This is a genomic window from Streptomyces sp. (assembly GCF_035644915.1).
In the GTDB taxonomy this organism is placed as follows: domain Bacteria; phylum Actinomycetota; class Actinomycetes; order Streptomycetales; family Streptomycetaceae; genus Streptomyces.
Genome location: NZ_DASQNP010000239.1, coordinates 1 through 40875, shown reverse-complemented (window position 1 = coordinate 40875; position 40875 = coordinate 1). Strand labels below are relative to the sequence as shown.

Here is a 40875-nt window from a genome sequence, read left to right as displayed (position 1 = left end):
CCCCGTGCCGTTCTGCCCGTCCGGCGCCGGCCGGGCGCCTCAGACGACCTGGTAGTTGCGCATCATCTCGTGCTCCTCGTGCTCGAGGATGTGGCAGTGCCAGACGTAGACGCCGCGCCTGTCGAAGAGCGCCTTGATCCGGGTGACGTGGCCCGGCGGCACCATCACGGTGTCCTTCGGGCCCAGCTCGGTGGCGTCCGGGTACTGCGCCCGGCCGACCCTGATGTCGGACAGCGCGCCGGTCCGCGAGTCGCGGGCGGCGGTGAACGGCGCCCGGTCCAGCACCTGGAACTGCACCAGGTGCAGGTGGATCGGGTGGGTCTCGAACGTGGTGTTGAACACCTCCCACACTTCGGTGGTGTGCAGCCGCGGGGTCTCGGTGATCGGATCGTCCCACCCCAGCGCGCCGCGCTCGACGGTGCCCAGGAGCGGCTTCCGCCTCCCGGACTCGTCCCTGCCGTCGAACAGCACCAGCCGGCGGGTCCGGGCCGGGGACCCGGCCACCCGGTACGGCGCTTCGCGGAGCGTCCTGGGCAGCCGCGGCTCGGTGACCCTCCTGTCGTACGGCCGGTCGACCCGGACCTGCAGCACCTTGTCGGCGGGCGGGGTGACGGGGGCGCCCTTCGGGAAGGGCGTCGGGGCGTCGTTGGTGAGCTCGAAGGCCGCCCCCCGGTGGTCCCGGAAGTCGACGACCAGGTCCACCCGTTCGCCGGGGGAGAGCACCAGCGGCCCGTCGAGCCGGTGCGGGCGGCACAGGAAGCCGCCGTCGGAGCCGATCTGGGTGACGGGGAACGGCCACCGCCCACCCACCGACAGCCGGTAGAAGCGCGAGTTCGACGCGTTGAGCAGCCGCAGCCGGTACTGGCGCGGCTCCACCTCCAGGTACGGCCACGCCTTGCCGTTGACGAGGATCACCTGCCCGTGGAACCGGTGCTGGACCGACGGCCCGTCCGACTGCTGCGACGAGGGGGCGTCGGGGTAGGCCAGCCGCCCGTCCGGGTGGAACATCCGGTCCTGGATCATCAGCTCCAGCTCGTAGGGGCCGCAGGGCAGCCGGTCCTGCTCGATGAGCGCGAGCTCCCGGTCGTCGCGCAGGAGGTAGAACCCGGCCAGACCGGCGTAGACGTTGAGCCGGGTGAGGCCCATCGTGTGGTCGTGGTACCAGAGGGTGCAGGCTTCCTGGCTGTTGTCGTAGTGGTACCGCGTCCCGGCGAAGCGCGGCCCGGTGGTGCCGCCGCCGAGCGTGTACCACGCCTCCGGGTGGCCGTCGTCGTCCGGACCGATGTGCCCGCCGTGCAGGTGCACCACGGTCGGCACGCCGTTGTCGGCGATGGTGTGGTCGGTGCCGGAGTAGGCCCAGTGGATCGTGGTGTCCACCGGGAGCAGGTGGTCGAAGGGCAGGGCGTTGACCCAGCGGACCCGTACGGGCCTGTGCTTGCGGGCCACGATGGTGGGGCCGGGGGAGGTCGCGAACGCCCCGCCGGCGCCGCCCTGGTGGGCGGGGTGCCCGATCTGCCCGAATCCCCACATCGGAGTCCTCAGCCCCAGTCCGCCGCCGAGGACGTCCTGCCAGGTGGGGGCCATGACGAGGGTCCGGGCCCCGCCGTTCGACAGGTCGATGCGGGCGGGCCGCGGCAGTCTGTTCACGAACCGGGGGATGGCGCCGGGATCGGCGATCGGGTCCAGGTACAGCGGGTCGTCGGCGGGCGGGAGCCCGAGGCCCGGCGTGGCCCCGGCGGGAGCCGTGCCGAGGCCGGGGAGGAGCAGGGCACCGCCCGCCAAGGAAGTCGCCTGGAGGAACCCTCTTCTGTCCACAGGCTGTCGTCCCCTCATGGTCGTAGGTCACTGTGCGCCTCGTGATGATCCACGCGACCGGGGAGCGAACAGGCTGATTGCCCGGGCCGAAGGCTCTGAAAGAGCGACAAAGACTGATAATTCTCCCTGATGCCTACGGATCGGTCAGAGAGGATTTTCCGGGTGGGGCGCCAGGGGTGGCGCAAGGCGGTGACCTCCCGTGACCTCCCCTTCGGCGATCCGCGGCGCCCGCGGCGTGCCGACGGGGGACGAGGCCCGGGGCGCCGGGACGCGGAGACGCGGGCCGGGCGTGCCCGGCCCGCGCCGAGGGGGCGGGTGCCGCCCGGCCGTGCCCTCACCGGGGCCGCGGCCCGGACGGGTCGTGGGGCGGGACGGCGGGGCCGGGCATCACCCGTAGGGCCCCGCGCTCGCGACGGTGCGCCTCACGACACTTCCTCGGCGACCTCCAGGTTGACGAAGCGGGGCTCCTTGCTGCACAGCTCTCGGAACTGCTCGGCGACGCGCTGCGTCTCGGGCAGGTCGTTGTTCCTCATCGCCTCCTCGTAGGAGGGGAACTCGACGATGTCCACGTAGTGGGTGGGGTTCTCGCGGTCCTGCCCGTGCATCTCGCGGGCGACGGTCCGCTTGCCCTCCGTCATCCGCATCCACTCGTCCCAGAGGCGCTTCATCTCCTCGTCGCGCGTGGTCTCGTACTCGATGATCTGTACGAACGTCATGGGAGTGATCCTCCTGCCTGTGCCTTGGCGTACTGCTGGGCCATGGGGCCGGCGAAGTCGAACACCACGGCCGGTTCGTCGCTGACGACCCAGGCGTCGTGACCCGGCGGGCAGACGAACACGTCGCCCGGGCCGATCTCGGCCTCCTGTCCGTCGTCCATGCGGAGGCGCATCCGCCCCCGCAGCACGTAGCCGTTGTGGTGGATCCGGCAACTGTCCGTTCCGGCGATCGGTCCGATCGACTCGGACCAGCGCCACCCGGGCTCGAACGTGGCCACGGCGAAGTCCAGCCCGGTGAGGTGGAGGGCTTCGAGGTGGCCACGGGGGAAGTCGCGCCGCTCGTCCGGCTTGTCGACGGTCTTGACCTCCATCATGGCTGTACCTCCGGTTTTCGCCTTATGTCCATGATGCGCGTTCGGGGTGGCGAGTTGAACAAAGGACGGCAAAGCGGTAAAAAACGCTCGCCATGCCGCGGAGTTCATCCGGCGTCCGCCTCGCCCGTCCGCGCCCGGCGCCGGACGCGCCGGATGCGGGCCGGTGGTGCCCGGATCAGCGCAGCAGGGCGGTCCACCCCTCCAGGGAGCGCAGCACCCGCGGCAGCTCCCGCGCGGCCGAGGCGACGACGCGCAGGCCGAAGGCGCGCCGGGCGGGGTCGGCCCGGCGGTGGCCCAGGGCCAGCCACAGGCACCACGCGGTGGACGCGAGCTGGCTGCGCACCATGCCCGCGAACGCCGACACGTCGGCCGGGCCGGCCGGGGCTCCCCGGCCGAGGTAGGCGTCGAGCAGCGGGCGCACCACGCGGGGGTCGCCCTCGGCCGTGGGGCCGTTGAAGGGGGTGCCGAAGCGGAAGGCCACGTTCACCGCCTCCCACCACGGCACCTCCGCACCGACCCCGTCCCAGTCGAGGAGGACGTATCCGGTCGGGGTGCGCAGCACGTTGGCGCGGGAGGTGTCCCCGTGCACCAGGACGGTGCGGGGACGGTCCCGCATCGCGTCCAGGACCAGCGCGGTGGCCTCCTCGACGACGGGGAGCAGGGACCGGGCGGGGGCGGCGACCGCATGGCCGCCGGACTCGGCCTCCGCCACCCAGCTCCGCCAGTCGTCCACCGGGTGCGGCGGCCGTCCGCCGCCGCGGCCGGTGTCGTCCTCCAGGCCGAGCAGGGCGATGCGGCCGAGCACGGCGCCCACCCACCGGGCGGCGTCCGCCGGGTCCTCCCCGCGGAGGGAGCCGGCGGGGCCGGGGCGCCGCAGTTCGCGTCCCTCGACCCACTCGCTCACCCGCACCAGGGTCCGGCCGGCCGGGTGGTGCCAGAAGCCGATGGAGGGGGGCGGCGGCGCGACGGGGCGCGGCGCCGGGATGCCCGCCGCGAGCGCCGCGCTCTCCAGCCGGTGGGACCGCAGCAGGTCCGCGCGGTGCCAGTCGCCCAGGAGCCGGCCGGTCTTGACCACCCACCGGCCGCGGTCGGTGGTGAGGACGCGGGAGCCGGACGGATGGCCGCCGTTGGCGAGCGGCCGCGGTTCGCCGAGCGGGCGTCCCAGTCCGAACGCGGCGGCGAGGCGGGCGGGGTCGGTGGGGTCGGCGGGGTCGGGGGGCATCCGGGCAGTGTGCCGCCCGCGGCGGCGTCCGCGCATCCGGGTTTCCGGCCCGGACGCGGCGCCCGCCGGCGCGCCGGAGGCCCCCCGGCCCTTCGCGGACGGCCGGGCCTCACACCCCTTCCCGCTGCGGCGCCGCCGCGGAACCGGCGGGCACCGCCGCGGCCCTGGCGGAGGACCCGGCAGCGGTGCGGGAGCGCAGCTCGGGCAGCAGCGTGGCGAGGCCCAGGACGGCCAGGCCGGCCCCCAGCCACAGCGGCGCCCGCAGCCCGAAGGCGTCGACGAGGACGCCGCCCACGGAGGAGCCGATGATGATGCCGAGGGTGATGAACGAGCCGTGGACGGTGTTGACCAGCGGCCGGGCGTTGCCGGCGCGCTGGACGCGGGTGACCATGGCGGGGTTCATGGTGACGCCCACCAGCCCGATGCCCAGCATCAGGGCCACGGCCGGCAGGGACGCGTGGGCCAGCAGCGCGAAACCGGTGAGGAAGAGGGCGTTGAGGGCCAGACCGGCGACCTGGACCTCCACGGCGTACCGGTCGGCGAGGCGTCCGACGACGATGTTGCCGAGCACGGTGGCGGCCCCGTAGGCGATGAGCAGCAGCGGAACGGTGCCGGGGGCGAAGCCGGTGACCTCGGTGAGGATGGGGTTGAAGTAGCTGAAGGCGGAGAAGGTCGCGCCGATGATCAGGGTGCTGGTGGCGAGCACCGGCCACAGCCGGGGATCGGCGAAGACCCGTGCCTCCTGCCGGAGGTTCCCGCCGTCGCCCTCCGCGCGCTCCAGGCGCGGTACGCCGGCCAGGGTGGCCAGGGCGGTCACGACGGCCAGGGCGGCGACGGCGAGGAAGGCCGCGCGCCAGCCCAGCCGGTCGCCGATCAGCGTGGCGGCCGGCAGCCCGAACAGGGTGCCGAGCGTCAGGCCGTTCATGACGACCGCCACGGCCCGGCCGCGGACCTCCTCGCGTGTGAGCCGGGCGCACAGGGAGGCGGCGAGGCCGAAGAAGGCCTGGGAGGCCATCCCGGTGACGATGCGCGCCACCACCATCACGCCGTAGCCGGACGCGGTGGCGGCCAGGACGTTGCCCGCGGTGAAGACGGCGAACAACAGCAGCAGCGCGGTCCTGGGACGCGTCCTCAGCAGGGCCACGGTCAGGAGCGGCCCTCCGGCGGCCATGGCCACCGCGAACACGGTGATCAGGTAGCCGATCTGCGGAATGGTCGCGTCCAGGCCCGCCGCCAGTTGCGGCATCAGACCGGCGACCAGGAACTCGCTGGTCACCATGGCGAACACACCCAGAGCCAGTAGGTACACCGCACGGGGCACGGATCGGTCCTCTCTTGTTTTGGATTGATCAGTACAGAACTAGGGTGCGATCGGCCCGGTCCCGGTGCGGGGCCGGGCCGGTGCTCAGCGGGCGAGTGCGTCCAGGGCCGCCGCCGCGATGGACTCCAGGGCGGCGCGGTCGGCGCCGCCCTGGGCCGACACCCGCATGCCGCCGATCACGGCGTTGAGGAACCGGGCGAGCGCGTCCGCGTCCCGACCGGAGGTGATGTCCCCCTCGCGCTGGCCGGCCGAGATCACGGCCCGGAACGCCGCCAGCCGCCGGGCCAGGTCGCGCTCCAGCAGCCGGGTGACGTCGGGATCGCGGCCGAACAGCTCGACCGTGGTGTTGACGGTGAGGCACCCGATGGCGCGGCCGTCGCTGCGGTTCTCGAACTCGCCGTCGACGATCAGGGCGAGCAGGGTGCGCAACCGGTCGAGGGGCGGGCTGCCCTCGTCCTCCAGCACCGCCACCTGGGTGCCGGTCATGGTGTCGACGTAGTGCCCGAGCGACCGCAGGAACAGGTCGCGCTTGCTGGTGAAGGTGTTGTAGATGCTGCTGCGGCCCAGGCCGGTGGCCTCGCACAGGTCCTGGGTGGAGGTGTTCTCGTAGCCCTTCGCCCAGAAGGTGCGCATCGCCGCTTCCAGCGCCCGCTCCTCGTCGAACTCCCTCGGTCGCGCCATGGCCCGCATCCTAGCAAGTTTTGGACCGCTCGATTCAATACTTCCCGGACGAGGGGGAGGCGGCGGGGCCGTGGCTCCTTCAGGTCCCGGCGGGGCCGTCGGCCTTCCGGAGGGCGGGGTGGTCGGCGAGCGCGTCCTGGGTGGTGGGGCTGGCGGGCAGTACCTGGTCGAGGCCGGTCAGGCTCAGCAGCCGGTCCACCGCGGCGGGGATCGAGGTCAGCGTCAGGGAGCCGCCGGCCGCCCGCGCGCGGTGCCAGAGGCTGATCAGGGCGCTCAGGCCGGAGGAGTCGCAGAACTCCACGGCCGACATGTCCATGATCAGATCGGAGTGGCCCTCCTCGATCAGGGCCAGGAGGTCGGAGCGCAGAGCGGGGGAGGAGTGGTAGTCGATCTCGCCGGAGACGGCCACCACGGAGACGGTGCCGCGGACGTGCTCAACGGTCAGGTGCTGGTCCTCGCTCACTGGTGTCAACGCTCCCGTGTCGTGCCGGTCCCGGCTTCCCCGGTGTCCTGGGGCGGGTCGCGCCCGGGTGGGCGCGGGGGAGGCCGCGGGCGTGCCCGGGGCCTTCGGTGCCGACCCCTCGCAGCGTAGACGGCTGCCCAGGGGACCCCGGGAGGAAACGAGTGCGGGCGACTGGTGACGGGCCGCGGTGCCGCGGATGGGGACTCCGGGGCGGGAAAGCTGCTCCTGCAGCCCGTCTTGTCATGTCCCCGAGATGCTCGTAGAGTCCGCCGCGCACCATATGGGAGCGCTCCCATATATCCCCTGCCCCGCTCCTGGGAAGGACACCATGAAACTCACCGCACATCCCCTGACGCGCATGCGCTCCGCCGTCCTGGCGTTCCTGCTGGCCGCGGGTTCGCTGACGGCGGTGACCGCCACGGCCCCGGCCGCCCGGGCCGACCAGCAGATCTGCGCCCAGTACGGGACCGCCACCATCCAGGGCCGGTACGTGGTGCAGAACAACCGCTGGGGCACCAGCGCCACCCAGTGCATCAACGTGACCGGCAGCGGCTTCCAGATCACCCAGGCGGACGGCTCCGTACCGACCAACGGGGCGCCGAAGTCCTACCCGTCGGTGTACTACGGCTGCCACTACGGCAACTGCTCGCCGGGCACCAACCTGCCGGTGCAGATCGGCTCGATCAGCAGCGCGCCCAGCAGCATCTCGTACACCTACGTCAGCAACGCGGTCTACAACGCCTCGTACGACATCTGGCTGGACCCGACGCCGAAGCGGACCGGGGTCAACCAGACCGAGATCATGATCTGGCTGAACCGCGTGGGCCCGATCCAGCCCATCGGCTCGCGGGTCGGCACGGCCAACGTCGGCGGCCGGAGCTGGGAGGTGTGGACCGGCAGCAACGGTTCCAACAACGTCATCTCCTTCGTCGCCCCGTCGGCGATCAACAGCATGAGCTTCGACGTCATGGACTTCGTCGACGAGACGGTCAACCGCGGCATGGCCCAGCGCTCGTGGTACCTGACGAGCATCCAGGCCGGCTTCGAGCCCTGGCAGAACGGCGCCGGGCTCGGCGTCAACTCCTTCTCCGCCTCCGTCAACACCGGCGGCCGGTAGTCGCCGGCGCGCCGGCCCGGCGGCCGGCGGCGGAGGGTCCGGGCCGCTCCGCGCGGCCCGGACCCGTGCCGCGGCCCGGGGCCGGCGGCGTCCGCTGCGGTCCGCTCCGGTGGCGGGACGGGCCGCCTGCGACTACCGGACCGGCGGGCGGAAACCCTCACGGCACGGACCGCGGGAGCCGCTGCCCGGGACACGCCGACCGGACGCCGGAAGGACGGCGGTGGAAGGCGCCGGGAGGCTGCGGGAAGCGCCGGGAAGAGGAGTCGGCGGTCCGCGGTTTGTGACGGTACGCCGATGGCACACGGCGGTGAGGGGTTCCGGAGGGGCCGAGGAGCGGGCGGAGAGAGGTGCGTGCTGATGAGGGCCGTGGGTTTCCACAGGTTCGGAGGGCCGGAGGTCCTGGAGGCGGTCGAGCTGCCCGACCCGCACGCGGGCCCCGGAGAGGTCCGGATCCGCGTGCGGGCGGCGGCGGTCAACCCCTCCGACCTCGCGATGCGCGGTGGGGCGTTCGCCGGGATGATGGAGGGCACGCCCACGCCCCACATCCCCGGCTGGGAGGTGGCCGGGGTGGTGGACGAGGCCGGTGACGACGTGCGGTGGCGCGTCGGCGACGAGGTCATGACCCTGATGCCGCCCCTCGGCCCGCGCGGCGGCGGCTACGCGGAGCAGGTCGTCGTACCGGCCGAGTCCGTGGTGAGGATGCCCGCCGGCGCCGGCTACGCCGAGGCGGCGACGCTGCCCATGAACGGCCTCGCGGCGCTCCGGACCCTGGACCTGCTCGCCCTGCCCGTCGGCGGGACGCTGGCCGTCACCGGCTCGGCGGGAGTCTACGGCGGCTACGTCGTCCAGTTGGCCAAGGTCGCCGGGCTGCGCGTCGTCGCCGACGCCGCCCCCGCCGACGAGCCGCTGGTGCGGCAGCTCGGCGCGGACGTCGTGGTGCCCCGCGGCGACCGGTTCGCCGACCACGTCCGGGAGGCGGTGCCCGACGGGGTCGACGGCCTGGCCGACGGCGCGATGCTGGGGCAGCGGGTGCTGCGGGCGGTGCGCGACGGAGGCGCGGTCGCGGTGGTGCGGCCCTTCGACGGCCGGCCGGAGCGCGGCATCACCGTCCACCAGGTCATGGTCACCGACTACCTCACCGCGCAGGACAAGCTCGACGAGCTGCGGCGGCTGACCGAGGAGGGGCGGATCACCCTGCGGGTGGCGGACGTGCTCCCCGCGGCGGAGGCCGCCCGCGCGCACCGCCGGCTGGAGGCCGGCGGGGTCCGCGGGCGGCTGGTGCTCCAGTTCTGAGTCCTCCGGGCCCGCCCGCCCCGGCGCGGTCCGTGCACGGCCCGCGGTCCCTCGGCCGCCGGGCGGGTGCCGCGTGCCGTAGCGGCCCTCGGGCGGTGCCCGGCGGTCCGGTGCCGCTCTTTCCGGCCCCGGGGATCCTGGTTAGCCTCGGGGCGCGTGTGACCGGAGTGACGCCTGCTGCGCGCCCCGGCCGGACCCACGCGGACTGTTCCACCTCCCCCCTGATCACCCCCCACAGGAAAGCGGTGTCGTGCGATGGCTGGAACCCCGGGCTCCACCGCCCCGATGAGACGACGTCAGCGGTTCGACCGGTCCGCGCTGCGGGCCGACCTGCGCGCCGCGGTGCCCGACGCCGCCGCGGCGCTGGTCGTGACGGCCGGCATCTTCGCGTGGCTGTACGCGCGCGTGTCCTCCGGCACCTCCATGACGGTCCAGGTGATGCCCTTCCTGGCCGACGCCGACCGGTACTGGATGTACTGGCTCTGCCAGGCGTTCGGCTGGTCCGGGCTGCTGTGGGCGTGGATCACCGTCATGCTCGGCCTGCTCAGATCCAGTGCCCGGCCGGGCCGGCCACGGGTGCCGACGGCACGGATCGAGCGCTGGCACCGCACCACCAGCCTGACCACGATCGGCCTGATGTTCGCGCACGCCGTGATGTTCTTCGCCGAACTGGTGCGCGCCAACGAGGACGGACTGCCCTGGGCGGGGAGGCTGTTCAGCGCCTTCGCCGACGTCTTCGTCCCCGGCGCCTACTCCTCGGGGACCGGCCGGATCGCCATCCTCATCGGCCTGCTCGCCCTCTACCTCGCCGTCCCGCTCGGCCTGGCCTACTACCTGCGCCACACCACGGGCTCCCGGCTGTGGCGGGCCCTGCACCGGTTCGTCGTCGTGGTCTACGTCCTCAGCGTGTGGCACACCCTGCTGTACGGCACCAACGTCTGGTACGACGGGTGGTTCCGCACCCTGGTGTGGCTCCTCCAACTCCCCGTCGCCGCGCTGTTCCTGGCCCGCCTGCTGGCCCCCGCACGGCGCGGCGAGCGCCTGCACCTGCGCGACGCGGGCAGACGCCCCGCCGTGCCGCTCCTGGCGGCGCGGCTGGCCGGCCGGATCGCCGTCGCGGCCACCGTCGTCGTCCTGCTGGCCGTCACCGTCACCGGGCGGGACGGGGGCCGCACCCCCGGCGTTCCCGGTGCCGGACTGAACGTCACCCAGGGGCAGGTGTGGGCGGGGCTGGCCGTCCTGCTCGCCACCCTCTGCGCCGTCGCGTACCGCCTGCGTCCCGGGACGTCCGAGCGGCGGTGACGGGCGCCCGTAATCCACCGGGCGCCGGAATTCCCGAATTCCCCTTTCCGGGCCGGTAATGCGGCGGGCCGGACGGCCCGTGGAGAAATGGCCCGCCCCGGGGCCGGTGTACGCGCGGGCGGCGCGGCTCCGGGCGCGGCCGCCATGGAATGAGTTGCTCCGTTTCCTTCACGTGTATCGGAAAACTTCCGGTAACAGATCCGCCCCCAGAGGTTCCGGTTAGCGCTCCGGGAGCCTGGTCCAGGCATGCCCTTCACCGCCAACATGTGGGTTGATCTGCGATCAGATGAGGCGCCTCGGGTGGTTCAAGACGCCATTTCCCTACCGGAAACCTTCCGGTAACTACGACGCAGGCATCAGTTCCGGTCAGCGTCCGGGGAAGCCGACCGTGGCGTCGACGAGCTGTCGGCGTCGCGGCTGAGCTGCCCCGACGCCCCTGCCGAAAAGGGGGTCGGGGGTGTGCGGGGCCGGGCTTCCCGGCCCTGACCACGGGCGTTTCCACGGTGATGATCGGCCGGAAGTGAATGGCGGCGACGGCGGGGCCGCATTTACCGTCTTGTCACCACCGGGCCGTTTCCGGTTCACCGTGGGGATGCCCCATGACCATCGGAAGGATGCAGAATGGCGCAACTCGCATTGTTGCTGAGCGATATCGCCGCAGTGAGCCTCCTGGTATTCGGCCTGTATTTCCCACGCCATCGGCGCCGTGATCTGGTGGTGGCCTACCTCGGCGTGAACGTCGGGGTGGTCGCGGTGGCCGGCTCGCTGAGCGCCGGGGGAGCCGACACCGGTCTGGGTCTGGGACTGGCCCTGTTCGGCGTGCTGTCGATCATCCGATTACGCTCCACCGAACTGGACCAGCACGAGGTCGCGTACTACTTCTCGGCGCTGGCCCTGGGCATCCTCGGCGCGGTGGAGACCGACCAGGTGTGGCGTTCGGTCGGACTGATGGCGCTGATCCTGGTGGTGCTGTTCGTGGGCGACCACCCCCGGCTGCTGCGCAGCTACCGGCGCCAGTTGATGGTGCTGGACACCGCGCTGCCCGAGCACACCGCGCTGGTGGCCCACCTGGAACACACCCTGGGCGCCCGGGTCCACTCGGCGGTGGTGCAGCGGGTCGACCTGGTCAACGACACCACCGTGGTGGACGTGCGCTACCGCAGCCGCCCCGGCGTCCGGGCCGAGGGCGACACCGCGTCCCGCACCGGGACGGCGTCCGCCCCGGGCACCGCGGTGGCGGTGCGGCCGTGAACGCCGCGCTCCTCGGCGCCGCGCTGGAGGCCCTGCCACCGATCGGGCTGGACGAACTCGTCGCGCGCGCGTCGCTGCAGACCCGCGTCGACCGCAAGTACGTCCTGCCGGTCGATATGGTGAACGCCCTGCTGGGCCGGCTTCCGGCCGGGACCCGGGTCCTGGAGATCGACGGCGTCCGCGGCTTCGCCTACCGGTCGCTGTACTTCGACACTCCCGACCTGATCAGCTACCGGCTGACCGCCCGGCGCCGCCGCCACCGGTTCAAGATACGCACCCGCGTCTACGAGCAGTCGGCCGAGTGCTGGCTGGAGGTGAAGACCCGCGGATCCCGCGGCAGCACCGTCAAGCAGCGCCTGCCGTACGACCCCCGCGACCACGCCACGCTGGCACCGGGACGCCACTTCGTCGACGCCGTCCTGGCCGGGTGCCGCATCGCCGGGAGCCACCAGCTCGTCTTCGTCCCGGTGCTGACCACCCGGTACCGGCGCACGACCCTCTACCTGCCGGACACGGGCAGCCGCGTCACCATCGACACCGACCTGCAGTGGGAGGACGGCGACCGGCGGCTCCACCTGCCCGGCACGGCGGTGGTGGAGACCAAGAGCGGCTCCACGGCCTCCCGCGTCGACCGGCTGCTCTGGCACGACCGGTACCGGCCCAACCGCATCTCCAAGTACGCGACCGGCCTGGCCGCCCTGCACCCGCACCTGCCCGCCGCGCCCTGGCGGCGCACGCTGCGCCGGCACTTCCCGCCGCCGGACGCCCTCCGGACCGCTCCGGTCGCCGACGCCCCGGCCGCGGACCGGCTCGACGCGGTGATGTCCCGCTAGGCACCCCGGGCCGCCTGCGACCGCGGTCGGCCCCGCCCGATGTTCCGGTACAGGCCAGTGGCAGTCGGCGACGTCTGCCTCCACCGCGTTACGGATTGAGGTGTAGCTCTGTGCGCACGAAACGGATGGGCTGGTTGAGCCTGCTCGCCGCGGTCTCCATCGTCATGACGGGGTTCACGGGGGCGCAGGGCGCCCCCGCGCCACCACCGGGTACGGCCGCCGGCCACACGGTGCCCGCCCCGCACGCCGGCACCACCACCGACACCGCCACCACCGACACCGCCACTACCGGCACCGCCGCCGGGCGGCAGCAGGACGACCTGGCCGGGGACATCACGTTCTCCGTGCCGAGCGGGACCTTCAAGGGCGAATTGTCCGTCTCCCTGAGCACCACCGTGGGCAACGCGCAGATCCGGTACACCACCGACGGGAAGCCGCCCACCGCCTCCTCACCCGCGTACTCCGGCACGCCCCTGCGGTTCACGAGGACCACCCAGCTACGGGCCCAGGCCTTCGTCGGCGGGACCGCCACCGGCGAGCCCGGCACGGCGCTGTACGTCGCACGCTCCCACGACGCCACCCACGACCTGCCGCTCATGGTGATGGACGCGTACGGCGCCGGGAAACCCGGCCGCGAGTACGCGGACGTCGCCACCCTGGTGATGGAGCCGCAGGCCGGCACCACCTCGCTCGCCGCCGCTCCCACGGTGGCCACCCGGGCCGGCTTCCACCTGCGCGGACAGTCCTCGGCCATGTTCGAGAAGGCGCCGTACCGGCTCGAACTGCGGGACAACCAGGACGACGACGCCGACCTCCCGATGCTGGGGATGCCGGCCGACTCCGACTGGGTGCTGCGCGGGCCGTTCGCGGACAAGTCCCTGATCCACGACGCGTTCGCCTACAGCCTGGGCCGGGACATGGGGTTGCAGGCGCCGCGCTTCAGATTCGTCGAGCTGTACCTCAACCTCGACGGGCAGCCGCTGGGCGCCGACGACTACCAGGGCGTCTACATGCTCGTCGAGACCATCAAGAACGCGAAGAACCGGCTCGACCTGAAGCAGCTCGACGAGGACGACCTCACGGAACCGGCGGTCACGGGCGGCTACATCTTCGCGTTCGAGTGGTTCGCGGCCGAGGAGCCGACGCTGCAGTGCACCGGCACCGCCTCGACCTGCTGGCGGGACCTGGAGGTCAAGGACCCGTCACCGCTGCAACCCGAGCAGAGAACCTGGCTGACCCGGTACGTCCAGAGGTTCCACGACGCCCTGCACGGTCCGAACCCCTCCGACCCGCAGACCGGCTACCCCGCCTACATCGACGTCAACTCGTTCGTCGACAAGGTCATCATCCAGGAACTCACCCGCGAGATGGACTCGTACATCCGCAGCACCTACTTCCACAAGGACCGGAACGGCAAGATCGTCGCCGGGCCGCTGTGGGACTTCGACCTCACCTTCGGCACCGGCGGGTACTTCAACAACCAGCAGATCCAGGGCTGGCAGTTCGAGCAGACCCGGCAGCCGGCCGCCAACGACTGGTTCATCCGTCTGATGGACGACCCGGCGTTCGTCCAGAAGGTGAACGCGCGCTGGCGGGAGCTGCGCCAGGGCGTGCTGTCCGACAGCCGACTGGCCGCCCGGATCACGGAACTGGCCACGCCGCTGGCGGGCGCCGCCCAGCGGAACTTCCAGAAGTGGCCGAACCTCACCAGCTCCATGGTGGGACCGTTCATGACCCCGACCGCCGCCACCTGGCAGGGCCAGGTGCAGTACATGCGCGACTGGCTGGCCCGGCGGGTCGCCTGGCTCGACTCCTCCGGATGGCGGCCCAGCGCCGGATAGCGCCACCCCGGCAGGGCCGATGACACGGGCGGCGGCACCGTACACCGGTGCCGCCGCCCGCCCGTTGCCCGCCGGCGGTGACTCCGCGGGGTTCTCCGCCCTCTCCACCGTGCCGTCCGCCCATGCGCCCGAGGCCACCGGGCCGCGCCTTCCGGTCGCTGATGTGAACGACGTTCAGCGAGCGGGCCGGTGGGTGGAGTCCGATGTCTTCGATCGGCCGTCGCGGGCAGGGTGTCCGGAAGAGGCTCCTGCCGTTTCCTTGACCGCTGGGTGGCGCGTTCACAGCATTGACATGAAAGCGCTTGCTCCCTATGTTCAATGCACCGCGCAGAGTTCAAGCATGTGAACTTGGCATGCCCACGCACCAGTGAAGGAGCAACGTGGCATCCACCGACAAGCGCAGGCGGGCAGCCAGGGCTGCCGCCGTACTCCTCCCGGCCCTGGCCCTGGCCCTTCCCACCGCGGTGGGGGCGGGAACCTCCGCCGCGGCGGCCTCCTGGCCCTCGCCGACCGGTCAGCAGGCGGTGTCCAGCACCATCAAGGTGAGCGGCACCAGGGACGGCGGAATGGTCCGCTACTACGGCAGCGGAGACCTCGGCTCCGGCGGCCAGGAGGAGGACCAGGGACCGCTGTTCGAACTGGCCGACGGCGCCACGCTCAAGAACGTGGTCCTGGGCGCCCCCGCCGCGGACGGCATCCACTGCAAGGGGACCTGCACGCTGCAGAACGTCTGGTGGGAGGACGTCGGCGAGGACGCCGCCACCTTCAAGGGCACCTCCGCGTCCCAGACGATGACCATCGACGGCGGCGGCGCCCGCAAGGCGTCGGACAAGGTGTTCCAGCACAACGGTCCCGGCCGCATGGTGATCAGGAATTTCCAGGTCGAGGACTTCGGGAAGCTCTACCGGTCCTGCGGCAACTGCAGCAAGCAGTACCAGCGCCATGTGGTGATCGAGAACGTCACCGCCACCGCGCCCGGCAAGTCGCTGGCCGGGATCAACTCCAACTACGGGGACACCGCCCGGCTCTCGAGGGTCACGATCGTCGGCGACTCCAGCCGCAAGATCGTCCCCTGCGAGCGCTACAAGGGCGTCACCAGCGGTGAGCCCACCAGGATCGGGAGCGGTCCGGACGGCACGCACTGCCTGTACGCCGCCTCCGACATCACCTACCGCTGATCCGCGGCCCGCAGGTGCTCCCGCACCTGCGGGCCGGACCGTGCGCGCGGCCGGAACCGCCCGGCCGCGTCAGCCGGCGGTGCGGCCGGACCCTCCCTCCCCGCCCGCCGCCGTCTCCTCCGGCAGGAAGGTGACGTGGGGAGCCCCGGTCCGGGGATGGAGGACCACCTCTCCCGCCACGCCGTACACCTCGGCCAGCAGCCGCGCCGTGAGCACCTCCCGGGGCGGCCCCGCCGCCGCGACCTCGCCGTCCTTGAGGACGTAGAGGCGGTCGCAGTAGTAGGCGGCCAGGTTGAGGTCGTGAAGGGCGACCAGGACCGTGGCCGGGAGCCGGCGCAGGATGCCGAGCACCTCCATCTGGTGCCGGACGTCCAGGTGGTTGGTCGGCTCGTCGAGGACCAGCAGGGCGGGCTGCTGCGCCAGGGCCCGGGCGATGAGCACGCGCTGCCGCTCGCCGCCGGACAGCCGGTCGAACGGCCGGTCCGCCAGCTCCACCGCGCCGACCAGGGCCAGCGAGGACTCCACCAGCCGGGCGTCGTCGGCCGTGTCGCCGTCGAGCAGCCGCTTGTGCGGGGTGCGCCCCATGGCCACCACCTCGCGCACCGTCAGGTCGAAGTCCGTGCCCGGCTCCTGCACCACCACCGCCAGCGTGCGCGCCAGCCGGCGCACGGGCAGGGACCAGGCGTCCGCCCCGTCCACGAGCACCCGCCCGGCGTCGGGACGCAGCACGCGGTAGACGGCGCGCAGCAGGCTCGACTTGCCGCTGCCGTTGGGGCCGACCAGGCCGACCACCTCGCCGGGGGCGGCGGTCAGCGACACGTCCCGGACCAGCCGGCGGGCCCCGGCGCCGACCGAGAGCCCCTCGACGCCGAGCCCGGCCGCTCTCATCCCGGCCTCCGGCCGGTGGCCCGCCGGGCGTCCCGGCGCATCAGCCACAGGAAGAACGGACCCCCGCACAGGGCCGTCAGCACCCCGACGGGAATCTCCTGCGGAGCGGCGACCGTACGGGCCGCGATGTCGGCCCAGACCAGGAACACCGCTCCCGCCAGGGCCGCCGTCGGCAGGACGCGGCGGTGGTCCCCGCCGACGACCAGGCGCACGACGTGCGGCAGCATCAGCCCGACGAAGCCGATCGGCCCGGCCGCCGCCACCAGCACACCGGTCACCAGGGACAGCAGGACGAACATCCGGGAGCGGAAGCGCGCCACGTCCAGCCCCATGGTGGTGGCCGCCTCCTCGCCGGCCAGCAGCAGGTTCAGCGACCGGGCCCGCACCAGCAGCAGCGCGACGGCCGCCAGCAGCGCGGAGGAGGGCAGCCACAGGGTGTCCCAGCGCACGCCGCCCAGACCGCCGAGCGTCCAGGAGAGCACCTCCCGCGCCTGGTTGCCCCGGTCGGTGGTCAGCAGCACCAGATGGGTCGCGGCGGTCAGCACCGCCGCGACGGCGACCCCGGAGAGCACCAGCCGCACCGGGGTGATCCGTCCGCCGGCCCGCGCGGTCGCGTACACCAGCAGCAGCGCCGCCAGGGCCCCGGCGAACGCGGACGCCGACAGCGACAGCGCACCGAGGAAGGTGGTGCCGGAGACGATGACCAGCACCGCGCCCAGGGAGGCCCCCGAGGAGACGCCCAGCAGGTACGGGTCCGCGAGCGGGTTGCGGACCAGGGCCTGCATGGCGGCGCCGACCACCGCGAGCCCGGCACCGGTCACGGCGCCGAGCAGGACGCGGGGGGCCCGCACGTCCAGCACGATCGTCTCGCGCGCCCGGGACCAGTCCGCCTCCACCCAGCCGGCGCCGAGGCGGTGCGCGACGATGCCCCAGACCTCGCCGGGCGGGACGCGCACCGAGCCGATCGTCAGCCCGGCCGTCAGCGATGCCAGGAGGAGCACGCCCAGGAGGACCAGGGCCGGCCGGTGGGGGAGCCCACCCCTTCGAGGGCCCCGCCGACGGCCCTTCGGGCGGTCCTCCCCGGCGGGCCCGCCGCTGCCGGGCGGGGCGGGCGCGGCCGGGGAGCGGCCGGTCACCGTGTCCGGCGCCGCCGGGCGGGCCGTCACCGGAACCGCTCGGGGTGCAGGCCGCGGGCGAGGTCCTCCACGGCGTGCGGAGGCCGTACGCCGACCAGGGTGGCGGTCAGCGGGAGCACGACGAACCGCTTGTTCCTGATGGCGGGCACATCGGCGAGGGCGGGCTGGGAGAGAAGGAACCGCTTCTTCCGCTCGACGCTGCCCGCCCCGCGGTAGTGGTAGATCACGATGACCTCGGGCCTGCGCTCGACGACCTGCTCCCAGGAGACGTCGCCGAAGACCTCGTCGAGGTCGTCGAACACGTTGCGTCCGCCGGCCAGCCGGATGATCTCCGTGCCCAGCCCCCTGCCGCCCGCGGTGAAGGCGGACTTGTCCCCGCTGTCGTAGACGAACACGGGCACGGCGGGCGCGCCCCGCACGGCCTCGGCGGTCCTGGCCAGCCGCTCCTTCAGGCCGGCCACCAGCTTCTCGGCGCGGCCGGGCACCCCGAAGACCGTGCCGATGGTGCGGATCTCCTCGTAGACGTCGGCCATGGTCACCTCCTTCCCGCCGCAGTACTCGCGGTTGAGGTAGGTGTCGATGCCCGCGTCGGCGAACGCCCGGCGGGACCGTCCCTCGTTCTCGGCGAAGGCGCTGCCGTAGCCGCCGTAGACGAAGTCGGGTTCAACCTCCAGGACCTTCTCGAAGGACGGTTCCCTCTCGGCCAGTTGCGGGACGCTCGCGAAGTCGCGCCGGTGCTCGGGCAGCACCGCGGAGTCGGGGAAGGCCGTGCCGACCATGGCGTCCCTCAGCCCGAGCGCGAGCATCAGTTCCGCCGGGTGCTGGTGGATGGTGACGACCCGGGAGGGCGGCTCCTCGTACGTCGTACGGACACCGCAGTTGTCGACGGTGACGGGGAAGCCCTTCGCGGGGGCCGCCTCCGCCCGGTCGCCGGGATCGCTCCCGGCCCCGCAGCCGGTCACCAGGACGGCGGCCAGTGCGAGGGCCAGGGAGCGGCGAAGGGCGCGCCGGCGCGTGCCGGGCGGGGGATAAAGAGGGCAGGGAATGCCGTCGTACACGCAATGCCTCCTGCGGAGTCCGCGCTCCTCGGACAGACAGACCCGCGACAGGGCAGTGTCCTGACTCCCGGATCGACGCTCCCCCGGCCTTCCCGCTTGCGCAGTGGCGTTCACGAAGGGTTGTGCTCCCCGGTCACAGTGGCGGGACCGTGCCGGATTCGCACCGGCTTCCTGATTCCCGTCGCGGTGATGACCACGTGATACTACGCACTGGCGGGTGACGGGGCCAAGGGTGTGCGGCCGGTGCCCCGCGGGCCCGGCGCCCGTTCCCTCACTCCGCGCGGGCGGCCCGGACGACCAGCCGCTCGGCGTCCTGGTCGTAGGGGCGGCCGTCGAAGCCGCCGAAGACCTCGACCTCCTCGAAACCCGCCTCCCGCACCATCGCGCGCAGCTCCACCGCGCTGTAGACGAACCAGACCAGGCTCGCCCGGTGGACGCGGTCCCCCCGCACCAGGACCCAGTCGCTGCGCAGCCGGGCCCAGTCGTCCAGCACGGTGTCGGTCTGCACCAGCAGGTCGTCGCCGCGCCGGACGACCTTCGGGGGAGTCACCTTGCGGGCCAGCAGCTCCTTGCCCGCCACGTCCAGCAGCAGGCGGCCCCCGGGCGCCAGGCAGTCGTGCATGCCGCGCAGCACCCGCGCGTTGTCGCCGGGGTCCTCGAAGTACCCGAAGGAGGTGAACATGTTGAGCACGGTGTCGTACGCGCCCGGCTCGACGTGCTCCCGGGCGTCGGCCCGCACGAACCGGGCCTTCACCCCCGCCGCGGCGCAGGACTCCCGGGCCCGCTCCAGCATGGCCGGGCTGCGGTCCACCCCGGTGACCTCCAGGCCGCGGCGGGCGAGGGGGACGGTGAACACGCCGGGGCCGCAGCACAGGTCGAGCACGCGCGTCCCGGGCGCGAAGGAGAGCAGGGGGGAGGCGTCGAGGAGTTCCTCGGCCCGGGAGAAGCGCTCCTCGGAGAAGAGGAAGTCGTAGAAGCCGGTCCAGAACTCTTCGTCGTCGAACCCGTGTGCCCGTGTCATCGGAATCCTTCCTCGCCTTCGGTTTCGTCCCGCTTTTCCGTGTCCCGGCCGCCGCGGCGGCCAGCCGGTGCGGCGGTCCCGCGCACGGCGGACAGCAGCAGCGGCGGCAGGAGCAGGCACTGCGCCGCCGCGGCCAGCCAGAACCAGCCGGTGTCGCCCGCCCGTTCGCCCAGGCCGTACAGCTGCCCGCCGAGCACGCCGCTGGCGCAGGCGCCCAGCCCCGCCGCCAGCCGCTGCTGCCCGAAGACGACGACGTCGGACCGCGGGCTGCGGCGCAGGGCCTCCAGGTCGTTCTTCAGGAACAGCACGATGTCGCCCGCGGTGATCAGGAGGCCGCCGAGCAGCAGTGCCGGGCGGGTGCCGACCGCCAGGACCGCCATCCCGGCGGCGAGCGACGCGAAGCCCACCGCCAGCGCCCGCCGGTAGGGCATCCGCCGGATCCGGCCGGAGGCCGGCGGCTGGCCCACGATGACCAGCAGGAAGCAGGTCAGGAGCACCACGCTGTAGAACTCGCTGGAGGCGCGTTCCACGGCGAACACCGCCAGGTAGTGCTGGAAGTGGAAGTAGAGGTAGAACGCCAGCACGGTGGCGGCGAACGGCAGGGGGGCCAGGCCGGACAGGAGCCCCCGGCCCGCCGGGGGTCCGCCGGCCGTCCCCTGCCGCCCCTCCGCCCCCGTCTCTGTCCCCGCCTCCGCCCCCGTCTCTCCGTCGCCCTCCGGCGGCAGGAGCGTGTGCCCGGCCGTCACCAGCAGGAAGAGACCGGTGACGGCGACGAACAGGGCCCCCGGCGAGGAGAGCACGAACGGGCCGGCGATCAGCGGCCCGACCGCCATGCCCGCGTTCAGTGCCGCGTTCCCCGCCGAGAGGAGGAACGGCCGCCGCTCCTCGTCCGTGCCGTGGATCAGGTACGCCTTGTTGGCCGGCAGGTACAGCGCCGCACCGCAGCACGTCAGGACCAGCGCGCCCACCACCAGCGGCGGCCAGCGCAGGGCCGCCACCAGGCCCGCGAAGCCCGCGGTGCGCACCACCAGCGCCCAGACCATGGTGCGCCGCAGCCCGATGCGGTCGGCGAGCGCGCCGCCGAGGACGCCGCCGGAGAACTGCACCAGGGACGCCGCGGCCAGCACCACCCCCACGGTGCCCAGGCCCATGCCGAGCCGCTCGTGCAGGAACACCGACATGAACGGCAGGACCATGAAGCTGCCCAGCGGGATGAGGAAGGAGCTGAGCAGCAGGAACCGCAGGGGACCGGTCAGGTGGAGCAGTGAGTTCCGCACGGTGGCGGCGGCACCGGTGGCGGCGGGCCCGTCACTCACCGGCCGTCCGCCCGGTGAGGACCCGTACGGCGTTGGCGGCGGCCACGGCGCGGTGGGTGGCCAGCTCCGCCGTCTCGGCCTCCGCGTAGACGATGCCCGCGTAGCCGCGGCTGTCGTCCAGGTGCTCGATGCGGTCGCCCACGCGCTTGACCGGGTACCAGGCGGGGGAGCCGGGCATGTCCGCCAGCCGCTCCAGCCCGAGGACGCCCGTGAACACGCCGGGCCGCTCGGGGTACGCGAGGACGAAGGCGACGGCCGGCCCGCCGGGCAGCTCCTCGTCGATAAGTCGGGGGCGGCGGCCGAGAGCGGTCTCCACCATCGCCTCGTACACGTTGCGGCCCAGGGCCCGGCACATGCCCTCCGCGACGAGGGCCCCGCCGATCCGCGGGTTGATCTCGACGACCTCCGGGCCCGCGAGGGTGAGGGCGAACTCGACGTGGGCGAAGCGGTCGGTGTACCCCACCGTCGCGAGCACCTCGTCCAGCCACCGCTCCAGCGAGGCGCGCTGCGCCTCCGGGAAGGCGACGGGGAACGCGGTGATCTCCTCGCGGAAGCGCGGCTCGCGCGACATCAGCCGGCTGGAGACGCCCAGGAGCCGGGTGCGCCCCCGCCAGGTGAGCGTCTCGGCGCTGTAGACCGGGCCGGAGAAGTACGGTTCGGCGAACAGCCGCCCGGTCAGCCGCCGCCCGGCGGCCTCGCGCAGCGCCGCCTCCAGCTCCGGCTCGTCGCGGGCCAGCCACACGTTCTGACTGCCCGTGCCCGCGGTGTCCTTGAGCACCGCGGGCAGACCCACCTCCTTGCGCAGCAGCGCGGGCAGGAGGGCGTCGCCGCGGGCGGGGTCCACCTCCACCGCACGGGCCCGGGACAGGCCCGCCTCGTGCAGCAGGTCGCGCACCCTGGCCTTGTCCCGCATCAGCCGCAGCACGGCCGGGTCCAGGCCGGGCAGGCCGAAGCGGGCCGTCAGGTCGGCGCCGACCAGGGTCCAGGTGTCGGTGGAGCTGATGAGCCCGCGCAGTTCCGGGGTGCGGGACAGCTCCGCCGCCACGGCGTCGGGATCGAAGGTGTCCACCTCGACCACCTCCAGGGCACCGACGGGCAGCCGCCCCAGCTCGTACGCGTACCAGCCGGGGTCACGGGTCAGCAGCCGGAGCCGCTCCCCGAGGGCTTCGGCGGCGCGCGCCAGGTGCCCCAGGCCGAAGGTGAGGGCTTCCAGGGAGACGACCGTCATGACGCCGGTTCCTCCCGCTCCCGCCGCCGCGCCGGTTGGGGGGCGCGGTTCCAGGCCATCACCGACCAGGGCATGGACAGGTCCGACAGCGAGGCGATCTCCACCGGTTCCAGCGCGGCGGGGTCCAGCGCCTCGCCGTGCCGGGCGAAGACCCGCTCGACGTAGCGGTGGCCGGTGTCGGCACCGATCACCAGGTGGAGCCGATCGGGGAAGCGGCGCGCCTCCCAGGAGGCGGCCAGGTAGGCGGCGCCCGTGGACAGCCCGGCGAACACGGCGTGCTCGCGCAGCAGCGCGACGGCCCCTGACATGGCGCGGGTGAAGTCCAGCCAGTGGATCGCGTCGTACAGGTGGTGGCGGACGTTGTCGAAGACGATGGAGGAGCCGATGCCGGCGATGATCGCCTCCGGGTCGTGGTGGTCCTCGCTGCCGAAGGTCACGCTGCCGAAGGGCTGCAGGCCGACCAGCCGGACGGCGGGGTCGCGCCGCCGCAGGTGCTCCACCAGCCCTCCGGTGGACGCGCCCGACCCGACGCCGCCGACCACCGTCAGCGGACGGCCGGGGAACTCGGCGGCGACGAGGTCGGCGACCTCGCGGTAGCCGAGGTAGTGGACGTCGTCGTGGTACTGGCGCATCCAGTGGACGTCCGGGTGCTCCGCCAGGATCTGCCGTATCCGCCGGACCCGTAACTCCTGGTCGAGCTTGAGGTCCGCCGACGGTCCGACCTGTTCGACGGTGGCGCCGAGGATCTCCAGTTGGGTGCGGACGGTGGCGTCGACGGTGGTGGAGGCCACGATGTGGCAGCGCATCCCGTAGCGGTGGCAGGCCAGCGCCAGGGCGTGGGCGTAGATGCCGCTGGAGCTGTCGACGAGGGTCTGCCCCGGCCGGATCGTGCCCCGGTCGAGCAGGTGGCGCACGGCGGCGAGCGCGGAGTAGATCTTCATCGACTCGAAGCGGACCAGGACCATCCCTTCGGACAGTTGGACCAGGTCCGGGTTCTTGAGGGCGTCGGCGATGTGGGGGTGTATCACCCGTAGCCTCCTTGGGCGAACGAACACTGGTGGCCGAGCGAGTGGAAGAACTCGGACAGCCCTCCCTTGAGCGAGGGGGAGGGGCGCCGTGCGAAGAGGTAGCCGACCAGGCAGCCGGTGTGCGCGACGAAGACGCCGTCGGCGCCGAACTCCTCCCGGTGCGCCAGTACGGCCTCGAACGTCGCCTTGGGCAGCACCTCCTGGGAGAGGACGGCGCTGGTGGTCGCCGCGCGGGCGACGGCCGCCGGATCGGCCGCCGAGAACCCCTTGAGCAGGTCGGTCAGACAGCGCTCGTACTCCGTTGCCCGCCGCCGGTAGTGCCGCATCAGCAGCGGGGTGACGGCGGCGGTGTCCACGGTGCCGGCCTCCGTGACGAAGGCGGTGTGGAAGCCGACGGCGGTGCCCAGCCTCCTCTCCAGGCGGTGCCGCCCGCTGAGGTACAGCGCGAACTCGTCGAGGAAGACGCTGTCCGCCCGCTCGATCGCGGACAGCACTCCGACCACCACCCGCAGGTCGCAGGGCAGGCGGAAGAGCCGGAACAGACAGCGCAGCGTCGCCACGATGTCGGCCGTGGAACTGGCCATGCCCACACCGACGCGCAGGTCGGAGTGGGCGCTCCAGCGGCCCGGCGGCAGCGTCAGGCCGTAGTGCCCAAGGAACAGTCCGGCGGCCCTCGCCGACTTCTCCCCGGGAGGCAGGGGATCGGGCGGCCCTTCGGGATCCGGCGCGAAGTACCTCCAGGAGTGCCGGTCGACGGGGAAGGACACCAGCGCGATGTCCGGTTCGCCCGCCCGCTGGAGCGGACCCTGGAACAGCTCTCCGAGGGTGCCGTGACACACCCCCGAGAAGACCCGCGGCGGGGGACGGCCGTCTGGCTGGATCGGCATCGGACACCTTCCGTGCGGTGGGTGGCGCCTGGAGGTGGTACGGCCGGTGAGGGGCGCGGCGACGTACGAATATCGCAGCGCGCACGGTGGTGCGACAGGGCGATAACGAGACACGTGTGAACGGGCCGGCCGCGCGCTCCCCGAGCGGTGCGCACGGTGTGCCCCGGCGGCCGTCAGGAGGGAAGGCCGCCGGGGTGGCGGGGGCCGAGGAAGGCGATGACCCCCCTGCGGTCGGCCCCCGGGTGAGTGGCCTGGTGCCAGCCCAGGCGGCGGTAGAAACCGGCCGCGGCCCCGGCGCGCGCGGCGGTCAGCAGCCAGGAGCGGCCCTCCGGGGCTCCCGCGGTGACCGCGTCGAGGAGCGCCGCGCCCAGGCCGAGGCCGCGCGCCTCGCGGCGGACGGCGAGTTCGTCGACCTCCCGGGCGCCGCACAGCCAGTCGTCCGTGCGCTCGGGCCCGAGCGCGGCGGCGACGTGTGGGTAGCACCGCTCACGCGGGAAGGGCGACGGAGTGGTCCAGGCGACGGCGAAGCCGAGGACGGCGCCGCCGTCGACGGCCAGGGCGGCCGTGAATCCCGGACGTCCGGCGTCCGAGGCCAGCCGGTCCAGGTAGGCGTCGGCCATCGCCGGGTCCTCCTCCCACGGGGGAGAGCCGAACGCGTCGGCGTACACCTCCCGGACGCCGTCGTAGTACGGGGGAAGCCGCTCACCGGGCACCGTGCGGACGAGGGGCGCCGCCGGGCGGCCCCTCCGGGACGCCGTGACGGCGGTTCCGGTGCCGGACGACCGCGGCCCCGCCCGGTCCGGCGGTCCCTCCTCCCGGACGGGGGCCGTGCCGCTTCCGTCATGCGGCGCACCGGTTCCGGGCACGATTCGACGGCCTGCCACGAGCGCTCCCCTTCCGTGCCCTCTTCCGCATCCACGGTGTTCTTATTGCCATAGTGATGCAGTTGCAAGTAATTGGCAATAGTGGTGGGCGGGGGAGCTCGGGGTACGGCAGACCGCTGCCCGACGATCGGGGTGTGTCCGGTGAAGGGCTCCCCCGGGACGGCCAGGTCTCATCGAGCGGATCGCCACCACGCCCGATGCGGACGCCGCCTCGCCCGGTGGCGGCCCGACTGCGGGAGCCTTCCGGCTACTCCGTCACGCCCGCAAGGAACGCGTGCACTTCGGCGGCAGGGTTCCGCATGTCCTCGCCCGCCGCGTGCACCGTGGTGGCTTCGAAGTGCCATGCCTCGGAGGACGCACGGTCATGGAACCCCCAGGTCAGGTGGACGTGGCCGCCGGGACGGTGCTCAGCCGAGAGGGTCAGGTCGTAGCAGAGGGAGCACCAGGTGCGCACCCCTGTCCAGCCGCGGAAGTCTTCGGCAAGCGAGGAGAGGAAGAGGAGAGGAAGGTGTCGAGGCCGTCGCCGTCCCAGGTCCGCACCGAGGTCTCGACGCTCTCCAGGACCCGCAGGCCCCGACCGGGAAGTCGGGCGTCGGTTCGTCCTCCAACGGTCGTACCGGCCCCGGGAACAGCAGGCGAGCGGAACCGGACGCGGGACCTCCCCCCGGACGACCGGACCGCCGCAAGCGTCGTCGTCGACCATCCGAACAGGCTGAAAGACCCGGGACCGGTGATCGGCCGTCGCGCTCGGGACCGATGAGTTCGCGGCAGTGCTCGGGCAGTCCGTGGGCCCGGCCGCGACGGCCGGGGCGTCGAGGCGGGTTCTCCCCGGTGCGCGACGGTGTCGCCCCAGGTCCGGCCACACCGGCCAAGGACGGGTCCAGGACCGGTCCGAAGACGGCCGACGGCGGGGGAGAGCCACCGGTCAGGAGGTGACCTCGGCGGAGAAGTGCAGTGCGGAGATCACCAGCCGCTGGGAGTGGTAGAAGCGGTGGGCGGCCTGGTTCGTCACCCCCGAGTCGAGTTCCACGCGGACACATCCGGCGGCGCGCGCCCGCTCCTTCAGGGCGGTCAGGAGCCGGGCCCCGATGCCGCCGGAGCGCCGCTCGGGGTGGGTGACGAGGTCGTCGACGAAGAAGATCCGGCCCCGGCTCGTCGCCAGCACACGGTGGGTGGCCACGGCGAGGCACCGGTCCTGCTCGTCGTAGGCGGCGGTGAACACGAGCCCCTGGCCGTGCGCCTCCTTGGCGAAGGCGGCGAACGCCTCCGCCGACAGGCCGGGGCGCAGGGTACGGATCAGGGGTTCGACGTCGGTGCTCATGCGTATGTCGTCGGGCGTCACGTCCCGCAGGGTCATCGGCACGGCGTCATCCTAGGGGCGACGGCGTGACGGGCCAGTGGGGATCGAGACGACGGAAGCCGGGCGGTGAGACGGCCGGGGCGTGGGAGGGGCGCCCGGCCGTGACCGACTGCCGGGACCCCGAGGTGCCGCGGCGGTCCACGAGGCCGCACCCGACGGAGTCGGCCCGTGCACCGACACGACCCTGACGGAACCGGCCGAGCCGATCGGCGGCTTCGCCTCCCGCCTGCGGTCGGTGCCGGTCCGGCCGGGCGGTCACGCCGCCGTGCGCAGGAGCGACGGCTTCGACAACCCCCTCCCGGCCCGCGCGGTCGTGGGGACCGGCGCCGTTCCCGCACTGCTGCCGCCCGAGCCGGACGGCGACACGGTCGCCGGACCGCTGCGCCGGGCCGGCCGGCCCGTCCTGGTGACCGGCCGGGCCGAGCCGGGGAACTCGCTGCCCGCCGAGGCGCAGGAACCGTCCCGGCAGGTGCTGCTCGCGTCCGGGAAGGACGCGGGCACCACACCGCTTCGCCGCCCCTTTGGACTCCGGGCCCCGGGCCCGCGAGACGTACGGCCGGAGCACCACCGGTCCCCGGGGTGTGCGGGACGAATCCGCCCGGCACACCCCACCCCGCCGGTACAGGAGACCGACGGACAAGACGGCCCGGCTGTCCCCTTCCGGGCGTTGGACCGGGGACCCGGCCCGGAGGACGAGGGGCCCGGGAGCACACCGGCAAGCAGGTCGCCCGGGCCGGGGACGGCACGCGCACCGCCGAGGGGCCGGACGCGACGCGGGCCTCCCCGATCGCGGAGGAACCCCAGGTGAAGACAGGACCGTTCCGGCCATTTCGGCCCGCCGCAGGGCGTAGCTCGCCATTGGCGGATACCTTCCACCGCCGGATCGCGGAATTGAACATTCGAGCGGGTGGGCGGACGCCGTCTGCCTGGGCGTTTGCCGACCTTTGGCCCGCCCTTGGCCACCCCGTGTGAGCCTCCCAGGGCGCGCAGGTGGCCGGATCGTTGCTCCGGTCCCCGTCTGCGCACCACACCGGCAGATCTCGCAGGGGCCGTAATCGGCCAAGGGGGACCCGCATGATACGTACGATCCCGCAGCCTGATCACATCGACCACGTACTCCGGGAAGCCCCGGAACCGGCCGTGACGGGACACCGCCCGCACAGCGGAATCCGCGACGGACTGCTCCTGGCGCTCGGCCCGGAACTGTTCTCCTCGATGCCCCGCCGCGACCAGCGCACCAAGGGCATGACCTACCTGCGAGGTCTGCTGGAGGCCAGGGGACGCAAGTCCATCCGCAACATCGCCGCACTCTTCGGCGGCGATGCCATCGAGCAGAGCCTCCACCACTTCATCGTCAGCTCCACCTGGGACTGGGCGCCGGTGCGCCGCGCCCTGGCCCAGCACGTGGAACGGATCGCACAGCCCCAGGCGTACGTCGTCCACCCGTTGATCATCCGCAAGGCGGGGGAGACCTCCGTGGGCGTGGAACGGCGCTTCGTGCCGGCGCTCGGACAGGTGGTCAACGCCCAGCGGGCGGTGGGCGTGTGGGCCGCCGCGCCGGACTGGAGCAGCCCGCTGAACTGGCGGCTGCAACTGTCCCACAGATGGCTGGCGGACCGGCGCCAGCGCCGCCAGGCGTCCATACCCGAGACCGAGGCGCCGGAGAGCCTCGACCAGTGCTCGGTCCGGGCCTACCAGGAACTGATCAAGAAGTGCCGGCTGCCGATCCGGCCGGTGGTGATGGACGCCCGCGAGACGGACGTCGCCGCGGTCGTCGAACGGCTGCGCGCCGTGGACACCCCGATGCTGCTGCGCATCGACGGCGCCCAGCGGCTGACCGTGGAGGAACCCGCGTTCCCGCGCCGCGGTGTCAGCATGACGGCGGAGCAGGTCATGTCGATGGCCTGGCACATGCGGCGGCCGGGCGAGGAACTCTCGCCGCCCAGCCCGGTGGTCGCCATCCGGGTCGCCCTGTCCACCCCCGCACGCCGCGCCGGCCGGTCCGACAACACGCTGCTGCTGATGGGCGTGGCCGAACACGGCCACTGGCCCGCGGAACTGTGGCTCACCGACCTCACCTCGCTGAGCGTCGGCGAACTGCTCCAGTTGTCCGCTCTCGCCCACCGCGTGGAGCGGGACCTCGCGGAGGTCACTGACCGGGTCGGCATCCGGGACTTCTCGGGACGCTCCTTCGCCGGATGGCACCGGCACGCCACGCTCGCCTCCGCCGCTCACGTCATCGCCATGCTGAGCGACCGGATGAGCGGCTTCTGCTGACCGGAACCGGCCGGCCGGCGCCGCCGGCCCCGCCGGCCACCGCTCCCGGGAGACTCCGTCAGGTCGCGGCCCGCCACCCGGAGCGGACCTGACGGACCCGGAAGACGGATCTGACGGACTGATCCGGCCAGTTGACGGATGCCCCCGGAGGCCGTTGGCCGGAGTCCATGCCCCCCAACAGGATCCAACCGAACCGACCGCCAAGGGAGTTTCTGCACATGACGAACGTCGCCGTCATCTACTACTCGTCCCAGGGGAACGTGCACAAGCTCGCCGTCGCCGCCGCCGCGGCGGCCGAGAAGGCGGGCGCCGAGGTGCGGCTGCGCAGGACGGCCGAACTGACGTCCGAGACGATCGTCCCGGGCAACGAGAGCTGGAACAAGGCGTGGGCGGAGCACCTGGAGGCCGTCAAGGACATCCCCGAAGCCGCTCTCGAGGACCTGGAGTGGGCCGACGCGGTGCTCTGGGGCACCCCCGGGCGCTACGGGCTGCCCGCCGCGTCGCTCAAGCAGTTCATCGACCTGACCCTCCCGCTGCACATGCGGCGCGGGCTGGTCAACAAGGTGATGTCGTCCTTCACCTCCACCGCCACGCTGCACGGCGGTCAGGAGAGCACCATCCTGGCCCTCAACAACGCCTTCTACCACTGGGGTTCGATCATCGTCCCGCCCGGCGTGGCCGACCCGATCCAGCTGGCCCCCACCAACGGCAACCCGTACGGCGTGAGCAGCGTTTCGCGCAACGAGGCCGGCAACGTCGACGACGACAACCTGGCCGCCATCGAGTACCAGGCCCGCCGCACCGTGGAGATCGCCACGGCGCTCCGCCGGGGACTGCAGGACGCCTGACCCGGTACGTGCGGGGGGTTCCGTGGGGGCACAGACTGCCCTCCGCGGAACCCCCCGAAGCCCCGGGACTGCCGCATTCGCCGCCGCACCCCCTGCCCCAAGCCGGCGGGAACCGCGGGCCCGCTCCCCGTCCATCGCACGGCACGCCCCCGTACGGCCGGCCGTGTCCGTCTTCCCGGAGGCACCGTGGAGAACGCCCTGCTCGACATCCGGCTGAAACCCGCGCTGCAGCAGCCGGAGTGGGAGGACCCCTCGCAAGTGGAGCGGGTCAGGAAGGAACTCGCCGCCCGCAGCCCGCTGGTGACCGGTGACGACGTACGCCGTTTCAGGTCCCTGCTGGCCCGGGTCGCCGCCGGCGAGGCCCATGTGATCCAGGCGGGCGACTGCGCCGAGGACCCGGCCGAGTGCACCGCCGAGCACGTCGCCCGCAAGGCCGCCGTGCTCGACCTGCTGGCCGGCGCGCTGCGCCTGATCACCCGCAGGCCCGTGCTGCGGGTGGGCCGCATCGCGGGCCAGTACGCCAAGCCGCGCTCGCGGCCCACCGAAGTCGTCGACGGCGTCGAACTGCCCGTCTACCGCGGCCACATGGTCAACGGCCCCGAACCCGACGCCGACAGCCGCCGCCCGGACCCGCTGCGGCTGCTCACCGGATACATGGCCGCCCGCGACGTGATGGGCCACCTGGGCCGGCAGCCCGGCGGAGCCGCCGGCCCGGGCATCGACCCGCCGGTGTGGACCAGCCACGAGGCGCTGCTCCTGGACTACGAGGTGCCCATGCTGCGCCGGGACGAGGCCGGCCGGCTGCTGCTGACCTCCACGCACTGGCCGTGGATCGGCGAACGCACCCGGCAGGTCGACGGCGCGCACGTCGCGCTGCTCGCCGAGGTCGCCAACCCGGTCGCCTGCAAGGTCGGGCCCGGCATGACGCCCGGTGAACTGCTCGCCCTGTGCGAGCGGCTCGACCCGCACCGCGAGCCGGGCCGGCTCACCCTGATCGCCCGCATGGGCGCCGACCACGTCGCCGACGCGCTGCCGCCCCTGGTGACCGCGGTACGGGAAGCGGGACACCCCGTGATCTGGCTGACCGACCCCATGCACGGCAACACCGTCACAGCCCGTGACGGCGTCAAGACCCGGTTCGTGGAGACCGTCGAGCGCGAGGTCGTGGCCTTCCACCGCGCGGTGACCTCCGCGGGGGGCGTCGCCGGCGGCCTCCACCTGGAGACCACCCCCGACGCCGTCACCGAGTGCGTCTCCGACGCGTCCGCCGCTGACCGCGTCGGACCGGTCTACACCACCTTCTGCGACCCCCGGCTCAACCCGGGCCAGGCCGTCTCCGTGGTCTCGGCCTGGGGCCGGTGACCGTACGCCGCGCCCCGGTGCCCGCACCGGCGGGACCGGAGGCACGGCACCGCCCGCCCGCACTGCACGGATGGAGGCTCGGGAAGACATGGACAACACCATCGCCCTCGTCACCGGCGCGGCCGGAGGCATCGGCAGCGCCGTGGTGCACGCGCTGGCGGAGCGCGGCGCCGTCGTGGCCGCCGTCGACCGTGACGCGGAACCGCTGGAGCAGATGGCCGGCAAGCTCACCGCGGACGGGCTGGAGGTCGCCGCGTACCCCGCGGACGTCACGCGCAGCGACGACGTGGAGCGCGTGGTGGAGGCGGTCGAACGGGACCTCGGTCCGGTCGAGCACCTGGTCAACGCCGCGGGCGTGCTGCGCCTCGGCGAGGCCGTCGGCTTCAGCGACGACGACTGGAACGTCACCTTCGCGGTCAACGCGACCGGCGTCTTCCACGTCTCCCGCGCCGTCGTGCGCCGCATGAAGCGGCGCGGACGCGGCAGCGTCGTCACCGTCGCCTCCAATGCGGCCGGAACCCCCCGTACGGAGATGGCGGCCTACGCCGCGTCCAAGGCCGCGGCGACGATGTTCACCAAGAGCCTCGGCCTGGAGGTCGCCCGGTACGGCATCCGCTGCAACGTCGTCGCGCCGGGCTCCACCGACACGCCCATGCTCAGCTCCATGTGGAAGGACGAGTCCGGCCCGCGCAGGACGATCGAGGGCCGGCCGGAGGCCTTCAAGGTGGGCATCCCCCTCGCCAAAATCGCCCGGCCGTCCGACATCGCCGACGCCGTCGTCTTCCTGCTCTCCGACCGGGCGTCGCACATCACGCTGCACAGCCTCACCGTCGACGGCGGCGCCACCCTGGGCGGCTGACCACGCCGCCACCGGACCACACCCGAGCAACGAGAGGACGCCATGGCCGGCATCCCGACCATCGAGCCCTATCCGATGCCGACGGCCGGGGACCTGCCCGCCAACACCGCCCCGTGGGCCGTCGACCCGGCACGTGCCGTGCTGCTCGTCCACGACATGCAGCGCTTCTTCCTGGCGCCGCTGCCCCCCGAACTCCGCGCCCACCTGGTGGACAACGTCGCCCTGCTGCGGGAGCGGTGCGCCGAACTGGGCGTGCCGGTGGCCTACACGGCCCAGCCCGGCGGCATGACGGACGAGCAGCGGGGCCTGCTGAAGGACTTCTGGGGGCCGGGCATGCGGGCCGCCCCCGCCGACCGGGAGGTCGCCGGACCGGTCGCCCCGCGGCCGGGGGACTGGATGCTCACCAAGTGGCGCTACAGCGCCTTCTTCAACACCGACCTGCTCGACCGCATGCGCGCCTGCGGACGGGACCAGCTCGTCGTCTGCGGCGTCTACGCGCACATCGGCGTCCTGGCCACGGTCGTCGAGGCGTTCAGCAACGACATCGAGACCTTCCTGGTCGCCGACGCCGTCGCCGACTTCTCCCAGGACGACCACCGGATGGCCCTCGCCTACGCCGCCCGGCGCTGCGCCGTGCTCACCACCGCCAAGGAGACTTTCGCATGACCGGCTCCCGCAGGGGCCCGCAGGCCCCGGACCTGCTCGACGAGGTGCTCGCCCCGCGGCCGCGGCCCTTCGCCGTGCTGTACCGGCCCGAGGCCACCGGTCCCGGTGTGCTGGACGTCCTGGTCGGCGAGGTGTCCAGGCCGGCGACGCTCGCCGACGTGCCGCTGCCCGGGGCCGACGGCACCCCGGCCGGGCCCCCGGGCCGGCACGACACCCTGGTCGTCATGCCGTACCGGCAGATCGCCGAGCGCGGTTTCGCCGCGCCCGACGACGGAGCCCCGCTGATCGCGCTCACCGTCACCGAGCAGGACACCGTGCCGCTCGCCGAGGCGGTGGCCCGGATCGGGGACCGGCCGATCCGGCTCGGCGGCGGACGGTTCGACGTGGACGACGACGCGTACGCGGACGTGGTGCGCCGCGTCATCGCCGACGAGATCGGCCAGGGGGTGGGCGCCAACTTCGTCATCAAGCGGTCCTTCACCGCCGAGATCACCGACTACGGGCCGCGCAGCGCCCTCACCCTGTTCAGGCGGCTGCTGGAGCAGGAGTCGGGCGGCTACTGGACGTTCGTCGTCCACACCGGCGACCGCACGTTCGTCGGCGCCACCCCGGAGCGGCACATCAGCGTCCGCGGCGGCACGGCCGTGATGAACCCCATCAGCGGCACCTACCGCTACCCGCCCACCGGCCCCACCCTGCCGGAGGTGATGGAGTTCCTCGCCGACCGCAAGGAGGCCGACGAGCTCTACATGGTCGTCGACGAGGAGCTCAAGATGATGGCGCGGATCTGCGACGGCGGCGGGCGGGTCACCGGCCCCTACCTGAAGGAGATGGCGCGCCTCGCGCACACCGAGTACTTCATCGAGGGCCGCACCACGCGCGACCCCCGCGAGATCCTGCGCGAGACCATGTTCGCCCCGACCGTCACCGGCAGTCCGCTGGAGAGCGCCTGCCGCGTCATCGAGCGGTACGAGCCCGAGGGCCGCGGCTACTACAGCGGCGTCGTCGCCCTCATCGGCCGCGACGGGCACGGCGCCCGCGAGCTGGACTCCGCCATCCTCATCCGCACCGCCGACATCGACGCCGCCGGGCGGGTCCGGATCGGCGTCGGCGCCACGCTGGTGCGCCACTCCGACCCGGCGTCGGAGGTCGCCGAGACCCGCGCCAAGGCCTCCGGGCTGATCGACGCCCTGCGCGCGGACGGCACCACCCGCTTCGCGGACCATCCCGACGTACGGTCCGCGCTGGCCCGCCGCAACGACAGGATCGCCGGGTTCTGGCTGGCCGGTGAGGCGGAGCGGTCCCGCCCCCGGCACGCGCCGGCCGGACGGCGGGTGCTGGTCGTGGACGCCGAGGACACCTTCACCGCGATGATCGGGCACCAACTGCGGTCCATGGGCCTGTCCGTGGCGGTCCGCCGCTTCGACGAGCCGTACTCCTTCGACGGGCACGACCTGATCGTCATGGGGCCCGGCCCCGGCGACCCGCGCGACACCGGGCATCCCAAGATCGCCCACCTGCGCGACGCGGTCCGCCGGCTGCTCGGCGAGCGGCGGCCGTTCCTCGCCGTCTGCCTCAGCCACCAGGTGCTCGCCCGGGAGCTGGGCCTCCCGCTCGTCCGCCGGACCGTGCCCAACCAGGGCGCGCAGCGGAAGATCGACCTGTTCGGCTCCCCGGAGCGCGTCGGCTTCTACAACACCTTCGCCGCCCGCAGCACCGAGGACAAGTTCGAGTGCGCCGGGGTCGGCGTGATCGAGGTGAGCCGCGACCCGGGGAACGGCGAGGTGCACGCCCTGCGCGGCCCGCATTTCGCATCCGTTCAATTCCATCCGGAATCGGTTCTCACGCAGGACGGCGTCCGCATCGTCGGCGGACTTCTGGCCGGATTCCCGGGCTGTGGCGACCTGACGGAAAAAAGATCCTTTCACGGCGATGTGACGGATCCGGAAAAGCGGTCTTCTTTTGCCCTCGGGACTTCCTGAAAACTTATTCCCGTAAATTGACCGCTGTTTCGGAAAACGACCTGGGGGCGACGTCTATGCTTCCTGTCCAGTCCAGCGACAAGGGTCTCTACATGGGCCTCGTGGCCGAGCAGGCCGCAGTCGAACACGGCGACCAGCTCATCATTCTCGACCACGACCTGGGCCTGCTCCCGGACGTCGGCCGGCGGATGACCTTCGCCCAGCTCGCCGAGTACATCGACGACACGGCGGCCAGGCTGCATGCGGCGGGAATCCGCCGCGGCGAGCACGTCGCCATTCACAAGTCCAACGGATTCGACATCAACATCCTTTCCTGCGCGGTTTCCCGGCTCGGCGCGGTTCCGGTGCAGCTTTCCCCCGCGCTGGACGCGGACAGCGTCGTCGCACTGCTGCGGCGGCTGGGCCGCCCGTACCTCGTCACCGACACGGCGAAGCTGGACGGCCCGTTCGCCGGCACCCCGCTGGGCGAGATCGCCGACGAGGTGATCATCGTCGCCGGGTCGCGTCCCGGCACCGTGTCGCTGTCCGACCTCGCCGGCGCGCCCCGGCAGGAGCCGGTCGTGCCGCACCCGGACCTGCCCGCGCTCATGACCCACACCTCCGGCACGACGGGCCTGCCCAAGCTGGTGGTCCACTCGGCCCGCACCCTGCACGGCCGCTACCGCCCGCAGGCCAAGCTGTTCGACATGATCCGCGAGCGGGAGACCGTGGCGCTCCACGTCTCCTACGTCCACTCGCGGATGCCGCTGGCGCTGGCCGTGCTGCTGCCCCGGGGCAACCGCATGGTCATCATGAACGACGCGGACCCGCAGAAGGCCGCCGAGCTGTGGGCCGAGACCCGGCCCGGCTTCATCGAGTCCCACCCCAACTCCTTCATGGAGTGGGAGGCGCTGGTCGACCACCCGCTCAAGCCGCTGGCCAACGTGAAGTACTTCAGCACCACGTTCGACGCCATCCACCCGAGCACCATGCACAAGCTGCTGCACGCCACCGAGCGCAGCTCGCCGCTCTTCTACCAGATCTACGGGCAGAGCGAGACCGGCCCGCTGGTCGGCCGCGCCTTCACCCGGAAGACGGCGCTGGGCGCCGACGGCCGCTGCCAGGGCCACGCCTTCCCCGGCGACACCAAGTTCAAGCTGGTGAGCCGGAACGGCAAGGAGGTGACCCGGGAGAACCCCGGCTACATCGACGTGCAGGCCGCCGGCCGGGCGCTCGGGTACTTCGGGGAGCGCGAGCGCTACGACGCCCAGGTGCACGGCGGCTGGTGGCGCGGCATGGACCTCGGGTACCGCACCGAGGAGGGCTGCCTGCACCTGCTCGACCGCGAGGTGGACTCCATCCCGGGCATCGCCTCCACCCTGGAGATCGAGGACACCGTCCTGGGCCGGCTGGACGAGCTGACCGAGCTGGTCGTCGTACCCGGCCCGGACCGGGAGCCCGTGCCGGTGCTGTGCACCCGCGAGGACCTGCCGCTGGACCGGGAGCGCTGGGAGAAGGCGACCGCCGAGTGGCCGCAGCTCGCGGAGCCCGTGCAGATGAAGATCACGGAGCTGCCGCGCACCGCCACGATGAAGGTGCAGCGGATCGAGCTCGCCGCCCGCCTGAGCCGCCGCACCGTCGTCGGACAGCGGTCCTGACCGCCCGCGGCCCGGCGACGGAGAGGAGGACACGCAGATGACCGACGGCGATGCCGACGTCCTGGTCGTCGGAGGCGGCCCCACCGGGCTGCTGGCCGCGTGCGAGCTGCTGCGCCGCGGCGTCCGCGTCAGGATCGTCGACCGGGCGGCGGAGCCCGCGCGAGTGCCCAAGGCCCTGTCGCTGTGGCCGAGGGTGCGGGACATCCTGACGGACCTGGGCGTGGGCGAGGAGATCCGGCGCGCCTCGATCCCCGTCCGCGCGTTCCGCTACTTCTCCGACCGCAGACCGGTCGCCTCCCTCACCTTCACGGATGACCTGGCGGCCCGTCAGCTTCCCCAGTACGAGACGGAGCGGATCCTGACCGAGCGGCTGCACTCGCTCGGCGGGAAGGTCGAGCGCGGCGTACGGCTGCTGTGCCTGGACGACGTGGACTTCTCCGGGCGGATCGAGCCCGGGGGCACGGTCACCGCCGTCCTCGAGCACGGCGACGGAGCGGTGGAGCGGTTCGCCGTGCCCTTCGTCGTCGGCGCCGACGGCGCCGGCAGCGCGGTGCGGGGCCAGTTGGGCATCGGCTTCGAGGGCACCACGTACGAGATGGCGTTCGCGCTCGTCGACACGCACATCGAGGGCCGGCTGCCCCCGGACGAGATCGCCTACTACCAGACCACCGGCGGCACCCTGGTGGTCGTGCCGCAGCCCGCGGGCGTGTTCCGCTTCCTGTCGGTGATGCCCGAGGGCGGCACCATGTCCCGCGAGGCCATGCAGGAGATCATCGACACCCGCGGCCCGCGCGGCGTGCGGATCACCGAGCCGGTGTGGGAGACCGTCTTCCGGGTGCACGCGCGCCGGGCCACCGGCTTCCGGCGCGGCCGGGTCTTCCTCGCCGGGGACTCCGCGCACGTGCACAGCCCGGCCGGCGGGCAGGGCATGAACAACGGCCTGCAGGACGCCCACAACCTCGCCTGGAAGCTGGCCGCCGTCCTCCAGGGGCGCTCCCCGGCGTCCCTGCTGGACAGCTACGGCACGGAACGCGCCGAGGCCACGCGCCGCATCGTCCGGGACACCGACCTGCACACCCGCGCGCTGACCGCACGCACCCCCGGCCGGGTCCGCGTCCGCGACACGGCGTTCCGGCTGCTGGACCGCTCCGGAGCCGCGGCCCGGCTGTACGCGCCGGTCATGGCCGGACGGCGGCTCGCCTACGCCCCGGAGCGGGACACCCAGCAGCCCGCCGGCCGGAGCTGCCGGATACGGGGCCGGATCCCGGGGGCGGCCGGGCCGGGCGCGGTGTTCCCGCGCGACGCGGCCCTGGCGCTCGGCACGGCGGGCCCGGACGCGGACCCGACGGCGTGGACCCTGCTGCTCCGGCCGCCTGTCGGCGACGGCCGCTGGCTGACCGAGACGGGCCACATCGTGGCCAGGTGGCCGCAACTCCGCGTCCTCCACCCGGCGTCGGGCGCGGTCGGCGGACACGGCGTCTGCGGGCGCCCCGGCTACCACCTGATCCGCCCGGACGGCCACATCGCCGCACACGGCCACGCGGCGGACCTGGACCGCCTGGAGACCGAACTCGCCCTCGCGCTCACACCGGGGGTGCGCTGACGCGCCCGCGGCACGGTGAGCCGCACGGCGTCCACCCGACGGCCGGACCCCGTCACGCCGGGTCCGGCCGTCGGCGTGCCGCCGGCCCCGTCACGGGAGGGGGCGTCCGTCCTGGGGCGGGTCGTCCTGGGGCGGGTCCGGCAGGGCCAGGCACAGCGCGTCCAGGGCCGCCGCGAAGGCGTGGTCCGGTGGGGTGCCGTAGCCGATGACCAGGCCGTCGCGCGGCGGCATCGCGCTGTCGGGGTGGCGGTAGGGCCGCAGGCCGTCGAGGGCCAGCCCCTGGCGGCGGGCCGCGCGCAGGGCCGCGTCCTCGGTGTTCTCCGGCAGTTCGAGGACGGCGTGCAGCCCGGCCGATATGCCGCTGACCTTGATGTGCGGGGCGCGTTCGGCGAGCGTGCCGACCAGTTGGTCGCGCCGGCGCCGGTACTGCTGCCGCATGCGGCGCAGATGCCGGTCGTAGGCGCCGCAGGCGATGAAGTCGGCCAGGGTGAGCTGGTCGACGACGCCCGACCACATCTCCCGCGGCCCCTTGGCGGCGAGGATGTCGTCGACCAGCCAGCCCGGCACCGCCATCCAGCCGAGCCGCAGCGCCGGCGACAGGCTCTTGCTGGCGGAGCCGATGTAGACGACCCGGTCGGGGTCCAGCCCCTGGACCGCGCCGACCGGCTGCCGGTCGTAGCGGAACTCGCCGTCGTAGTCGTCCTCGACGAGCAGCCCGCCGCAGGAGCGGGCCCAGTCGATGACCGCCGCCCGGCGTTCCGGATGCAGCGGACCGCCGGTGGGGAACTGGTGCGCGGGCGTGAGCAGGACGGTCCTGGCGCCGGTGGCGGGCAACTCGTCGATCCGGGCCCCGCTGGAGTCGACCGTGAGCGGGACGGTGCGCAGGCCCGCCTCCTCGATCAGGTCCCGGTGGAAGTCCAGCCCGTAGGACTCCACCGCGACCGAGCCCTCCAGCACGCTGCCCAGCAGCTTCAGCGCGTGGGCGAAGCCGGAGCAGATCACGATGCGGTCGGGTTCGGTGCGCACGCCCCTGGCGCGCGCCAGGTACTCCGCGAGCGTCTCGCGCAGCTCGGGCCTGCCGCGCGCGTCGCCCACGCCGAAGGCGTCGCTGGGGGCCGCCGCGAGGGCCCGGCGCGCGGAGGCGAGCCACGCGGAACGCGGGAAGGCGGCGGCGTCGGGGGAACTCGGCATCAGGTCGTGCAGGACGCGCCGGCGGGTCCGGCGCCGCGGGCCGCGCGCCTGGTCCGGGTGGAGCGGTGCGGCCCGCCGGGCGACCCGCGTGCCGGAACCCTGGCGGGCGGAGAGCCAGCCCTCCTCGACGAGTTCGGCGTAGGCGTCGGCGACGGTGTTGCGGGCGATGCCCAGGTCCTGGGCGAGGCTGCGGTAGGGGGGCAATCGGGTGCCGGGGGCGAGCCGGCCGGAGCGGATGGCCTCGCGCAGGGCGTGCATGAGCTGGCCGCGCAGGCTTCCCTCCCCGGAAAGTTCCAGGTGGAGGTCGGTTCCCGCGGTCTGCCCGGGCTCGCCTCCCAGGGCCTCCGGCTCCGGAGCATTGACCCATGTTTTTGCCATGAAAATGCACCATACCTTGGGTCGCTTCCGCGCCTAAGGTCAAGGCATGACAACGTTTCAGGTGCCTCAGCGCATGAACTTCTCCACCGTCGCCCCCAAGGTCTTCAAGGCCGTCCTGGCCCTCGACGCCGCGGCCCGCGAGGGGCTCGACCCCGTCCTGCTCGAGCTGGTGCAGATCCGCGCCTCGCAGATCAACCGCTGCGCGTACTGCATCGACTACCACACCACCGACGCCCGCAAGGCCGGTGAGACGGAGGAGCGGATCTACCAGCTCTCCGCGTGGGAGGAGTCGAGCCTCTTCACCGAGAAGGAGCGCGCCGCCCTGGCGCTGACCGAGGCCGTCACCCTGCTGCCGCAGGGCGTGTCGGACGAGGTGTACGAGGAGGCCGCGAAGCACTTCGACGAGAAGGAGCTCGCCCAGCTCATCGCACTCATCTTCACCGTCAACACCTGGAACCGGATGAACGTCACCACGCGCAAGACGCCCGGTACCGAGTGATCCCCACATTCCCCGCGGGCGGTGGCCGACCCACCGGGGCCACCGCCCGCGGCATGCCATGACCTCATTCCTGACGAAGGGCTGATGCAGCCGTGACCACCGTCGACACACCGGTGTCAGCCGACCCCGGCCGTTCGCCCGTCAAGGGCTGGTTCGCCGTCCTCGCGGTGACCCTGGGCATCTTCTCCCTGATGACCTCCGAACTGCTGCCCGTGGGACTGCTCACCCCGGTCGGCACCGCCCTGGACGTCTCCGAGGGCACCGCGGGCCTGATGGTGACCGTTCCCGGCCTGGTCGCCGCCGTCGCGGCGCCCCTGGTGACCGTGGCCACCGGCCGCATCGACCGCCGCATCGTGCTGGCGGTCCTGATCGGTCTGGTGGGCGCGGCCAACCTGGCCTCCGCGTTCGCGACCAGCTTCGCGGTCGTCCTGGTCGCCCGTTTCCTGATCGGCATCAGCGTCGGCGGCTTCTGGTCCATCGCCGGAGGCATCGCGCTGCGCCTGGTGCCGGAGAAGCACGTCCCCCGTGCCACCGCCGTCATCTTCGGCGGTGTGGAGACCGCGTCCGTCCTGGGCGTCCCCACCGGCACCATGATCGGTGACCTCAGCGGCTGGCGCACCGCGTTCGCCGCCGTGGGCATCCTCGGACTGGTCTCCCTGGCCTGCATGCTCTTCCTGATGCCGAAGGTGCCGGCCGAGCAGACCATCACCTTCGCGGACCTGCCGAAGGTCTGGAAGGGCAACGCCGGCGTCCGGGCCGGTATCGCCATCACCTTCCTGGTGATCACCGGCCACTTCCTGGCCTACACGTTCGTCCGGCCGATCCTCCAGGACGACGGCATCGACGACAACATGATCGGCGCGCTGCTGCTCACCTTCGGCGTCGCCGGCATCTGCGGCAACTTCATCGCCGGAGCGCTCATCGCCAAGCGGCTGCGGCAGACCGTCGTGGGCATCTCCGTGGTCCTCACCGCGGCCATGGTGCTCGTCGCGCTCGTCGACACCAACATCGTCACCGCGGGCGCCCTCATGATCCTGTGGGGCCTGGGCTACGGCGCGGTGCCGGTCACCTTCCAGACCTGGATCCTCGACGCCGCACCGGACGCGACCGAGGCCGCCTCCTCGCTGTACGTCTCTACGTTCAACCTGTCCATCGCGCTCGGCGCGCTCTTCGGCGGCTTCGCCGTCGACGGCATCGGCACCGTCAGCGTGCTGTGGATCGGCGCCGCGCTCGCGATCCTGACGCTGCTCGTGGTGAACGGCGCCCGCCGCACCGCCGCCGCCTCCGCGAAGTAGCCGAGGGACCGCCCGGGCAGCTCCCCGAACGGCCCGCCCTCCGTCTCCGAGTCCCCCGCGGACGG

Annotated in this window: 35 protein-coding genes, 1 pseudogene and 1 riboswitch; of the genes and pseudogenes, 17 read left to right on the top strand and 19 right to left on the bottom strand. The window is 73.2% G+C overall.

Annotated features, from left to right (window positions below):
- Positions 1 to 39: 39 nt before the first annotated feature.
- The 7 genes from VE546_RS25595 to VE546_RS25565 all read right to left on the bottom strand — a co-directional run bounded on the left by VE546_RS25595 (position 40) and on the right by VE546_RS25565 (position 6592).
- Positions 40 to 1782 carry a multicopper oxidase gene (locus VE546_RS25595; protein ID WP_324926343.1) on the bottom strand — a complete coding sequence of 581 codons (1743 nt, stop codon included), beginning with the start codon at positions 1780 to 1782 and terminating at the stop codon, positions 40 to 42.
- A gap of 455 nt (positions 1783 to 2237) precedes the next feature.
- Positions 2238 to 2531 carry a hypothetical protein gene (locus VE546_RS25590; RefSeq protein WP_324926341.1) on the bottom strand — a complete coding sequence of 98 codons (294 nt, stop codon included), beginning with the start codon at positions 2529 to 2531 and terminating at the stop codon, positions 2238 to 2240.
- Positions 2528 to 2905 (bottom strand): cupin domain-containing protein, encoded by a 378-nt coding sequence (locus VE546_RS25585; RefSeq protein WP_324926340.1) that lies wholly within the window; start codon positions 2903 to 2905, stop codon positions 2528 to 2530. The genes VE546_RS25590 and VE546_RS25585 overlap by 4 nt, the downstream gene beginning before the upstream one ends.
- A gap of 175 nt (positions 2906 to 3080) precedes the next feature.
- A complete protein-coding gene (locus VE546_RS25580; protein WP_324926338.1) occupies positions 3081 to 4127 on the bottom strand; it encodes a phosphotransferase in 1047 nt (348 codons plus the stop codon).
- Between the two features lie 109 nt (positions 4128 to 4236).
- On the bottom strand, positions 4237 to 5448 hold the full coding sequence (locus VE546_RS25575) for an MFS transporter (RefSeq protein WP_324926336.1): 1212 nt from the start codon (positions 5446 to 5448) through the stop codon (positions 4237 to 4239).
- A gap of 84 nt (positions 5449 to 5532) precedes the next feature.
- A complete protein-coding gene (locus VE546_RS25570; RefSeq protein WP_324926334.1) occupies positions 5533 to 6129 on the bottom strand; it encodes a TetR/AcrR family transcriptional regulator in 597 nt (198 codons plus the stop codon).
- Positions 6130 to 6208: 79 nt separating this feature from the next.
- Positions 6209 to 6592: an STAS domain-containing protein gene (locus VE546_RS25565; protein WP_324926332.1), complete on the bottom strand. Its 384-nt coding sequence runs from the start codon at positions 6590 to 6592 to the stop codon at positions 6209 to 6211.
- Positions 6593 to 6950: 358 nt separating this feature from the next.
- Between VE546_RS25565 and VE546_RS25560 the strand changes: the two are divergent.
- From VE546_RS25560 to VE546_RS25530, 7 genes and pseudogenes are all read left to right on the top strand, one after another.
- A pseudogene (locus VE546_RS25560) lies at positions 6951 to 7703 on the top strand (GH12 family glycosyl hydrolase domain-containing protein); the annotation flags it as partial.
- 363 nt (positions 7704 to 8066) lie between these two features.
- A complete protein-coding gene (locus VE546_RS25555; protein WP_324926330.1) occupies positions 8067 to 9002 on the top strand; it encodes an NADP-dependent oxidoreductase in 936 nt (311 codons plus the stop codon).
- 285 nt (positions 9003 to 9287) lie between these two features.
- On the top strand, positions 9288 to 10304 hold the full coding sequence (locus tag VE546_RS25550; protein WP_324926328.1) for a ferric reductase-like transmembrane domain-containing protein: 1017 nt from the start codon (positions 9288 to 9290) through the stop codon (positions 10302 to 10304).
- Between the two features lie 621 nt (positions 10305 to 10925).
- Positions 10926 to 11555 (top strand): DUF4956 domain-containing protein, encoded by a 630-nt coding sequence (locus VE546_RS25545; RefSeq protein WP_324926327.1) that lies wholly within the window; start codon positions 10926 to 10928, stop codon positions 11553 to 11555.
- The gene (locus VE546_RS25540) at positions 11552 to 12388 is read left to right on the top strand and encodes a polyphosphate polymerase domain-containing protein (RefSeq protein ID WP_324926325.1); all 837 of its coding nucleotides are present in this window, start codon (positions 11552 to 11554) and stop codon (positions 12386 to 12388) included. Before VE546_RS25545 ends, VE546_RS25540 begins: the two co-directional genes overlap by 4 nt.
- Positions 12389 to 12498: 110 nt before the next feature.
- Complete coding sequence (locus VE546_RS25535) at positions 12499 to 14229, top strand: CotH kinase family protein (RefSeq protein WP_324926323.1); 1731 nt, start codon at positions 12499 to 12501, stop codon at positions 14227 to 14229.
- 380 nt (positions 14230 to 14609) lie between these two features.
- A complete protein-coding gene (locus VE546_RS25530) occupies positions 14610 to 15407 on the top strand; it encodes a pectate lyase (protein WP_414720583.1) in 798 nt (265 codons plus the stop codon).
- 69 nt (positions 15408 to 15476) lie between these two features.
- Here the strand turns inward: VE546_RS25530 and VE546_RS25525 are convergent, their stop codons facing one another.
- From VE546_RS25525 to VE546_RS25475, 11 genes are all read right to left on the bottom strand, one after another.
- Complete coding sequence (locus VE546_RS25525; protein ID WP_324926321.1) at positions 15477 to 16295, bottom strand: ABC transporter ATP-binding protein; 819 nt, start codon at positions 16293 to 16295, stop codon at positions 15477 to 15479.
- Positions 16292 to 17461, bottom strand: coding sequence for a FecCD family ABC transporter permease (locus VE546_RS25520; RefSeq protein WP_414720582.1), 1170 nt, complete (start codon positions 17459 to 17461; stop codon positions 16292 to 16294). The genes VE546_RS25525 and VE546_RS25520 overlap by 4 nt, the downstream gene beginning before the upstream one ends.
- Positions 17458 to 18489, bottom strand: a complete 1032-nt coding sequence (locus tag VE546_RS25515; RefSeq protein WP_414720581.1) for an ABC transporter substrate-binding protein — start codon at positions 18487 to 18489, stop codon at positions 17458 to 17460. Before VE546_RS25515 ends, VE546_RS25520 begins: the two co-directional genes overlap by 4 nt.
- Positions 18490 to 18523: 34 nt before the next feature.
- Positions 18524 to 18702: riboswitch (cobalamin riboswitch) on the bottom strand.
- 58 nt (positions 18703 to 18760) lie between these two features.
- Positions 18761 to 19510, bottom strand: coding sequence for a class I SAM-dependent methyltransferase (locus tag VE546_RS25510; RefSeq protein WP_324926319.1), 750 nt, complete (start codon positions 19508 to 19510; stop codon positions 18761 to 18763).
- Positions 19507 to 20826 carry an MFS transporter gene (locus tag VE546_RS25505; RefSeq protein ID WP_324926317.1) on the bottom strand — a complete coding sequence of 440 codons (1320 nt, stop codon included), beginning with the start codon at positions 20824 to 20826 and terminating at the stop codon, positions 19507 to 19509. The genes VE546_RS25510 and VE546_RS25505 overlap by 4 nt, the downstream gene beginning before the upstream one ends.
- On the bottom strand, positions 20819 to 22054 hold the full coding sequence (locus tag VE546_RS25500) for an ATP-grasp domain-containing protein (protein WP_324926315.1): 1236 nt from the start codon (positions 22052 to 22054) through the stop codon (positions 20819 to 20821). Before VE546_RS25500 ends, VE546_RS25505 begins: the two co-directional genes overlap by 8 nt.
- Entirely contained in the window at positions 22051 to 23082 is a 1032-nt protein-coding gene (locus tag VE546_RS25495; RefSeq protein WP_324926313.1) for a cysteine synthase family protein, read from the bottom strand. The genes VE546_RS25500 and VE546_RS25495 overlap by 4 nt, the downstream gene beginning before the upstream one ends.
- Positions 23079 to 23969, bottom strand: coding sequence for a hypothetical protein (locus tag VE546_RS25490; protein WP_324926311.1), 891 nt, complete (start codon positions 23967 to 23969; stop codon positions 23079 to 23081). Before VE546_RS25490 ends, VE546_RS25495 begins: the two co-directional genes overlap by 4 nt.
- Before the next feature lie 173 nt (positions 23970 to 24142).
- Entirely contained in the window at positions 24143 to 24682 is a 540-nt protein-coding gene (locus VE546_RS25485) for a GNAT family N-acetyltransferase (protein WP_324926309.1), read from the bottom strand.
- Between the two features lie 418 nt (positions 24683 to 25100).
- A complete protein-coding gene (locus VE546_RS25480; protein ID WP_324926307.1) occupies positions 25101 to 25556 on the bottom strand; it encodes a DUF6228 family protein in 456 nt (151 codons plus the stop codon).
- 222 nt (positions 25557 to 25778) lie between these two features.
- The gene (locus VE546_RS25475; RefSeq protein WP_324926345.1) at positions 25779 to 26210 is read right to left on the bottom strand and encodes a GNAT family N-acetyltransferase; all 432 of its coding nucleotides are present in this window, start codon (positions 26208 to 26210) and stop codon (positions 25779 to 25781) included.
- A gap of 1077 nt (positions 26211 to 27287) precedes the next feature.
- On the opposite strand from VE546_RS25475, the gene VE546_RS25470 reads away from it, so the two are divergent.
- The 8 genes from VE546_RS25470 (at position 27288) to VE546_RS25435 (ending at position 37447) form a co-directional block, all read left to right on the top strand.
- On the top strand, positions 27288 to 28490 hold the full coding sequence (locus tag VE546_RS25470; protein ID WP_324926305.1) for an IS701 family transposase: 1203 nt from the start codon (positions 27288 to 27290) through the stop codon (positions 28488 to 28490).
- A 218-nt stretch (positions 28491 to 28708) separates the two neighbouring features.
- Complete coding sequence (locus tag VE546_RS25465; RefSeq protein WP_324926303.1) at positions 28709 to 29338, top strand: NAD(P)H-dependent oxidoreductase; 630 nt, start codon at positions 28709 to 28711, stop codon at positions 29336 to 29338.
- A gap of 186 nt (positions 29339 to 29524) precedes the next feature.
- Positions 29525 to 30700 carry a 3-deoxy-7-phosphoheptulonate synthase gene (locus VE546_RS25460; RefSeq protein WP_324926301.1) on the top strand — a complete coding sequence of 392 codons (1176 nt, stop codon included), beginning with the start codon at positions 29525 to 29527 and terminating at the stop codon, positions 30698 to 30700.
- Positions 30701 to 30788: 88 nt separating this feature from the next.
- Positions 30789 to 31559, top strand: coding sequence for a 2,3-dihydro-2,3-dihydroxybenzoate dehydrogenase (locus VE546_RS25455; RefSeq protein ID WP_324926299.1), 771 nt, complete (start codon positions 30789 to 30791; stop codon positions 31557 to 31559).
- A 42-nt stretch (positions 31560 to 31601) separates the two neighbouring features.
- On the top strand, positions 31602 to 32225 hold the full coding sequence (locus tag VE546_RS25450; RefSeq protein WP_324926297.1) for an isochorismatase family protein: 624 nt from the start codon (positions 31602 to 31604) through the stop codon (positions 32223 to 32225).
- On the top strand, positions 32222 to 34207 hold the full coding sequence (locus VE546_RS25445) for an anthranilate synthase family protein (RefSeq protein ID WP_324926295.1): 1986 nt from the start codon (positions 32222 to 32224) through the stop codon (positions 34205 to 34207). Before VE546_RS25450 ends, VE546_RS25445 begins: the two co-directional genes overlap by 4 nt.
- A 56-nt stretch (positions 34208 to 34263) precedes the next feature.
- Complete coding sequence (locus tag VE546_RS25440) at positions 34264 to 35844, top strand: class I adenylate-forming enzyme family protein (protein ID WP_324926292.1); 1581 nt, start codon at positions 34264 to 34266, stop codon at positions 35842 to 35844.
- Between the two features lie 37 nt (positions 35845 to 35881).
- Positions 35882 to 37447, top strand: coding sequence for an FAD-dependent monooxygenase (locus VE546_RS25435; RefSeq protein WP_324926290.1), 1566 nt, complete (start codon positions 35882 to 35884; stop codon positions 37445 to 37447).
- Positions 37448 to 37537: 90 nt separating this feature from the next.
- Here the strand turns inward: VE546_RS25435 and VE546_RS25430 are convergent, their stop codons facing one another.
- Entirely contained in the window at positions 37538 to 39016 is a 1479-nt protein-coding gene (locus VE546_RS25430) for a PLP-dependent aminotransferase family protein (RefSeq protein WP_324926288.1), read from the bottom strand.
- Positions 39017 to 39089: 73 nt separating this feature from the next.
- On the opposite strand from VE546_RS25430, the gene VE546_RS25425 reads away from it, so the two are divergent.
- Both VE546_RS25425 and VE546_RS25420 read left to right on the top strand, forming a co-directional pair.
- On the top strand, positions 39090 to 39515 hold the full coding sequence (locus tag VE546_RS25425; protein WP_414720584.1) for a carboxymuconolactone decarboxylase family protein: 426 nt from the start codon (positions 39090 to 39092) through the stop codon (positions 39513 to 39515).
- Positions 39516 to 39607: 92 nt separating this feature from the next.
- Positions 39608 to 40810, top strand: a complete 1203-nt coding sequence (locus tag VE546_RS25420; protein WP_324926284.1) for an MFS transporter — start codon at positions 39608 to 39610, stop codon at positions 40808 to 40810.
- The last annotated feature ends 65 nt before the right edge of the window (positions 40811 to 40875 follow it).

Coding starts and splice junctions, on each gene's coding strand:
- VE546_RS25590 (WP_324926341.1), bottom strand. CDS start 2,531: ATGACGTTCGTACAGATCATCGAGTACGAGACCACGCGCGACGAGGAG.
- VE546_RS25585 (WP_324926340.1), bottom strand. CDS start 2,905: ATGATGGAGGTCAAGACCGTCGACAAGCCGGACGAGCGGCGCGACTTC.
- VE546_RS25580 (WP_324926338.1), bottom strand. CDS start 4,127: ATGCCCCCCGACCCCGCCGACCCCACCGACCCCGCCCGCCTCGCCGCC.
- VE546_RS25570 (WP_324926334.1), bottom strand. CDS start 6,129: ATGGCGCGACCGAGGGAGTTCGACGAGGAGCGGGCGCTGGAAGCGGCG.
- VE546_RS25555 (WP_324926330.1), top strand. CDS start 8,067: ATGAGGGCCGTGGGTTTCCACAGGTTCGGAGGGCCGGAGGTCCTGGAG.
- VE546_RS25550 (WP_324926328.1), top strand. CDS start 9,288: ATGAGACGACGTCAGCGGTTCGACCGGTCCGCGCTGCGGGCCGACCTG.
- VE546_RS25545 (WP_324926327.1), top strand. CDS start 10,926: ATGGCGCAACTCGCATTGTTGCTGAGCGATATCGCCGCAGTGAGCCTC.
- VE546_RS25525 (WP_324926321.1), bottom strand. CDS start 16,295: ATGAGAGCGGCCGGGCTCGGCGTCGAGGGGCTCTCGGTCGGCGCCGGG.
- VE546_RS25510 (WP_324926319.1), bottom strand. CDS start 19,510: ATGACACGGGCACACGGGTTCGACGACGAAGAGTTCTGGACCGGCTTC.
- VE546_RS25500 (WP_324926315.1), bottom strand. CDS start 22,054: ATGACGGTCGTCTCCCTGGAAGCCCTCACCTTCGGCCTGGGGCACCTG.
- VE546_RS25490 (WP_324926311.1), bottom strand. CDS start 23,969: ATGCCGATCCAGCCAGACGGCCGTCCCCCGCCGCGGGTCTTCTCGGGG.
- VE546_RS25480 (WP_324926307.1), bottom strand. CDS start 25,556: ATGGTCGACGACGACGCTTGCGGCGGTCCGGTCGTCCGGGGGGAGGTC.
- VE546_RS25475 (WP_324926345.1), bottom strand. CDS start 26,210: ATGACCCTGCGGGACGTGACGCCCGACGACATACGCATGAGCACCGAC.
- VE546_RS25470 (WP_324926305.1), top strand. CDS start 27,288: ATGATACGTACGATCCCGCAGCCTGATCACATCGACCACGTACTCCGG.
- VE546_RS25465 (WP_324926303.1), top strand. CDS start 28,709: ATGACGAACGTCGCCGTCATCTACTACTCGTCCCAGGGGAACGTGCAC.
- VE546_RS25455 (WP_324926299.1), top strand. CDS start 30,789: ATGGACAACACCATCGCCCTCGTCACCGGCGCGGCCGGAGGCATCGGC.
- VE546_RS25450 (WP_324926297.1), top strand. CDS start 31,602: ATGGCCGGCATCCCGACCATCGAGCCCTATCCGATGCCGACGGCCGGG.
- VE546_RS25445 (WP_324926295.1), top strand. CDS start 32,222: ATGACCGGCTCCCGCAGGGGCCCGCAGGCCCCGGACCTGCTCGACGAG.
- VE546_RS25440 (WP_324926292.1), top strand. CDS start 34,264: ATGCTTCCTGTCCAGTCCAGCGACAAGGGTCTCTACATGGGCCTCGTG.
- VE546_RS25435 (WP_324926290.1), top strand. CDS start 35,882: ATGACCGACGGCGATGCCGACGTCCTGGTCGTCGGAGGCGGCCCCACC.
- VE546_RS25430 (WP_324926288.1), bottom strand. CDS start 39,016: ATGGCAAAAACATGGGTCAATGCTCCGGAGCCGGAGGCCCTGGGAGGC.
- VE546_RS25425 (WP_414720584.1), top strand. CDS start 39,090: ATGAACTTCTCCACCGTCGCCCCCAAGGTCTTCAAGGCCGTCCTGGCC.